We start from the raw sequence: 57,671 nt of genomic DNA on the forward strand, positions 1-57,671 counted from the left end.
CAGCGTTATTCACATCATAACCCACAAAAATAAAAAACCCCGGCACAACTAATTCTCTTTTTTCGTTAGTGGCTGTGTTTTTAATGCTTAAAGAAGACACGCCAGAAGCATCGCCCTTGATTTCTTCCACCACATAAGGGGTTAAAAACTCAATCTTATCATTGTTTTTGGCATGTTCTAAAGTGATAGGCGCACACCTAAAACCATCTCTTCTGTGGATGAGATAGACTTTTTTGCAGATGTTGGCCAGATAAATCGCCTCTTCTACGGCGGTATCGCCCCCACCAAGCACCGCTACTTCTTTATTTTTGTAAAAGAAGCCATCGCATGTCGCACAAGTGCTAACGCCTTTACCCCAATATTCTGACTCGCCTTTGATGCCTGTGTGTTTAGGGCTACCACCGGTAGCGATAATCACGCTTTTAGCTTCAAAAGTCTTGCCATCTTCTGCCAAAATAACAAAATGAGAGTCTTTTTTAGAAACTCTTTGAACAGCGGTCATCTCATGCTTTAAGCCAAAGCGGAAACACTGCTCCTGCCATGGTTGCATGAAATCCAACCCGCTCACCACTTCCTTAACGCCCGGATAGTTTTCAATCTCACTACTGCCAGTGATTTGCCCCCCAGGCATTCCTTTTTCAAATAAAACGGCGTTTTTAACACCGCCTCTAGTGGCATAAAGCCCCGCACTCAAACCTGCAGGACCACCTCCAATAATCGCACAATCTATCATGACTACTAGCCTAGAAGTTTGTTCAATTGCTCTTTTAAAGCAACTTTAGTTTGCACGCCCACCAACTGATGGACGACTTCGCCATCTTTTGTGAATAAAAGCGTAGGAATGCTTCTAATCCCAAATTTCGCGCTCAATTCTTCTTGCTCATCGGTATTGACTTTACAAATCTTAGCCTTACCTTCATATTCGCTAGCTAATTCATCAATCACAGGGGATAGCATCTTACAAGGCCCACACCATGGTGCCCAAAAATCCACTAACGCAACCCCTTTTTTAATGGTGCTTTCAAAATTTTCTTCAGTTAATTCAATATAGTGACTCATTGGTTACTCCTAAATATATGATTTTGATTAACGAGAATTATATTAGCTTAAGAATGTTAATGAAATCGCATTTACTTTCTGTAAAAATCTAAAAAGTGATATTTTCTAAAAGCTCAAATTTACCATTTTTCACAATGAGAGCGTCAATGCAAAAATCGCTGTTAGGATCTTTTTGAGACAAATAACAGCGGATCGTTTTAATCATCTTTCTTAATTTACTCGGCGTGATCGCATAAATGGGATCAAAATTTTCCCCGCTTTTGACTTCAATGAAATGCAAAACCCCTTTTTTCAAAGCGATAATATCAATTTCGCCAAATTGTGAAAAAAAGTTCCTCTCCACCATTTCAAAACCCAGCGTTTTTAAAAATCCGCAAGCTTCTTCTTCAGCCTTTAAGCCCTTTTCTCTATGTTTGTTGTTCAAAAATCGCATTCAATTTTCCAAACGGATCATTTTAGGGGTATCCAACACGCTTTGTAAATTTTCAAGCTCTTTAAGAGCGTTCAGCATAGATTTTTCGTTGGTGGTGTGCGTGGAAAATAAGATTTTAGCCTTGTTGGAATGCGGGATTTCTTTTTGCAAAACATTGTTGAGTGAAATATCATTTTGAGCTAAAATCGCGCTGATTTGAGAAAAAACCCCTTTTTCATCGCTCACTAACAAGCGCGTATAATAAGCGCATTGGATTTCTTCTTTAGGTTTTAGGGGGAGTTTTTGAGGGGTTTCAAAGCCTAGCATTAGAGAGCTTTTTTTCCTTGCGATTTCTATAATATCGCTAATGACCGCGCTTGCGGTAGGCTCTCCCCCAGCCCCAGCCCCATAATACAAAGTCTCGCCCACCTTATCCCCTATGACGCTGATAGCGTTCATCACCCCATCCACTTTAGAGAGCATGCATTCGTTTTTAATCATGCTTGGATGCACTCTTAATTCAATGCAATCTGGGTGTTTTTTAGCGATGCCTAAAAGTTTGATGCTATAACCAAACTCTTTTGCAAATTCCATGTCGTCTGGCTCTATTTTTTCAATGCCTTCAATTAAGATTTCTTCTAATTTCGCATCAATGCCATACGCTAAAGACGCTAAAATCAATAATTTGTGCGCCGCATCAATGCCTTTAATGTCAAATTCAGGGTTCAATTCCGCATAGCCTAAACGTTGCGCGTCTTTCAAAGCGTCCTTAAAGCTCGCTTGATTTTTAAACATCTGGCTTAAAATGTAATTGCTGGTGCCGTTTAAAATCCCTTTAAAAGAAAGGATATGATTAGCGCTCAAGCCGTCTTTTAAAGCCTTGATAATGGGGATACCCCCACACACGCTCGCTTCAAAGCCTATGGGGGTGTTTTTAGCGGTTTGTTCTAATTCATAGCGGTGATACGCTAACATGGCTTTATTGGCTGTAACGAAGGCTTTTTGTTTGGCTAAAGTTTTTTTAGCTAAAAGATAAGGCGCTTCCACCCCACCCATAAGCTCCACGATAATATCAATTTCTTTATCTTCTATCAAGCTTTCTAAATCATCACTGATTTCAAAAGCATAGCCCTTGTGCTTTTTCACGTCTCGCACCACCGCTTTTTTAATTTTAATTTCCACGCCGGCTCTGTCTTTGATGATTTCTTGATTTTCTTGTAAGATTTTAGCGACCGCACTCCCCACACACCCTAAACCCACAAGCCCTACATTCAATCTTTTTTTCATGCCTTTTCCTTTAGATTCGTTTTTTCAAAACGGCGTTTTTTTCCTGCTCGCTCGCTTTTTCTATCGCTTCAAAACTCCCAAAATAATCCAATAATTTTTTCACGCTGGCTTCTCCTATGCCCTTTTCTTTTAAAAGAGCGATTTGTTTCATGTTTTTAAGTTTAGTGGATCTGTGGAAGTTTATCGCATACCGGTGGCTTTCATCGCGCAATTTTTGCACCCATTGCAAGCGTTTGTCGCTAGGGAGCAATTTAAAAGTATTGCTAGGCGTATGGATAATGTCTTTAGCGCCCCCTTTAGAACGATAAGCTTTAGAATCCCTTTTTTCTTTAGAAATAGCGATCACTTCTACAAAACTCCCGCTGCTTTTTAAAATTTCTAAAGCGATGTTTAATTGCGCCCTCCCTCCATCAATCACCCACAAATTAGGCGGTGGCTCTTTAGCAAAATCTAAAGCCCTTCTGGTGAGCAATTCGCTCATTTGAGCGTATTCGTTAGAGCCTTTTAGATGGTAGCGCCGGTAAGAGTTTTTTTGGAAGGCGTTATTTTCATACACGACCATTCCCCCCACGCATTGGCTGTTTGAATGGTGGCTTGTGTCAAAAATTTCCACCCTATAAGGCACGCACTCTAAATTGAAAAGCGATCGCACTTCTTCTAAAATCCAATCTTCATTAGAGGTTTTTTCTTGGCTAAAAATCTCTTGAGCGTTTTTCATAGCGATTTCTATTAAAGCGAGCTTATCGCCTTTTTTAGGAATGCTAAGAGCGATTTTTTTAGAGTATTGGTGAGAGATAAACTCTTGCAATTCTTTAAGCACCTCATTAGAGCAAGCGCTCAATAAGATCTGTTCAGGCATCAAAGGCAAATGCAATTGGTAATGGTTGATAATGGCTTGTTTCATCGCTTCATCGGTGTCAAACCCATTGAGGGAGTGGATTTTTTCAAACGCTGAAGAAATGATTTTACCCCCACGCATAAACATTTTCACTAACACCGCCTTATTGTTCCTACCATAAAAAGCAAAAATATCCAAATCGTAGAGTTTGGCCAAATCCATGCAAGTGAAAGGGGCGATTTTTTGGATTTTTGCAATCCTATCCCTGTAAATTAGGGCTTCTTCAAAACGCAAATTGCTAGAAAGGCGCTCCATTTTCAATTCAAGCTCTTTGATGAGTCTGTCTTTATTTTCAATCATTTCTAAACATTCTTTAGCGATTTTTAAATACTCTTCTTTAGTGATTTTATCCTCGCATGGGGCTTTACAACGCTCTATTTGATAAAACATGCATGCCTTTTTATCCTTGATGCAATTTTTCTTTTGAACCAACGGGAGCAACTCATACAAGCTGTCCAAAATATCCTTAGCCCCGCTCGTAAAAGGGCCAAAATATTTAACGCCAGGCTGTTTTAAAATTTTTCGTGTGATTAAAGGGATAGGGAAATCAGTGGAAAAATCCATGTAAATATAAGGGTAAGTTTTATCGTCTCTTAAAAGAATGTTGTATTTGGGCTTGAGCTGCTTGATTAAAGAATTTTCTAAAATCAAAGCGTCTTGCTCGTTTTCCACTAAAATGGTTTCTAAAAAAGCGATTTGTTTGACCATCATTTGGATGCGTAAGCTTGCGCGATGATTGGGCGTGATTTCATTATTATGGATAGAAAAATAGCTTTTGATGCGCTTTTTTAAGTTTTTTGCTTTACCGATATAGAGTAATTGGCGGTTTTTATCAAAATATTGATACACGCCACTGCTATTAGAAAGGTTTTTCAAACTGGACAATAAATCAGCCATTCATTCCTCAAAAAAACTGCGTTGGTAGTGGATCAAAGCGCGCGCTTTTTCAAAACATTCATGCAAACGAGCGTCTTTAATGGGGTTATGGAACAACCCTAAAGCGCTAGGGCGAAAAAAACGGGCTTGTTTTTTAATGGGGGCATAAAAATTGGCTTTTTCTAAGGAATCTTTAGGCACATAACCTAAAATTTCTAACCCATTCAACCCGTCAAACCCATAAGCATGCCCTTGCGTGTTTAAAAAATGGCTGATTTCTTTAGCGAATCGTTGGTTAAATTCCTTAGAAGCCCAAAGATCTTTAAACGCAAAAAGCAATTTCGAGTCTTTTATGAAGATAAAAAGCAAATTTTCTTGTAAACTTAAGGGCATAAAAACCTTAAGCTTTTTGAGTTTCAAAAGAGTTTCAAGCTTTTTATAAGACTTTTTTTGAATGAGTAAGGAGAAAATATTTTGTTCCATAAACTGATCTTAACATGCTTTTTAACGCTTGTGGCGCTAACGATTCAAGCTTGTGGCTATAAAGCCCCCCCATTCAATGAAAAACCTGCTAAAAAAACTTCAAACAGCTCTAATTCTTCTATGCAAACGCCCACCAATAACACAACGCCAGAATTTTTAAACGAGCCTTAAAATCATTGCTCTTGTTTAAGGGCTTTGATTTCTAGGGTTTTTGTGGCTAACTTTTGCGCCTCTTCATCATCATGCGTTACCATAATGAAAGTAGCGCAAGAATTTTGGTGTATCTCTTTGATGAGATCCTGCAAATTCTTACGATTAAAACTATCTAAAGCGCTAAAAGGCTCATCTAATAAAATGAGTTCTGGCTTGTGGATAATCCCCCTAATAATGCCCACTCTTTGGGCTTGCCCCCCGCTCAATTCATTAGGGAATTTATCCATAAGGCTCTCATCTAACCCCATTTTTAACGCTAAGGCTTTGGCTTCTTTTTGAGCGGCTTGTTTGTTTATTCCTTGTAAATTAAGGCAAAAGGTCATGTTTTGCATGGCGTTTAAATGAGAAAATAAGGAATTGCCTTGAGCGATATAGCCTATTTTTTGGCGTAAAAAAGCGTTGTTTGAAAGGGTCTCATTAAAGATTTTAACGCTCCCAAGATTAGGTTTTAAAAGCCCTAAAATCAAGCCTAAAAGCGTGCTTTTACCGCTCCCGCTCTCCCCTAAAACGCATAAAAAATCCCCTTTTTCAATGCTTAAATTAAAATCCTTAAAAACAGCGCGATTGTGGTAGTTAAAAGACACATTCTCTATCGTAACGATTTCTTTCATGCTATAACCCTAAGCTTTCTAAAAAATCTTTAGCCACTATTTGGGGGCTTTTTTTCAACGCTTCCACCTGATAGTTTAAATCCTGCATTTTCTCATCGCTAATTTTTGCATTCAATTTTTCTAAGATTTCTAAGGCTTTAGGATACTTTTTGATAATTTCTTTTCTCATAACAATACCGGCCTGATAATTGGGGAAAAACCCTTTATCGTCCTTAAGCACCTTTAAATCCAGCTCTTTGATTTGAGCGTCTGTAGTGAAGACATCTAAAGCGTTGATCTTATGGGATTCAAAACTCTTATAACGTAAATTAATATCCATTTCATGCAAACTTCTAAAATGAAAGCGATAAGCTTTCACTAAGCCCTTAAAAGCGTCCTCTCTTTCAAAAAAGTCAAACTCCGCTCCAAAATCAAAATTTGGGCTATGAAGGGCTAAATCGCTGAAAGTTTCAATCGCGTATTTTTGAGCGTCTTCTTTAGAAATCGCTAAGGAATAGGTGTTGTTAAAGCCCAAAAGTCCCACCCATAAAAGATTAAATTCCTTCTCATAACGCTTTTTAATCGTTTCAAAATCCACTTTTTGCGTCAAAGGGTTTTTGAGCGTATTCACCCAAGCGGTGCCGGTATATTCCACATACAAATCAAAATCGCCCCTAATTAATGCCGGATGGATATTCATCGTCCCCCCACCAATGCCAAACGCCCGCTTGATAGGGATATGGTGTTTTTCTAACAAAAGGCTTAAAATCTCGCCCAAAATATACTGCTCACTGCTAGGTTTTGTCGCTACGACTAAGGGTTTTTCTTCTATGGCGTTTCTAGGAATGAGCCATAAAGCGCTCGCTAGCAATAAAAAAAGAAACACCGCTAAATTAAGATAAACTCTTCTTTTTTGTTTTTGGGTGGCGTTTTGAGAAAATAGGCGTTGCAAAGCGTTTTCATGCTGAAAGACGCTCACAAATTTATCCGCTAAAACACTAAAAAGAGCTATGATCAAACTGCCAGCCACTAAAAGCGTGGTGTTTTGCGTGTTTAGCCCTCTAAAAATCGCCTGCCCTAAGCCTCCAGCCCCAATGAGCGCCCCGATCCCAGCCATCGCCACTAACATCACCACTGCAATCCTTAAGCCCACTAAAATTTGGGGGACAGCGAGCAAGAAGTACACCCTAAAAAACAACTCTTTGGGGTTACACCCTAGCCCAATAGCAGCCTTAATCACCTCTTCTCTCACCTCTTTTAAAGCGTTATAAGTACTATGGACAATGGGTAACAAGCCGTATAAGACCAACACTAAAAGCGCGTTTTTTAACCCCACCCCAATCACAGGAATGAATAACGCGAATAACGCCAGCGATGGGATGGTGTAGAGGAAATTCACCACAGGGAGCAAAAACGCCCTGGCCTTTGAGTTATAAAACACAAAAACCCCAATCAAAACCCCAAACACCAGAACGAGAAGACTAGAAAGCGCAACGATGATAAAATGCTGCGCGAGCAAGTCTATAAAGTAAATGAAGCGATCATGAAATTCTTTTATCAAATATTTTACCACGCTTATTTTTAATACTATGGCAACTAAATGCTGCGTAGCCACATCTACAAAATGGAGCAACCATTCATACAATTCTTTGATCAATTGTTTAAAAACGCCCATGTTTGGCAATTATAACCAAACTTATTTGAATAAAGGGGTTTTAAAACGCTAAAGGCATTTTTTAATATTGGTTGTAGGTTAAAACTGAAAGGTGCGTTTGCCTAAATTGGTGCTCACTTCTATCCATAGGGGCTGGTTTTCGCATAAAATTTCATAGGCTACGCTTTGATTCCTCACTAAAGAAACGCTTTTAGGCGTGGGGTAGAGCGAGCAAGAACGCCCTTGATTGATGTCAATTTTTAAGATAACCACGCTCTCCACCACAGCGCTCACCTTTAAATAATACGACTCCCTAGCCCCTTGCCATTCTAAATAGGGCGTTTCTTGGGGGACAATCTCTAACGCCACCAAAGGGCTTTGAGCCAGTTTCAAGCGCGTTTTTTGCTCCTGCTCTTTTAATTCTTGTTCTCTGTTGATCCCTTTATCAATCAAATCAAAAAGGTTTGAAGAAGCGTCCTTTTCTCTAGCAACAAGGCTCGCTAACAACAAAAAGATTGACAAAAAAATTCGTTTCATGCGATTCATTCTTGCTGTTTGTGGGGATTGAATTCTTCATCTAAAATAGAATGGATCTTGCTCAAATCGTTCGCATCGGTTGAAAAAAAGATTTCCACGCGATTGTTTTTCATTCTGTTTTCTAGGGAATCATTAGGCGCGATAGGGTTGGTAGAGCCGTAAGAAGAAAAAGACAATTGGTTAGGATCCACGCCGTATTGCATAAGGACTTTCATCACCCTATAAGCGCGATTGGCGGCTAATTCATAGTGGCTTTTAAAACGGGTTTTAGTTAAAGGCGTATTATCTGTAAAACCTCTCACATTAATATGCACCCTTTTAGGGAGTTTTTGAATGATTTTAGCGATCCGTTCAAGATAAAGCATCATGTCTTGATTGATGGCGTCTGATGTGGCGTTTTCAAACAGCAAACTAGAGGGGAGCTTTAAGATAGAGCCTTGATCAATTTGCTCTAAAACACTGCCTTCGCCTTTGCGAGCGATAGTGGCTTTTGTTTCGGTATTTTGCGAAGCCGGTTTGGAGCTTTCGCTTGCCATTTGCTCTTCTTCTTTCCCTGAATCAGGGGGGATCACTACAACCGGCTGCATCGCCTCTGGCTTAGGGGCGTAATTAAAAATCTTAATAAATTCGGTTTTTAAGGCTTCCACTTTGGATTTATTGACCGCTGAAATGGCATAAAGAGCGATAAAAAGCGCGAGCAACAACGACAAAAAGTCCGCATAAGGAACCGCCCATTTTTCGCCGGCGGGGCATTCGGTGGGTTTGTTTTTCTTAGCCATCTTTAGCCCTCAAATTGAGATTTTTTAGGCTCACCGGGAGCGATGTAGTTTAAGAGTTTGTTTTCTAAATCCCTTGGATTTTCCCCATTAGCGATGCCTAAAATCCCCTCTAAAAGAACGGTTTTTTCTTTGATAATGTCTTTAGATTTAGCTTTGAGCTTATGCCCAAAAGGGCCAAAAATCGCATAAGCACACATAATCCCTGTAACAGTAGCCGTAAAAGCCCCAGCGATCCCTGCTGCCATTTCAGCCGGGTTGTCTAGTTTTTGCAAGGCTAGCATAAGCCCCATAACCGCCCCCACTAACCCCATAGTAGGAGCGGTCTCACCGGCCGTCTCCCAATAATGAGCGGCGCCGTGGTAATACTCTTCCATTTCTTCAATGCTGATTTCTAAGCTTTCCTTAACGGATTTCAAATCCTTGCCATCTATGATCATAGACAAGCCGTTACGGGTGAAATCGTCTTCAATTTGCGCCACTCGCCCCTCTAAACTCAACACCCCATCTTTTCTAGCCAGAGTGGCTAATTCCACTAAATTTTTAATGGTTTCGTTCAAATTGATTTTAGGGTTTAAAAAAACAATTTTTATCTCTTTGTAAGCGGCTTTCACGTAACGAGCATGCGTGCCTGTCATGGCGGCAAAAAGCGAAGTAGGCACAATGATAATGACTGAACTCAAATGGATAATGTGTAACGGGTTGCCATCTTCTAAAATATCGCCTAACGAAATAGAAGCGACCGCCAATACCAAGCCTAGTATGGTTGATAAATCCAAAACTTACCCCTTAATCTAAATTTCATAATCTTGTAAATGCGTGATTTTATGCGTGCCACAAACCCTACAATCAGGGTTTTTGGGTGCTTGAATTTTTTTAAAATCCATCGTTTTAATATCGGCTATAAGTAAAGTATTTATAAGTAAAGTTTCAAACCCTAAAAAATATTTAAGGCATTCGCTCGCTTGGATACACCCTAAAACTCCAGGCAAAACCCCAAAAAGCCCTGAAGTAGGATTTAATCCCTTTTTAGGGGGCTTATCAAAAACACACGCTAAGCATGCACTATGGGGTAAAACGCTCATGCTTTGCCCCCTGTATTTTAAAACCCCGGCATGCGAATAGGGTTTTTGGGCTAACACGCAAGCGTCATTGATCAAAAATTTAGCGTTGAAATTGTCTGTAGCGTCTATGATAAAATCGTAAGGTTCTATGAGAGAAAGAGCGTTATGAGCCTTAAAGCGTTCTTCAAAAGCCTCTATTTCAATGCTAGCATTGAGTTGTTTTAAGCGCGCTTTCGCGCTAGAGGCTTTAGGTTGGTTTAAAAAATCCTGTGAATGGATGATTTGGCGTTGCAAATTACTCATATCCACCACATCAAAATCTACAATACCTATTTTTCCTATCCCAGCAGCACACAGATACATCAAAACCGCTGATCCAAGCCCCCCAGCTCCAATGACTAAAACGCTAGATTGTAAAAGCTTCAATTGGCCTTCTTCGCCCACATCTTCTAGCATGATATGGCGCAAATAACGCTCTTTGTCTAGCCGGCTTAACAATTAAGCCATCCTTGAAACCCAAATTTTAGAATGCTCTCTTTCGGCAAAAAAACTCGTCTTATCCCCATGCCCTGGATAAATCTCTATGTCTTTAGGGAAATCTAAATTTTGAAACCTTAACAGGGACTCTTTCATGTCTTTTTCATTAGAATAAGGGAAATCATAGCGGCCAATACTGCGATAAAAAATAAAATCCCCACTAAAAATCACCCCTTCTATTTCTATGATAGAACAACCGGGCGTGTGTCCGGGAAAATGCCAGTATTTAATGGCAGTGTTTTCTATCTCTAAAGTGGTGCAACCCTTATTGCAAGGCACGCTAAAATTGGGGCTAAAAACCGGCATGCCTAAATGGAAAATATCATTTTCTAGCATGAACACATCATCTTTGGGGGCGTAAATGGGGGTGTTTTTAAGGAGTTTTGACAATTGAGCGCTATCCCACACATGATCATAATGCCCATGCGTGATTAAAATCGCCTTAGGGTTTTTGGCGTTTTCTAACACCCATTCGCTGCTAGAAAATCCGGGATCGATAATAAAATCTATCCCACTAGAAAGCTTCACAATATAAGCGTTTTCTTCCACCGCCCCGCATTCTCGCCTTAAAATTTCCAAACTCTAAACTCCCTTCAAACTAGTTTTAAAAAGTCATTATGATTGAATATCATAGCGCAAAAATAAGGCGATTTTGACTAGAATAGCACTCTATATATTGTTGGTTGAGATGAGTTTGAATAAAAGGAAAATCGTGCGATCGTTTGGGAATTACATGCAAGAATGGCTTTATGGAGAAAAAGGGTATTACAGAAAGGTGCTAATCGGTCAAAAAGGGGATTTTTACACTTCGGTGTCTTTGAGCAAGTTTTTTGGGGGCGCTGTTGCGTTTTATATCATCAAGCTTTTAGAAGAAGAAAAATTATTTTTGCCTTTAAAAATTGTAGAAATTGGCTCTCATCATGGGCATTTTTTGAGCGATATAGCCAGTTTTTTAAACGCTTTGAGCGTGGGCGTAATGGAAAAATGCGCGTTTATCAGCTGCGAGCCTTTAAAGGAATTGCAAAAACTCCAACGAACTATTTTCAAGCAAGCCACGCAATTGGATTTGATGATCTGCGATCTGAAAGATCTAGATTTCAAGGGACATGAAAGTGCGTTTGTTGTCTCTAATGAATTGTTTGACGCGTTCGCTTGCGAGATCATTAAAGATAACAAAATGCTTTTTATTACCCATGATCATCAGGGCGTTTGGGGCAATATTGATGAACCCACTAAAGAACTTCTTAAAAATTTGGATTTAAAACAAGGGTGCGCGCCGTTATTTTTAGAGGCTTTTATTAAGGATTTGTTAGCAAAATTGAATGAGGCTTCTTCTTGGGTGTTTTTGAGCTTTGATTATGGCGATGAAACAGAGAGAAAAGACATGCATTTAAGGGCTTTTAAAAACCACCAAGTATTAGATTTTAAGGATATTTTAAACAATCTGGCTTCTTTGTATCAGCAAAGCGATTTGACCTATGATGTCAATTTTTCTCTGGTGCGCTTTTTGTTTGAAAAACACCACGCGCAATTTTCATTCTTTAAATCGCAGGCTAACGCTTTATTGGATATGGGGCTTATGGGATTGTTAGAAACATTTTCAAAGAGCGTGGGTTATGAAAGGTATTTAAAAGAAGCGGCTAAAATCAAGCCCCTAATTAGCCCTGGGGGTTTAGGGGAGCGTTTCAAAGCGTTAGAGTTCGTGAAAAAAAAATAAAATGTAAATTAAAAGCGTTTTTACAATCTAATAATAATTAATAATAATAATAAAGAGCTTGCGTATTTTTAAAGGGGGAAAGGTAAGAGCGTCAGGACATTTTAATGAAAAAGTTGATTAAAATGCTAAGTTATAGTAAAGAAGGAAGGAATATAATACGCCTTTCGCTCTTACCTTAAGCGGCATTATACCAAAAAAAAAAAAAAAAAAGATGTTATTTGAGCTTTATTTTTAACATTCTGTTTTTCTTTTTTATAAAATGAAACACTTTTTGAGTTTATTTATTTATTTAATATTGGTGTTTAAAAGAAAGAATTGCTATAATTTGAAATAATTTAAGCCTATTGATGGGATAAAGGGGGTTTTTTGAAAATTTTTCTTTCTTGCAAGTCTTTGTTGATTCAAAGGAGTTTGGAATTTTATTTGAGCGATTGCCTCTCTCCTATGGGAGTTTGCGACTTTGTTTTAAGCGATGATGAAACGCTAGAAACCGATAAGCCCCTATGCTTTATAGAAGATCGTTTAAGAAAGCCTTTCACCAAACAAAGCGTGAAAGAAGATATCAAAAATTATTACCACGCTTTAAAAGAGAGCGAAAAACCTTGCGAAGAAATCAAAATTTCTAAAGAGCAAAAGATCCAGCAATTGCTAGAAGAATACACCCAAAAACTATGCCAGATCATCAGCCAGTAAAAAAATTTAAGATTATTGGGGGGACTTGTAAGGGATTAGGCTTGAATTTGCCTAACGTTTCTAGCACGCGCCCCACGAAAGCGATCGTAAGAGAGTCGTTTTTTAACACCTTGCAAGCAGAAATTAGGGGGGCGCATTTTATAGAAGTGTTTTCAGGTAGCGCTTCTATGGGTTTAGAGGCTTTGAGTAGGGGGGCTAAAAGCGCGGTGTTTTTTGAGCAAAATAAAAGCGCTTATAAGACGCTCTTAGAAAATATTTCCCTCTTTAAAAACCGCTTGAAAAAGGAAATTGAAATCCAAACCTTTTTAGATGACGCTTTCAAGCTTTTGCCCACGCTGTGTTTAAAAAATGGCGTTTTGAATATTCTTTATTTAGATCCTCCTTTTGAAACAAGCGGGTTTTTAGGGATTTATGAAAAATGTTTTCAAGCTTTAGAAAGGTTATTGAAACGCTTTGATCCAGAAAATCTTTTAGTGGCTTTTGAGCATGAAAACACGCATGAAATGCCTAAAAGTCTCGCAACTTTAGCTATAATCAAACAGAAAAAATTTGGGAAAACCACTTTAACTTATTTTCAATAGGAATAGGCATGGCAGAAGAACAAGAAAATACCGCGCAACAACCCCAAAAAAAAAGCAAAGCCCTTTTATTTGTCATCATTGGAAGCGTGCTAGTGATGCTTTTATTGGTAGGGGTGATTATCATGCTGCTTATGGGGAATAAGGAAGAATCTAAAGAAAACGCTTCTAAAAACACCCAAGAAGTTCAAGCCAATCCTATGGCGAACAAGAATCAAGAGGCTAAAGAAGGCTCTAATATCCAGCAATATTTGGTGCTTGGGCCTTTGTATGCGATTGATGCGCCTTTTGCGGTGAATCTGGTCTCTCAAAATGGCAGACGCTACCTTAAGGCTTCTATTTCGTTAGAATTGAGTAATGAAAAGCTTTTGAATGAAGTCAAGGTTAAAGACACGGCGATTAAAGACACGATTATAGAAATTCTATCGTCTAAAAGCGTGGAAGAAGTGGTTACCAATAAGGGTAAAAACAAGCTTAAAGACGAAATTAAGAGCCATTTGAATTCGTTTTTGATTGATGGCTTTATTAAAAATGTCTTTTTCACTGATTTTATCATCCAATAATTTTAAATGATTGGCATAGATATTGTCTCTATTGCTAGGGTAGAAAAGTGCGTGAAACGCTTTAAAATGAGGTTTTTAGAGCGTTTTTTATCCCCAAGTGAGATTGTTTTATGTAAGGATAAATTTAGCAGTATCGCCGGGTTTTTCGCGCTTAAAGAGGCTTGCTCTAAAGCCCTTCAAGTGGGTATTGGTAAGGAATTGAGTTTTTTAGATATACGAATCTCTAAAAGCCCTAAAAACGCCCCCTTAATCACCCTTTCTAAAGAAAAAATGGATTATTTTAACATCCAAAGCTTGAGCGCGAGCATCAGCCATGACGCTGGTTTTGCGATAGCGGTTGTGATGGTTTCTTCGTTCAATTGATAAATAACGCATTCTAAAACCCCATAACATTCTGTTTTAAAAAACGCTTAGTGGCTGTTTGCAAAAAAAATAAAAAACGCAAAAAACCTTTTTCAAATCGTTTTGATAACAAATTCTAAATAAATAAAATCAAACTTCAAAATTTAAGCTAATTATTAAGAATTATTTTTATAATATGCATCGGTTTGAATTAAATAAGAAAGGTTATCATAATGAATGGTTATTTGAGGGTAAAAACCCCGTATTTTTTAGCGTTGGGTGCTTTGACTTTTTGGACTTTTAATTCTTTTATGAGCGCGAAAGATAAGCACCATTTTTTAAAAAAAGTTACAACCACCGAGCAAAAATTCAGTTCTAGCGCGCCGCTTTCATGGCAAAGCGAAGAGGTGCGCAATTCCACAAGCTCTCGCACGGTGATTTCCAACAAGGAACTCAAAAAAACGGGGAATTTGAATATTGAAAACGCCTTGCAAAACGTGCCTGGGATTCAAATCAGAGACGCTACAGGCACAGGCGTGCTGCCTAAAATTTCGGTGCGCGGTTTTGGTGGGGGCGGTAACGGGCATAGCAATACGGGCATGATTTTAGTCAATGGTATCCCCATTTATGGCGCGCCGTATTCCAATATTGAACTGGCGATTTTCCCTGTAACTTTCCAGTCAGTGGATAGGATTGATGTGATTAAGGGGGGAACGAGCGTTCAATACGGCCCTAACACTTTTGGAGGCGTGGTGAATGTCATCACTAAAGAAATCCCTAAAGAGTGGGAAAATCAAGCGGCTGAAAGGATCACTTTTTGGGGGCGATCCTCTAATGGGAATTTTGTCGATCCCGAGGAAAAAGGCAAGCCTTTAGCCCAAACTTTAGGAAACCAAATGCTGTTTAACACTTATGGGCGAACGGCTGGGATGCTAGGCAAACATATAGGCATTAGCGCTCAAGGCAATTGGATTAATGGGCAAGGTTTTAGGCAAAACAGCCCTACAAAGGTGCAAAACTACTTGTTGGATGCGGTTTATAAGATTAATGCGACCAATACTTTTAAAGCTTATTACCAGTATTATCAATACAATTCTTACCATCCAGGCACTTTGAGCGCGCAAGATTACGCCTATAACCGCTTCATCAACGAACGCCCTGACAATCAAGATGGAGGGCGAGCCAAGCGCTTTGGGATTGTGTATCAAAATTATTTTGGCGACCCGGATAGGAAAGTGGGGGGCGATTTTAAATTCACTTATTTCACGCATGACATGAGTAGGGATTTTGGGTTTTCTAACCAATACCAAAGCGTGTATATGAGCAGTCAAAACAAGATCTTACCCTTTAAAGGAAAGGGAGAAATTAGCGCGAAAAACCCTAATTGCGGTTTGTATTCTTATAGCGACACGAACAGCCCTTGTTGGCAATTTTTTGACAATATCCGCCGCTTCGTGGTGAATGCCTTTGAGCCAAAACTCAATCTTATAATCAATACCGGTAAAGTCAAACAAACTTTTAATATGGGAATGCGCTTTTTAACTGAAGATTTATACCGCCGATCCACCACCAGGAAAAACCCTAGCGTGCCTAATAATGGGAGTGGTTTTGATGCAGGAACTTCACTCAATAATTTCAACAATTATACCGCTGTGTATGTCAGCGATGAAATCAATTTCAATGACGGCATGCTAACGATCACGCCGGGCTTGAGATACACTTTTTTAAATTATGAAAAAAAAGACGCTCCCCCTTTTAAAGAAGGTCAAACAGGAAAAACCATTAAAGATCGTTATAACCAATGGAATCCAGCGCTGAATGTCGGCTATAAACCCATTAGGGATTGGTTGTTTTATTTCAATTACCAAAGAAGCTACATCCCGCCCCAATTCAGCAATATCGGTAATTTTGTAGGCACAAGCACGGATTATTTTCAAATCTTTAATGTCATGGAAGGCGGCTCAAGATATTATTTCAACAATCAAGTGAGTTTTAACGCGAATTATTTTGTGATTTTTGCGAATAACTATTTTACTGGGCGCTATGGGGATAATAAAGAGCCGGTCAATGCGAGATCGCAAGGAGTGGAGCTAGAACTCTACTACACGCCTATTAGAGGGCTTAATTTCCATGCGGCTTACACTTTCATAGACGCTAATATCACCAGCCACACAATGGTTACTAACCCTGCTAATCCTAAAGGGCCTAAAAAAGATATTTTTGGCAAAAAACTCCCTTTTGTCAGCCCACACCAATTCATTTTAGACGCGAGTTACACTTACGCCAAAACTACGATTGGGTTGAGCTCTTTCTTTTATAGCCGCGCTTATACAGATGTGTTAAACACCGTGCCTTTCATTCAATACGCGCCCACGATTAAAAATGGGGCTATCACTACCAAAACAGCGGGCATGACACCGTGGTATTGGGTGTGGAATTTGCAAATTTCTACCACTTTGTGGGAACGCAAAAATCAAAGCGTTAGTGCGAGCTTGCAAATCAATAACATTTTTAACATGAAATATTGGTTTAGCGGGATAGGTACTAGCCCTAATGGGAAAGAAGCCGCGCCTCCCAGAAGCATAACAGCGTATGTGAGCTATAATTTTTAAGGTTTGATCTTTAGGGCTGTAGTTGCTTAAGCAGTTGGGTATAAAAAACAACCCTTTGTTTTAAATGATCTCTTAGAGTGCGGTAATTAGGGCAAAAGGTTTTTACGCAACGCCAGAAATTTTTGGAATGGTTTTTGTGGATCGTGTGGGCGAGCTCATGGATGATGACATAATCAATCGCTTCTTTTTGGGCGCAAACCAATAAAAGGGCGAAACTCAAGCGGTTATGATAAGAGCAGCTCCCTAAAACTTTAGCGTTATTTCTAATGCTGAAATGGGTGTATGAAGTTTGCATTTTTTGAGCGATTAAGGGGAGTTTTCGCTCCAAATAAGTTTTTAAGATTTTTTTAAGCTCTGTTAGGGTGTAATCGTTGGCGTTTTTAACCTCATCAAAGATGAGGATTTTGTTTTTATATTTTTCTAGGTTAGTGTGCAAGAGCGAGTGTTTTTCTTGCATGCTTAAAAAGGTTTTTTTTAGCCAAGATTCTTGTTCTTTTAAAAAAGCACTCGCCCTAGCTTGAGGGCAAGAATCAGGCATTTTTAGAATCACTTCTAAAGAAGGCGTGATATTCAAGCTCAGGGTTTTGATTTTTTTACTTTTTTGAATGGTAATAGGAATATCATCTAACATGATGCGTATTTTACTAAAATTTGCGCTAGAATGTAAGTCTGTTTAATATTGATTTTATTTGTATTAAGAATTAAGGCTAACATGCGTGTTTTTATTATTCATTTAAGCCCCAAAACCTGTCAAAATTTTTCTTTAAAAGAAACTCATATAACCCCCCTTTTAGAGAGCCTTAAACTTCAAGGGATCTCTTATGAAATCTTTGATGCGATCTATTCTAAAATCTCTCCCACTCAATTACACCCCTTGATTTTAGAGCATTTGCACCCTTCTTTTATAATTGAAGATTTATTGGCTTTTTGTAAAGATAAAAAACACCCCCCTTGCACGTTCAAAAATTTCTTTTACGCGCTCAAGCATTGCGGGAAGAGGATGGGGTTTGGGGAGCTTGGGTGCTATGCGAGCCATTATTCATTGTGGCAAAAATGCATAGAACTCAATGAAGCGATCTGTATTTTAGAAGATGATATTGTTTTAAAAGAGCGTTTTAAAGAGAGCCTAGAGTTTTGTGATAAACACATCAACGAATTAGGCTATATCCGTTTGATGCATTTAGAAGAAAATGTGGCTAAACAAAAAACTCCCGTTAAAGGGGTTTCTCAAATCTTAAATTTTAAAGATGGCATTGGCACTCAAGGGTATGTTTTAGCCCCCAAAGCCGCGCAAAAATTATTGAAATACAGCGCGAAAGAATGGGTGATGCCCATAGATTGCGTGATGGATAGGCATTATTGGCATGGGGTCAAAAACTATGTGTTAGAAGAATTTGCGATTGCTTGCGATGAGATGAACGCTCAAAACTCCAACACAGAAAAACAAAGGCCTAAAAAATTACCTTTAAGCATTAGGATTGGCCGTTTTTTGCATAAAAGTGCGGTTAAAATCTTGGATAAAGTTTTTAGGTATAGCCCAAAATTAATCATTAGAAAAAACTAATCATTAGGCTTTGCAAACATTAGAATAAGTCTTTGAGCATTTCTTGCATGATAGGGGAAGTTTCATTCAATTGATTTAAAGATTTTAGCGATTTGTATCTAAATAAAACAATAAAGTAATAATCGTTATTAAACATGCTATATTTCTTTTTTCTATAAAACTAAATATTATTGAATAAAACTAGGGAGTTAGAATGATCTTAAAACGAGTTACTGAAGCTTTAGAAGCGTATAAAAATGGTGAAATGCTCATTGTCATGGACGATGAAGACAGAGAAAATGAGGGGGATTTGGTTTTAGCTGGGATTTTTTCCACCCCTGAGAAAATCAATTTCATGGCCACGCATGCTAGGGGGTTGATTTGCGTGTCTTTAACCAAAGATTTAGCGAAAAAATTTGAATTACCCCCTATGGTTAGCGTGAATGATTCTAACCATGAGACCGCTTTCACGGTTTCCATTGACGCTAAAGAAGCCAAAACCGGGATTTCTGCTTTTGAAAGGCATTTAACGATTGAATTATTGTGTAAAGACACCACCAAACCGAGCGATTTTGTGCGCCCAGGGCATATTTTCCCTTTGATTGCAAAAGATGGAGGCGTGTTAGCGCGCACGGGCCATACGGAAGCGAGCGTGGATTTGTGCAAATTAGCTGGATTAAAGCCCGTGAGCGTGATTTGTGAAATCATGAAAGAAGACGGCTCTATGGCGAGGAGAGGGGATAAATTTTTGAGCGATTTCGCTCTCAAACATAACCTTAAAACCCTCTATGTCTCTGATTTGATTAGCTATCGTTTGGAAAATGAAAGTTTGCTGAAAATGTTTTGCCAAGAAGAAAGGGAATTTTTAAAACACCAAACGCAATGCTACACTTTTTTAGACCACCAGCAAAAAAACCATTACGCTTTTAAGTTTAAGGGAGCAAAAACCAACTATTTAGCCCCTTTAGTGCGTTTCCACCCTATCAAAGAGGATTTTGATTTTTTAACGACTGATGCGTTTGAAGTGTTTTTTAAAGCGTTAGAATATTTAAAGCGCGAAGGGGGTTATTTGATCTTTATGAACACGCATTCTAAAGAAAACAATATCGTTAAAGATTTTGGGATCGGGGCGTTGGTGTTAAAAAATTTAGGGATAAAGGATTTCAGGCTGTTAAGCTCTTGTGAAGACAGGCAGTATAAGGCTTTGAGCGGGTTTGGGCTTAAGCTTGTAGAAACGATTAGCCTTTAAGGCTTGTTAAGCTTCGTTGAATGTGTTGTAATGTTTTTAAGGTATAATAAACTCTTTTTAAGTCAAGCAATAAAGTTTGCAACCTGATGAGAGTAATAATAAAGTTTATGCTGATTTCATTAAAAACATTCCTAAAAATATTATTGAAAATATTCCTAAAAACCTTCCAAAAGATTTGGATAGTTTGCGTTATTATTTGGGGGTTAGGCTGTAGTTTTTTAAACGCTAATAGCGTTCAATTAGAAGAAACGCTGAGACGAAATCCTAAAAATCTTATTTGGCAACACTTTAAAAAGAAGTTTAAAAAGAGCAACACGATCCCTTATGCCCCTAATAGCCGTTGGAAATATTTAGGCGCAAGTATAGGGATTTTGGGCGTGTCTTTGGTGATAGGGATTGTGGGGTTGTATCTCATGCCAGAGAGCGTAACGAATTGGGATAAAGAAAAGTTTGGCGTCAAAAGCTGGTTTGAAAATGTCCGCATGGGGCCAAAACTAGACAATGATAGTTTTATTTTTAATGAAATCTTGCACCCTTATTTTGGGGCTATGTATTACATGCAACCGCGCATGGCTGGGTTTAGCTGGATGGCCTCAGCGTTTTTTTCTTTTATCACTTCTACGCTTTTTTGGGAATATGGCTTGGAAGCGTTTGTGGAAGTGCCTAGCTGGCAGGATTTAGTGATCACCCCTTTATTAGGCTCCATTTTAGGGGAAGGGTTTTACCAGCTCACGCGCTATATCCAACGCAACGAAGGCAAGCTTTTTGGCTCTTTATTTTTAGGGCGTTTGGTTATCGCTCTTATGGATCCTATAGGCTTTATCATTAGGGATTTAGGGCTTGGGGAAGCTTTAGGGATTTATAATAAACATGAAATCCGTTCCAGCTTAAGCCCCAATGGTTTGAATTTAACCTACAAATTTTAAAAAGGAGACCCTATGTCAAGCGATTTCAAAAACATTTTCACCGGTGCGGTTTTTAAAAGATAGGGTTATTCGCTTAGTAACTTTTTAAGAAAATTATAAAGAGTTTTGATAGAATACCTTTTTTTAAAAGACGCGTTTTAAAACTAATTTTAGGAGTATCCTTGAAACGATTAGAAGTTTCTAACCAAGCCAAATTACCCACTCAATTTGGGGAGTTTTGTATCCAGTGTTTTAGAGAAAAGGGTTCTAATGGCTCTAAAGATCATTTAGTGATCTTCACCCCTAATTTTCCTCAAAACCCCTTAGTGCGTTTGCATTCAGAATGTTTAACCGGTGATGCTCTAGGCTCTCAAAAATGCGATTGCGGAGGGGCGTTGCAAATGGCGTTAGAAAGGATTTCTAAAGAAGGGGGGCTAGTGATTTATTTGCGCCAAGAAGGGCGTGGGATAGGGCTATTTAACAAAGTCAATGCCTACGCTTTGCAAGATAAGGGCTATGATACCATTCAAGCCAATGAAATGATAGGGTTTAAAGATGATGAAAGGGATTATAGTGTTGCGGGTGAGATTTTAGAATATTACCGCATTAAAAAAATGCGCTTGCTCACGAATAACCCTAAAAAAATCGCCGCTTTAGAAAAATACGCTGAGGTAACAAGAGAGAGCTTGATCGTGTGCGCTAATGAGCATAATCAAGGGTATTTGGAAGTCAAAAAGCTCAAAATGGGGCATTTATTGTGAAAACTCTTTTAAAATAAGCTTTAAAAACCTTTTAAAATCATGCTTTAAAAGGCGCAATATAGGGGTAAGATAATGATAGAAGTGCGATTCTTTGGACCCATAAAAGAAGAAAATTTTTTCATCAAAGCGAATGATTTGAAAGAATTAAGAGCGATTTTACAAGAAAAAGAGGGCTTAAAAGAGTGGTTGGGCGTTTGCGCGATAGCCCTTAATGATCATTTGATAGACAATTTAGATGCGCCTTTAAAAGATGGCGATGTGATCAGTTTGTTGCCACCGGTTTGTGGGGGCTAGGTGTTAAAAATCATTCAAGGGGCATTAGATACGGAGAAGCTTTTGAAAGCCTATCAAGAGGAAGCTTGCGCGAAAAACTTTGGAGCGTTTTGTGTGTTTGTTGGGATTGTGAGAGGAGAGGATAACATTCAAGGCTTGAGTTTTGATATTTATGAAGCGCTATTAAAGACTTGGTTTGAAAAATGGCGCCATAAAGCCAAAGATTTGGGTGTGGTGCTAAAAATGGCGCACAGCTTGGGCGATGTTTTGATAGGACAAAGCTCATTTTTATGCGTTTTAATGGGAAAGAATAGAAAAAATGCCTTAGAACTATACGAAGATTTTATTGAAGATTTTAAGCGTAACGCTCCTATTTGGAAATACGATTTGATTGATAATAAACGCATTTACGCTAAAGAAAGAAGCCACCCTTTAAAAGGGAGTGGGCTTTTAGCTTAAAAAGGAGTTCAAATGCAAACGATTCATATAGGCGTTTTGAGCGCGAGCGATAGAGCGTCAAAAGGGATTTATGAAGATTTAAGCGGGAAAGCGATACAAGAAGTGATGAGCGAATATCTGCTCAATCCTTTAGAATTTCATTATGAAATTGTCGCTGATGAAAGGGATTTGATTGAAAAATTGCTGATTAAAATGTGCGATGAATACCAATGCGATCTAGTCGTTACTACAGGAGGCACAGGCCCTGCTTTAAGAGACATAACCCCAGAAGCCACAGAAAAAGTGTGCCAAAAAATGCTTCCTGGTTTTGGAGAGCTTATGCGAATGACTAGTTTAAAATACGTGCCTACAGCGATTCTGTCGCGCCAGAGCGCTGGCATCAGGAATAAGAGTTTGATCATCAATCTTCCTGGTAAGCCAAAAAGTATTAGAGAGTGTTTAGAAGCGGTTTTTCCAGCGATTCCTTATTGCGTGGATTTGATTTTAGGGAATTATATGCAAGTGAATGAAAAAAACATTCAAGCGTTTCGTCCCAAACAATAAGGTAAAAAATGCCGCTCACTCATTTGAATGAAGAAAATCAGCCTAAAATGGTGGATATAGGGGATAAGGAAACCACTGAAAGAATCGCTCTAGCAAGCGGTCGTATCAGCATGAATAAAGAGGCTTATGACGCTATTATCAATCATGGCGTTAAAAAGGGTCCGGTGTTACAGACTGCTATTATTGCTGGGATTATGGGGGCTAAAAAGACAAGCGATCTCATTCCCATGTGCCATCCAATCATGCTCAATGGGGTGGATATTGATATTTTAGAAGAAAAAGAGACTTGCAGTTTTAAACTCTATGCGAGAGTCAAAACTCAAGCTAAAACGGGCGTAGAAATGGAAGCGCTAATGAGTGTGAGCATAGGGCTTTTAACCATTTATGACATGGTGAAAGCCATTGATAAGAGCATGACAATTAGCGGTGTGATGTTGGAGCATAAAAGTGGAGGTAAAAGTGGGGATTATAACGCTAAAAAATAGAAAAAGACTGATAATCTAAAGATGTTAGGGTAAAATAACATTTTGACAACAAAAGCGTGTTGGTTGCTTCGGGTTTGTTGTTATAGAAGTCTAAAATATTACAATCAAGGATAGAACGATGAAAGCAAATAATCATTTTAAAGATTTTGCATGGAAAAAATGCCTTTTAGGCGCGAGCGTGGTGGCTTTATTAGTGGGGTGTAGCCCGCATATTATTGAAACCAATGAAGTCGCTTTGAAATTGAATTACCATCCAGCTAGCGAGAAAGTTCAAGCGTTAGATGAAAAGATTTTACTTTTAAAGCCAGCTTTCCAATACAGCGATAATATCGCTAAAGAGTATGAAAACAAATTCAAGAATCAAACCACGATCAAGGTTGAAGAGATCTTGCAAAATCAGGGCTACAAGGTTATCAATGTGGATAGCAGCGATAAAGACGATCTTTCTTTTTCACAAAAAAAAGAAGGGTATTTGGCCGTCGCTATGAATGGCGAAATTGTTTTACGCCCCGATCCTAAAAGAACCATACAGAAAAAATCAGAACCCGGGTTGTTATTCTCCACTGGTTTGGACAAAATGGAAGGGGTTTTAATCCCGGCTGGGTTTGTCAAGGTTACCATACTAGAGCCTATGAGTGGGGAATCTTTAGATTCCTTTACGATGGATTTGAGCGAGTTGGACATTCAAGAAAAATTCTTAAAAACCACCCATTCAAGCCATAGCGGAGGGTTAGTTAGCACTATGGTTAAGGGAACGGATAATTCTAATGACGCGATCAAGAGCGCTTTGAACAAGATTTTTGCAAGTATCATGCAAGAAATAGACAAAAAACTCACTCAAAAGAATTTAGAATCTTATCAAAAAGACGCAAAGGAATTAAAAGGCAAAAGAAACCGATAAAAAACCGATCAAAAAAGTAAGTCAAAGAGCGCTTGGATAGATTGCTTAAAAAGGGGTTTTTAGCGTTCTTTTTGAGCGTGTATTTAAGGGCTGATGATTTGGTTACTTACACCATCATCAAAAAAGAAGATCTAGGATACCAGCGGTTTTTAGCCAAGAAGTGTTTAAGGGGCAAGGCCCACCCTCCGTGTTTTGCTGAGCCTAAAAAACCCAAAAAAAAACTTTTTAACATAGACAAAAGCTCCCATTATTATGGCACAAGCGTGGTGCAAATGTCATGGCTACAGAGCAGGGAAAAATTTGAAAACCATTCAAAATACCGAGACATTCCTTTTGCTGAAGTCAGTTTGATTTATGGCTATAAACAATTTTTTCCTAAAAAAGAGCGCTATGGTTTCCGTTTTTATATTTCTTTGGATTATGCTTATGGCTTTTTTCTTAAAAATAAAGGCGCATTAGGCGATAGTTTGAGGGCGAGTTCGCAGATCCCTAAAAGCTATAGAGAAAAATTACAAAGAAAAGAGACTTTTATTAACGCTATTTTTTATGGCGTGGGGGCTGACTTTTTATACAAACGCGCTTTTGGGACGCTGATTTTAGGGATGAATTTCGTGGGCGAAACCTGGTTTTATGAAACAAAGATTTTTAAAAAGTGGGCCAAAGATCCTTCAAGCGTTTATCACCCTTACATGTTTCAAGTGATGTTGAATGTGGGGTATCGTTACCGCTTTTCAAGGTATAAGAATTGGGCGATAGAATTTGGTGCGCGCATCCCTTTTTTAACCAATGATTATTTTAAAACCCCTTTATACACCCTTCATTTCAAGCGCAATATTTCTGTCTATCTCACTTCAACTTATGACTTTTAGTTTTTTAAATTTTTGAAAACCAGAATTAACCGCTTTTTATCAACCGGAATTAAAACAAATTAAGCTATAATGATACAAAAATTTAATTTTTTAGCCATTAAGGAAAAATAATGAATCTTGAAGTGAAAAAGATTGACACCGCTAACGCCCGTTTGAGCGCTAAACCTTCCATTGAGAATTTAGAAAAGCGTTATGATAAAATCGCTCAAAAAATCGCCCAAAAAGTTAAAATTGATGGCTTTAGAAGAGGTAAAGTCCCCCTTAGTTTAGTGAAAACCCGTTATCAAGCCCAAATTGAACAAGACGCTCAAGAAGAGATGATTCAAGAGATTTTGAAAAACGCTTTTAAGGAATTGGGGATTGAAAATAAGGATTTAATCGGCAGCCCCAATCTCACTAAATTTGAAAAAAAAGACACGCATTTTGAAATAGAAGCGGACATCGGCTTAAAACCCACGATTGTTTTAGACAAGATCAAAGAGTGTGTGCCTGGTGTGGGAGTGGAAATCCCCAATGAGGAAAAAATTAATGAGCGTTTGAAACAGCTCGCTAAAGATTACGCGAAATTTGTGGATACTGACGCTCAAAGAAAGGCTCAAAACGACGATAAATTGATAATTGATTTTGAAGGTTTTATAGATAATGCGCCTTTTGAAGGGGGTAAGGCTGAGAATTTCACTTTGATTTTAGGCAATAAACAAATGCTAGAAGATTTTGAAAAGGCTCTTTTAGGCATGCAAGCTAGCGAGGAAAAAGAATTCCCTTTGACTTTCCCTAGCAAATACCACACAGAGCATTTAGCCGGCAAAGAAGCCCTTTTTAAAGTGAAATTGCACCAGATTCAAGCGCGTGAAGCGTTAGAAATCAATGACGAACTCGCTAAAATCGTCTTAGCCAATGAAGAGAATGCGACTTTAGAGCTTTTAAAAGAAAGGGTTGAGGGGCAGTTGTTTTTAGAAAATAAGGCCAGGCTCTATAATGAAGAGTTGAAAGAAAAATTGATTGAAAATTTAGATGAAAAGATTGTTTTTGATTTGCCTAAAACGATCATAGAGCAAGAAATGGATTTGTTGTTCAGGAACACTCTTTATTCCATGCAAGCTGAGGAAGTCAAATCCTTACAAGAAAGTCAAGAAAAAGCCAAAGAAAAGCGTGAGAGCTTTAGGAACGATGCGACAAAAAGCGTGAAAATCACTTTTATCATTGACGCTTTAGCGAAGGAAGAAAAAATTGGCGTGCATGACAATGAAGTCTTTCAAACTCTGTATTATGAAGCGATGATGACAGGGCAAAACCCAGAAAGCCTCATTGAACAATACCGCAAAAATAACATGTTAGCGGCGGTGAAAATGGCGATGATTGAAGATAGGGTGTTAGCTTATTTGTTGGATAAAAACCTGCCTAAAGAACAACAAGAAATTTTGGAAAAAATGAGACCCAACGCTCAAAAAACTCAAGCGGGTTGAACGGCTAAAAAGGAGAGATGATGGGATACATTCCTTATGTAATAGAAAATACAGAGCGTGGCGAACGCAGTTATGATATTTACTCGCGCCTTTTAAAGGATCGCATCGTTTTATTGAGCGGTGAAATTAATGACAGCGTGGCGTCTTCTATCGTGGCCCAACTCTTGTTTTTGGAAGCCGAAGACCCTGAAAAAGACATTGGCTTGTATATCAATTCTCCCGGTGGGGTGATAACAAGCGGTCTTAGCATTTATGATACGATGAATTTTATCCGCCCTGATGTTTCCACGATTTGCATCGGTCAAGCGGCTTCTATGGGGGCGTTTTTATTAAGCTGTGGGGCTAAGGGCAAGCGTTTTTCATTGCCTCATTCAAGGATTATGATCCACCAGCCTTTAGGGGGGGCTCAAGGGCAAGCGAGCGATATTGAAATCATTTCTAACGAGATCCTTAGGCTTAAGGGTTTGATGAATTCTATTTTGGCTCAAAACTCAGGGCAGAGTTTGGAGCAAATCGCTAAAGACACGGACAGGGATTTTTATATGAGCGCTAAAGAAGCTAAAGAGTATGGCTTGATTGATAAAGTGTTACAGAAAAATGTGAAGTGATTGCATGGCGTTATTAGAGATTATCCATTACCCTTCTAAAATTTTAAGAACGATTTCTAAAGAGGTCGTCTCTTTTGATGCGAAACTCCACCAACAGCTAGATGACATGCATGAAACCATGATCGCTAGTGAGGGGATAGGGTTAGCCGCTATTCAAGTGGGCTTGCCTTTAAGAATGCTCATTATCAATCTCCCGAAAGAAGACGGCGTGCAACACAAAGAAGACTGCTTGGAAATCATTAACCCTAAGTTTATAGAAACTGGGGGATCAATGATGTATAGAGAAGGGTGCTTGTCTGTGCCGGGATTTTATGAGGAGGTGGAGCGTTTTGAAAAGGTTAAGATAGAGTATCAAAACCGCTTCGCTGAAGTGAAAGTTTTAGAAGCGAGCGAGCTTTTAGCCGTAGCCATTCAGCATGAGATCGATCACCTCAATGGCGTGTTATTCGTGGATAAATTATCCATTTTGAAGCGTAAGAAATTTGAAAAAGAACTCAAAGAGCTGCAAAAAAAACAAAAACACAAGTAACCACCATGATTAACACGATATTTTGCGCGACCATGCAAAGGGGGGTGGCAGAAATCGTAGCTGTGGAAGCGACTTTCACAAGGGCTTTGCCGGCGTTTGTGATTTCAGGATTGGCTAATAATTCTATCCAAGAAGCCAAGCAACGGGTCCAATCGGCTTTACAAAATAACGATTTCACTTTCCCGCCTTTAAAAATCACCATCAACCTTTCCCCCTCAGATTTGCCTAAATCCGGGAGTCATTTTGATTTGCCTATCGCTCTTTTAATCGCTTTGCAAAAACAAGAGTTGGCTTTTAAAGAGTGGTTTGCTTTTGGGGAGTTAGGGCTTGATGGCAAGATCAAACCCAATTCTAACATTTTCCCCATGCTTTTAGACATTGCCATTAAGCGCCCCCATGCTAAAGTCATTGTGCCTAAGGCGAATGAAGAGCTTTTTTCGCTTATCCCTAATTTGCAATGCTTTTTTGTGGGGCATTTTAAAGAAGCGTTAGAAATCTTGCAAAACCCTGAAATCAAAGCAGACACCCACACGAAAAAACTACCCTTTAAAACGATAGAATTGAACGATAAAGAGTATTATTTTTCAGACGCCTATGCCTTAGATTTCAAAGAAGTTAAGGGGCAAGCTGTCGCTAAAGAAGCCGCTTTGATCGCTAGCGCTGGGTTTCATAATTTGATTTTAGAGGGAAGCCCAGGGTGTGGGAAAAGCATGATCATTAATCGCATGCGTTATATCTTGCCTCCATTAAGCCTGAATGAAATCTTAGAAGCGACAAAATTACGCATTTTAAGCGAGCAAGACAGCGCCTATTACCCCTTAAGGAGTTTTAGAAACCCTCACCAAAGCGCTTCAAAATCCAGCATTTTAGGCTCAAGCTCTCTAAGAGAGCCAAAACCTGGCGAAATCGCGCTAGCGCATAACGGCATGCTTTTTTTTGATGAATTGCCTCATTTTAAAAAGGATATTTTGGAAGCTTTGAGAGAGCCTTTAGAAAACAATAAATTAGTGATCTCACGAGTGCATAGCAAAATTGAATACGAAACCTCTTTTTTATTCGTGGGGGCTCAAAACCCTTGCTTGTGCGGGAATTTACTCAGCGCTACCAAAGCATGCCGTTGCCAAGATAGAGAAATTGTGCAGTATAAAAACCGCTTGAGCGAGCCTTTTTTAGACAGGATTGATTTGTTCGTGCAAATGGAAGAGGGGAATTATAAAGACACGCCGTCGCATTCTTGGACTTCAAAAGAGATGCATGAATTGGTGTTATTAGCTTTCAAACAGCAAAAGTTAAGGAAACAGAGCTCTTTTAATGGTAAGCTTAATGAAGAGCAGATCGAACGATTTTGCCCTTTAAACGCTGAAGCAAAAAAGTTGTTAGAGCAGGCGGTTGAAAGGTTTAATCTGTCCATGCGCTCTGTGAATAAGGTCAAAAAAGTCGCTAGGACGATTGCGGATTTAAACGCTTGCGAGAATATAGAAAGATCTCACATGCTTAAAGCGCTGAGTTTTAGAAAGATTTCTTAAAAGGATTTTTATAAGGGAGAGAAAATGCAAGAATACCACATTCACAATTTGGATTGCCCTGATTGCGCGGCTAAATTAGAAAGGGATTTAAACAAACTAGACTATGTGAAAAAGGCTCAAATCAATTTCAGCACCAGTAAGCTGTTTTTGGATACGAGCGATTTTGAAAAAGTTAAGGCTTTCATCAAGCAAAACGAACCGCATTTGAGCCTGTCTTTTAAAGAGGCCGCAGAAAAGCCCTTGAGTTTTACCCCACTCATCATTACGATCGCTGTCTTTTTAGGCGCGATTTTAATCTTACACCTAAACCCTAGCCCTTTCATTGAAAAAGCGGTGTTCGTGGTATTAGCCTTAGTGTATCTAGTGAGCGGTAAAGATGTGATTTTGGGGGCGTTTCGTGGGCTTAAAAAGGGGCAATTTTTTGATGAAAACGCTTTGATGTTCATTGCGACTATTGCGGCTTTTTGCGTGGGGGCTTATGAAGAGAGCGTCTCTATCATGGTGTTTTATTCAGCGGGCGAATTTTTGCAAAAACTCGCTATCGCTCGCTCTAAAAAATCCCTTAAGGCTTTGGTGGATGTCGCTCCTAATCTGGCTTATTTGAAAAAGGGCGATGCATTAGTGAGTGTCGCACCTGAAGATTTAAGAGTTAATGACATTGTGGTGGTGAAAGTCGGCGAAAAAGTGCCTGTGGATGGCGTGGTAGTTAAGGGCGAAAGTTTTCTAGATGAAAGGGCGTTGAGTGGGGAGTCTATGCCTGTTAATGTCAGCGAAAATTCTAAAGTTTTAGGGGGGAGCTTGAATTTAAAAGCGGTCCTTGAAATTAAAGTAGAAAAACTTTATAAAGATTCTTCTATCGCTAAAGTGGTGGATTTGGTCCAACAAGCCACGAATGAAAAGAGCGAAACCGAGAAATTTATCACTAAATTTTCACGCTACTACACCCCAAGCGTTTTATTCATCGCCTTAATGATCGCCATATTACCGCCCTTGTTTTCTATGGGGAGCTTTGATGAGTGGATTTATAGGGGGCTTGTGGCTTTAATGGTGAGCTGCCCTTGCGCGTTAGTGATTTCTGTGCCTTTAGGGTATTTTGGGGGCGTGGGAGCGGCGAGCCGAAAGGGCATTTTAATGAAAGGCGTGCATGTTTTAGAGGTGCTTACTCAAGCTAAAAGCATCGCCTTTGATAAAACCGGCACTTTGACCAAAGGCGTTTTTAAAGTAACGGATATTGTGCCACAAAACGGGCATTCTAAAGAAGAAGTTTTGTATTACGCTTCTTGTTCGCAGCTTTTATCCACGCACCCTATCGCCTTATCCATTCAAAAAGCATGCGAAGAAATGTTAAAAGACGATAAGCACCAGCATGACATTAAAAATTACGAAGAATTGAGCGGAATGGGGGTTAAAGCGCAATGCCATACGGATCTAATCATCGCAGGGAATGAAAAAATGCTCGATCAATTCCATATCGCGCACAGCCCTTCAAAAGAAAACGGCACGATCGTGCATGTGGCTTTTAACCAAACTTATGTGGGCTATATCGTCATTAGCGATGAGATTAAAGATGACGCCATAGAGTGTTTAAGGGATTTAAAAGCGCAAGGGATAGAAAATTTTTGCATTTTGAGTGGGGACAGGAAAAGCGCGACTGAAAGCATCGCTCAAACTCTAGGCTGTGAATATCATGCGAGTTTGTTGCCTGAAGAAAAAACGAGCGTGTTTAAAACTTTTAAAGAACGCTATAAAGCCTCGGCGATTTTTGTAGGCGATGGCATCAATGACGCTCCAACTCTAGCGAGCGCTGATGTGGGGATTGGCATGGGGAAAGGCTCAGAATTGAGCAAGCAAAGCGCGGACATTGTGATCACTAATGACTCCTTAAGCTCTTTGGTGAAAGTTTTAGCGATCGCTAAAAAAACTAAAAGCATTATTTGGCAAAATATCTTGTTCGCTTTGGGGATTAAGGCGGTTTTTATCGTGCTAGGGCTTATGGGGGTAGCCAGCTTGTGGGAGGCGGTCTTTGGCGATGTGGGGGTTACGCTTTTAGCCTTAGCCAATTCCATGCGCGCGATGAGGGCTTAAGCTATCTTGACCCTGTATAAAATTGGAATTTATTTTGAAAAGTAATCAATACAAGATTATCAGTTTATTTTCTGGGTGTGGTGGGCTAGATTTAGGCTTTATTAAAGAGGGCTTTGAAGTTATTTGGGCCAATGATTTTTTTAAAGAAGCTGTAGAAACTTATCAAAAAAATATTGGCTCTCATATTATTTATGGTGATATAACAAAAATTCCTAGTGGTGATATTCCAAACGAATGCGATGTTTTACTTGGAGGTTTTCCTTGTCAGGGTTTTTCAGTAGCTAACACCAAACGATCTATGGAAGATGAAAGAAATTTTTTATACAAAGAATTATTGCGACTTTTAAAAGACAAACAACCTAAATTTTTTGTGGCTGAAAATGTTAAGGGATTGTTGTCTATCCAAAAAGGGCAAGTGATTGAAATGATCGTGCAAGATTTTAAATCGCTTGGTTATTGTGTGGATTATAAGCTATTAAAAGCTTCTGATTATGGCGTGCCTCAACACAGAGAAAGAGTTATTATTATTGGCAATAGGTTGGGGCTTAAAAATCCTTTTCCTAAAAAAACTCATGGGTTATGCAATGACTTATTTAATGAAAAATTAAAACCTTATGTGTGCGTTAAAGATGTAGTGGGGCATTTAGCTAATGTAAGAACAAGAGACGCTAGTTTTATGCTAGATGGTGTGATGATACATAATCATGTAGCGCGCACTAATGTTTATGATACATTTTGGGGGAGAAAGTATCCTATTAATCAGCATGAAATTTGTGATTATTTGAAGTTTTGGCGTTCTTGTAGTTCTTATAGCACCAAACAAATTGATGAATATTTTGGATATGCTCATACTGCTGGACATTGGTTTAGAAAGGATAACAATTCAGGGAGTATCCCAAAAGCACAAGATTGGTGGGAGTTAAAAAAACTTTTAAAATTTGATGATACCTATGACAAGGCGGTTACAGAATTTGAACTAAAAGAAATCAAATTTGAGCAATCTTTAAGAATCAATAATTGGGAGTTGCCAAGCGATACTATTACTGCAACGGGTCCTGAGATTCACCCTAATAGACAAAGGCGTATGTCAGTAAGAGAATGCGCCATTATTCAAACCTTTCCTAACGATTTTATTTTTTATGGAAGTTTAGGGAATATGTATAAGCAAATTGGCAATGCTGTGCCAGTATTATTGGCTCAAAAGATTGCAAAAGAGATTTTTAAGGAGTTAAAAAAATATGATAAATCTTAGAGAAATTGAAGAAATGGAAAATAAATATCTGGAGAAATTTTATCATTTTCTTAAGTATTGTGAAGATGAAATGATGCAAGGATTTTTAACTAAAGAAAAAATTAAAGACGATTGGATAGGCAAATACGATTCTAAAATCTCTGATTTTGCTGTAGGGGCTGAACGCATTATTTATGCACTCTTTAATGGTAAGGGAGTGGGGCAACCCAATTCTTGTCCTGTGGGAGCTGATATGTTTTTTGAGGTAGAAGATGCTTTTATCCATATTGATTTAAAAACGGTTCAAACTAGAAATATAGGAGATTTTTGTGAGAGCATTTTTGTAGGCACTAACCAAAATAGTTATCAATCTGAAATTATTAAAACCAATGGAGAATCTTTTGAAGAACCCAGAATGTATAAGCCTGCTTTACCTTATTTTTATAATCAAGGTAAGGTTAATGAAAAAATATGTTTGACTTATTTTATTACTATTTTATATGAAGATGAGAATTTAAATATTTTAAATATCAATTTAATGTGCATGCCAAATGGATTATTGGCTAAACACTATGGCACAAGGGTGTTAAAAGCGGGCAAGAATTTAGATAAAGCTAGATTTCATTTTGTTAAATGTGCTGATTTTGAGTGTTTAGAAGAAAAGAAATCACGCATTAAAGTTATTTATTTTGATAATAATATGAAACAGGAATATAAAAATAGGTTGAAATTTATTGAAAGTTTGGTTGGTAAGAATTAAAATATTGATTTTTAAATAACTAATTTTTATGGAATTAAATCCTAACTTAATGGAATTAGAAACTAAAGAAAATTTTTACGATAAATAAAAAATCCTATTTTTAAAAATAAAAGTTTTAGTATCACAGAGCCAAAAATACCCATAGCACAATGAAATAAAAAAGTTTAAAATCCTAACGCTTTTTAAAAACAAGCCCTAAAATAGGCGATAAAGCGTTTTTTAATGGCTGTTTTATGGCTAGGCGTTTTAACAACCCCTTTAAATAAGGGTTGTTATTTTAAAAGGGGTTTAAAGCTTCCACACGATCTCGGTAAAAATGTGGCTCCTGTCTTGATCGGTGGCGGGTTGGCTGTCTAATTTTGGCCCGTTCCACCCCATTTTATAGCCTTGATGCATCAACACATTATAATATTCAAATTTAATGTCGGCTGAGAAATTTTTAGTGAATTTATAGCCCAAGTTGAGCGATAGGACTTGTTCGTTCGCCCTAGGCCCATAAGTCAAACGCCCTAATAAACCCCAAAGGAATTTCCTATGCACCCCACCGCCAAAGGCAAACACAGTAAAAGCGTTCGCGTCCATCATGTAAGACAAAGAGTTAAGGGTGTTTGCATAAACGGTGTTCGTCCAAAAGTCAAAGCCCAAGCGGTTACCATGGTAGCCTATCATCCAGTTAGCGTTCCCAAAGGATTTATAAATCCCAAAACCAAAATTGTATTCATTCCATTCAAACTTTTGTTTGATCATCAAGCTGTGTGCGTTCTTACCGGCTGGCATGCCAAATTGATAGGTGTCCCAAAATCTTTTAGCGTAAAAAGGATTAAGCACGGTAACATCGGTTTGAGAGCGAAACCCTAATCCGGTAAAAGTGGGGTTGCTATCATAAGTGATCGTAAAGTTGGGGTCGTATTCGTTAAAGGGTGAAAAATAGACAAAAGGCTGAATGCTAAAACCCTTGTAATTCCAAATGATATAAAAGGCATGCACCCCAGGGTTTATGGTTTGCCCGTTTTTAAGAGTGTAGGTTTTAGGCGAATAGAAATTATAAAGCCACTCGTTATAGGCAAAGCCACGACCAAAAGAGCTAAACCACCAGAATTTGAAATTCCCTAAATTTAAGGTCATGTCCAAGCCTTGGTTGTAACCACTCATATAATCCGCCGGGGATTCGTATCTCCCACCCCTAATTTCAAAAATGTCCTTGTAGTTGTAGCGCAAGTAAGCGTTATAAATCACATAGTTTCTGGTGTGATCGGCATAAGTTTTTGCGCAAGTGGAAGCCTCTAAAGCTTCTTGATTAGACAACTGCGTCATTTCAGCTTGAGTCATCTTATCGTATTGGCCTTGAGTCAAATTCCCTGTGGCTAACCCGCAACTAGCCCATGGTTTTTGCCCCACAAGACCGCCCCAATAGCCCACATAGTTCCAAGTCATAGCCCCATAGGTTTTCCCTGTAACTTCGTTAATAAAATCCTTAGTGGTATCATAAATTACAGCACCCCCCCAACCCCCAAGACTCCCGTCTAAATGATGCCCATTAGCCGTAGCGCTTTTGGGCAAAAGCTCCGTAAAATCCACTTGCATGTAAGCCATGATCGTCATAAAGGTTTCGGTAGGGTAAAGCCCTTTATTAGTGTTGATAGGTTTGTTATTGAAACCGACTTTAGAGAAACTTTCAGCACCCGCTTTAATTTTAGCGATTTTACCCAAATCAAGAGCTTCACTTTGAGAAGAGAATAAGAAAAGAAGCGTTGCGATATTTTTAGCAGATGCAACTTTGTAGTTCATGTTTAACCTTTAGTATAAACCAAAAATTCTAAATAGAGTAAGCCAACACCATTCAAAGAAAATTTTTTCTTACAGATCTTAAACATCTAATCAGTCTGTTCATCTTCCGTCCTTTTTTCTACGAAGTCCGACTTGCAAAGTTAATTCTTAACTAAGTCGTGCGTTAATACTAGCATAATATTATGGTTTTTTTTAATTTTGAGAATAAAATTTTTCTTTGTTAGTCAAATACAGACACTCAAAGTCTTATTTCATCTCAATATTATTTATTTTTTTAATTTATTCATTCCTTAACACGCTTAAAGCGTCAATAGTAGAAGCTTTTTTAGACGGGTAATAAGAAGAAAGCCCTACGATAATCACAGAGCCTATGAGAGTGAGCGTAAAATCCATTAAAGACAAATCTAAAGGTAAGGTGTTGATGCCATAGACATCTGCCGGGAGCGAGATGATAGGGAACACGCTTAAAAGATACATGCTTATAAACGCTAAAACCACCCCAAGAATCACACCGCCTAAACCAATGATATTACCCAAATAAAAAAAGGTTTTTTGGATTTCTTTTTGACTGCTCCCCATGCTAAAGAGTAGGGCGATTTCTTTACGCCTGTTCATCACCACCATTAAAAGCGAACTGATGATATTCAAAGACGCCATTAAAATAATGAGCATGAGCACAATGAATAACGCTCTTTTTTCTAATTCCATAGCCGAGAAAAAATTCCCGTTTTGCTGCCACCACCCTTCAATGCCTATGCCATGGTGGTTGATCGTTTTTAAAGCGTTGCGTAAATTTTCAATATCCTTCATGGGCGTTTTAGAATAGACATGCACCCCATCATAAAGCCCTAAAGGTAACCTCCTGATCGCGCTTATAGCTTGAAGGCTCGCATACATGTAACTCATGTCATAAGATTTTAGCCCTGAATCAAAATCGCCTTTGATAGTAAAACGCTTCATGATAGGGGAGAGGGTTAGGCCTGTTGGCTCTAATTCGGTGAAAAACAAATCGGCTTTTTGATTGAGATCCAAATTCAAGCTGTATCTCAAGCTTTTCCCCACGATCAAATTAAAAGGGTTTTTGAAGAGATCGTTTTCATTAATGTTTTTTAAGGCGTCGTTTAAAACCTCATTGATGCGTTTTTCTTTAGAAAAATCAACCCCAAACACCACGCCGCCATTCATGGAATGCGCACTTTTAATCAGGCTTTGGGTTTGCAAATAGGGGCTAAAAAGCAAATTAGGGAACTTTTTTTCTAAAGCTTGAACCACTTCTTCGCTGATCCCATAAGGGCTTGTGGTATAGAGCGTTAAGGGGTAGTTCATCACAAAAAGCTTTTTTTCAAATTCCTTACTCATGCCGTTCATGATCGCCATAGCCACAATCAAAACCATCACGCCAACCGCCACGCCAAAAAAGGCTAACAAAGCGGTGATGCTAATAAATGGCTGGCTTTTATCAAAACGCAAATAACGCTTGATAAGGAAAAAGATTAAGGATCTATTTGGCAAATAAGCCCTTTTTAGGCCCGCTTTTAGCGCAACAATCTTTGTATTTTTTGCCGCTCCCGCAAGGGCAAGGCTCGTTTCTTTTAGGGGTTTTAGAAAAAGCTTTCATGGCCACATTCAAATCTTCATCTAAAGCTTCTTCATGGCGGTAAGTTACGCTCTCATGCTCTCTTTCTTCGCTAAAATTATCCAAATAATGCTCGGCATCGCTAGAATCCTGCTCATTTTCAAATTGGATCTTAGAAAAGGTTTTGATCGCTTCTATTTTAATGTCTTCAATGAGTTCTAAGAAAAGGTTGTAACTCTCTTTTTTATATTCTACAAGGGGGTCTTTTTGGTTATAGCCTCTCAAATTAATACCGGTTTTGAGATTATCCATGGTGTAAAGATGCTCTCGCCATGCGTTGTCTAAAATCTGCAAATACACGATGCGTTCGATCCGGCTTCTTTGTTCGCTATCCAAAACTTTCATTTTGTTTTCATAATCGCTTTTTAGTTTTTCAGCTACAAATTTTTCAATAGGGGAGGCTTTTTTTAAATCTTCTAATGCAACATGAGCGTTAAAATCTTCTTTTAAGATGTTTTTAAGCCCTAAAAGTTCCTCTTCAGACAGGTTTTGATGGTCAAAGGCTTTGAGTTTAGAAAAGATTTGATTGAGCGCGTATTCTCTGTTTTCAGCGATTTTAGCGCCAATATCGTAATTGGCATCTAATAATTCATCTCTAAATTTATACACGCTTTTTCGTTGCTCATTAGCCACATCATCGTATTCTAACAAATGCTTACGGCTTTCAAAATGCAAGTTTTCCACTTTTTTTTGTGCGTTTTCCACCGCTCTTGTAACAAGCTTGGATTCAATGTGTTCGCCGTCTTTAAGCCCTAATTTTTCCATCACCCCCTTAATCCTATCGCTCCCAAAAATGCGTAACAGATTGTCTTCTAAACTCAAATAAAATTGGCTTGTTCCCGGATCGCCTTGGCGCCCGCTTCGCCCCCTTAATTGGTTGTCAATCCTGCGGCTCTCATGCCTTTCAGTGCCAATGATATACAACCCCCCAAGCTCTTTAATTTCATCAGTGAGTTTAATATCAACGCCCCTGCCTGCCATGTTAGTCGCAATCGTAACCGCCCCTTTAAGCCCGGCGTCTTTGATGATTTCAGCTTCTTTGGTGTGCTGCTTGGCGTTTAAAACGGTGTGAGGGATGCGTTCTTTTTTGAGTAAAGCGTGCAAGGTTTCACTCTTTTCAATGCTAGCCGTGCCAACTAGAACGGGCTGACCCTTATCGTGCAATTCTTTAATTTTAAGGATCACAGCGTCAAATTTTTCTTTTTCACTCTTATAGATGAGATCGTTCAAATCTTTTCGCTTGATCGCTAGATTAGTAGGGATAGACACCACTTCTAAATTGTAGATTTCTAAAAATTCTGTGGCTTCGGTTTGAGCCGTGCCTGTCATGCCTGAAAGTTTAGAAAACATCCTGAAATAATTTTGGAAGGTAATATCGGCTAAGGTTTGGCTCTCTTCTTTAATGCTCACGCCCTCTTTGGCCTCTAAAGCCTGGTGTAAGCCCTCACTAAAGCGCCTCCCCTCAGACAAGCGGCCGGTAAATTCATCTACAATCACCACTTCATTATTGGCTACAATATAATCTTTATCAATAAAAAAGAGGTAATTCGCTTTCAAAGCCTGGTCTAAATGGTGCGATAAGGCGGCGTTTTCAATCTTGTATAAATTATCCACGCCAAAGAGGTTTTCAGCTTTTTTAATCCCCTCTTCAGTGATTAAAATCGCGCGGTTTTTTTCATCTATGGTGAAATCCACTTCCACCTGCATGCTTTTAGCGACTTCATCAGCCTTGTTGTAATTTTCCATGCGCCTATCCACAGGCCCTGAAATGATTAAAGGGGTTCTCGCTTCATCAATTAAAATGGAATCCACCTCATCAACAATGGCGAACGCATGCGATTTTTGCACTTTATGCTCTAAAGAATATTTCATGTTATCCCTTAGATAATCAAAGCCAAATTCATTATTAGTGCCATAAACAATGTCTTTAGAATAAATTTCTAAGCGCTCATCATCGTCTCGCACGCTTGCAGTGATCGTGCCTACGCTATAACCTAAAAAATGATACAACGGCTCCATTTCTTTAGAATCCCTATGGGCTAGGTAATCATTAACGGTTACCACATACACGCTCTCGCCCTTTAAAGCGTTCAAAGCCACCGCTAAAGTAGCGACTAAAGTTTTACCCTCTCCGGTTTTCATTTCAGCGATTTTGCCATCGTTTAAGACCATGCCCCCAATGAGTTGCACGTCAAAATGGCGCATCTTTAAGATCCTTTTGCTCGCTTCTCTGGTGATAGCAAAACTTTCAGGTAGGACTTCTAAAAGGGTTTTTTCTTGCAAATCTTTTTCTGTGGATCGCACACGATTTTTTAACTCTTCAAAAGCGTTTTGTAATTCAACATCGCTCATTTTTTCATAAGTAGGCTCTAAGGCGTTGATGGCTAGGACTTTTTTTTTGTATTGTTTGATCCAGCGATCGTTTCTGGTGCCAATGATTTTTCCAATGATTGCTTTTATCATGGTAGTAGTAACCTTTTAAGAGTGCTTCAATCCTATTTATTTGATTAAAGCGTCAGTTTTTAATCCCATTTTAGCATGGATAAAATAAAAGTCTTGTAAAATAAAGGGTTTTATTAAAGATGAGAGATTGTTTTAAGGTTTGAATAATGAAAGCTTTTTTAAAGATTTTAATGGTTTTGATTTTTATGAGCGTTGCTTATGCTAAAAGTCCTCCAACCCTTTCTAAAGAAGAAGAGGTTTTGCAGCATTTGCAAAGTTTTAGCGCGCATTTCAAGCAAGTGTTAAAAAACGAAAAGCCCTTAGTTTATTATGGGGTTTTAAAGGCTAAAGCCCCTAATTGGGCTTTATGGGTTTATGAAAAGCCTTTAAAAAAAGAAATTTACATGAACGATAAAGAAGTGGTGGTTTATGAGCCTAATTTGTTTCAAGCGACCATCACGCCCTTAAAAGACAAGACGGATTTTTTCACCATTCTCAAGCAATTAAAAAAGCAAACTGACGGATCGTTTCAAACGACTATCAACAAAACCACTTATCGTTTGGTTTTTAAAGACGGCAAGCCTTTTTCACTGGAATTTAAAGATGAAATGAATAATCTTGTTACGATCACTTTTTCTCAAGCAGAAATTAACCCCACCATTGCTGATGAAATCTTTGTTTTTAAGCCTAAAGATGAAAATATTGATATTGTGCGTCAGTGATTTTTGATGATTCATTGCATTTTGTTAGCAAAAGTTAGCTAAAATAGACAAGCTTTTAGAAATCATGGGGCTGACTTGGATTTCGACAGATTTCTTGTCGCACAGATAGCATGCCAAGTGCTGCTTGTAAAACAGCAACAAAAATAACTGTAAACAACGCAGATTACGCTCCAGCTTACGCTAAAGCTGCGTGAGTTAATCTCCTTTTGGAGCTGGACTGATTAGAATTTCTAGCGTTTTAATCACTCCATAACCTTAAGCTAGACGCTTTTAAAAGGTGGTTCGCCTTTTAAACTAAGAAACAAGAACTCTTGAAACTATCTCAAGGTTTTAGAAAGTTGGACCAGAGCTAGTTTTAAGGCTAAAAACTAACCAATTTTCTAAGCATTGTAGAAGTTTGTGTTTAGGGCAAGATTTTTGGACTGGGGTTCGATTCCCCACAGCTCCACCATATTAAAAAGTATCATTTTTATAGCGTATTTAAGGAAGGTAAATGCAGAAGTTTTTCTCTCGTTTTAGAAGGTGGGCGTTGCCCTTTTATTTTGTGAGCGCTTTAGCAGCGATTGATATTGATGAAGTAACAGAAGCTCAAGCTAACAGCGTGAAATTAAGCGATCAGCTAGTGAGCCTGAGCGATAAGCTTTTAGAAAAAGCGGTGGATAGGGGGCGAAACACCGATCACTTAAAAGATCTTAACGATTTGCATGAAAAAATCAAACATTTGCGCTTGATTTTAGAGCCTAAGCCTAAGGACAAAGAAAATAATCCTAACTTAAAAGATCATCAAGGCTCTGAAACGATTGAAATCGGTGAAACGATTAAAAAGGCTTTAGGCGAGCCGGTATTCCCCCAAGACGCGCTAGACGCCGCTTTGCAAATTGACAAACAGCTAGATTCTTTCAAGCAAGACAATTTGATTGATGTTAAGCCCTTAAAAGATGCTTTAGCCCAACTAGAAGCCGAATTGAGAAAAGCCGTTAATTTCCAAAAACAATGGCTCAATTCTACCAAGCCTAATTGATAGGGTTTAAAAAAAGAATTTCAAACTCACCAAGAGATTGCTTCTGTCTTGTGTGTTCGCCTTAAAGGCTTTATCAAAAGGGCTAGTGAGATCATTAACCTTATAGCCGTTGTGCATGCTCACCGCATAGTATTGTAAATTCACATCAACGCTAGCAAAAGAACCCCATTTATAGCCCAAGTGCAAGTTAATGGATCTTTCGCTCGCCCTGGTGGCGTAAGTGTATCTGCCTAAAATCCCCCATAAAAACCCTCTATACACCCCCCCACCAAAGACATATCCGCTAACAGAGTCTGCGGTAACAGCGTTACTAAAAACCAAACCATAAATGCTGTTGCTTCTTATGTCAAAAGGGATCGGGTTACCATACCAGCCAATCCTTGCGTTAGCGTTGCCAAAATTTTGGTAATAACCAAAGCCAAAGTTAAATTCGTTGTAGTCAAAGCGTTGGTGGATCAAAAGCGATGCACCCCATTCGCCAATCTTAGAGTTACGCCAATACACATCGTATAAATCTTTAGCATAAACAGGGAAAATCACATTGATAAGGGTTTGAGATCGTAACCCTACACCTATAAATTTCGGGTTGCTATCAATATGGATTTTAATCCCGGGCGCTTCGTAAGTTTTAGGTGAAAAATAAAAAAAGGGCGTGGCTTGAACATGTTTGCTAGAAAAATAGAGTTGTGCGGCATGGATGCCATCATCAACTTTTTTTCTGCCATCTTCAGTTACAATAGGGGCATACCAATCTCGTATCCATTGCCCCGCAGCTAAAGCCCTCCCAAAAGAGCTGAACCATTTTAACGCTATTTTAGAGTTGATTTTATAATCCAGTTCAAAACCCTGTGTATAACCGCTCATAAAATCCATGTTAGAAAGGTAACGCCCTAATTTGATGTGGAATTTATCGCCGTAAGAATAAAACAAATAGGAATTATACAGCACATAATTACGAGTGTGAGCGTCAGATTCTATGCGGGAGTCTTTCCAAGGAGCGTCGCCTAAATACCCCCACCAACGCCCTATGAAGTAAAAAAGTTCTGAGCCATAGACTTGGTGCGTAGCTTGGTCTATGAGCGTTTTGGTAGAATCGTAAGCGAGCACTCCTAAAATCCCGCCAACGCCTATTTTTAAGCTGTGTTTTTCTATGTTTTTAGGGAGCAGATTGGAATCCACTTGAAGCTTGATCGTGGCGGTTACAAAAGTGGCTGTAGGGAAAATGCCTTCTTTGGAATTGAGTTTGGAATGGTTAAACCCCACTTTAGAAAAAGATTCCGCTACCCCACTAAATTTATAATCAAAAGCCAACAAAGGGCTTTGATTGTAAAGAATGGAAACAAACAATAAGGGTAATTTTTGAAATTTTAACACAGAATAACCTTTGTTTAATTTTCGCTCGTATCATATTCCAATTTTATTAAAAACCTATTAAAAATGAGAGTATTCAAATAATTATCTAAATATTATTCTTTTTTTGTTTCGCTTCCATTTTTTATCGGCTCAAAAGAATACCCTAAAGCCTGATAAATTTGATTGTGGTAACGGACTTGATTGTCTTCTAAACTCTCTTGAAAAGACTTTTTAAAATGCGGATCTAGCGTGTTTAAAAACACCTCTAGCCCTATCGCGCTGGAATAATTCACCCAATCATGCCTTAAATCGCTTTCCAATAAGGAGGCGTATTCTATTAGCGTTTCATCGCTGTTTTGTAAGGCATTGACAATGAATAAATTCTTTCTGTCTTTAGGCTGGGTGAGTAAGAGTAGAGAGGGGTTGAAATTGATTTGTGTGGAAAGGATTTTAAGGGGCTTATACTCTAAAAGCCCTATTTGAGAAAGGATCAGGCCGCTTTTAGTGGTAGGGGTGTTTAAAATCAAAGTAGAATTTTTAAAAAACGCATCATGTTTTCTAAAATTTTTTGAAAAACTCGTGGCTTGCTTGTAAGAAATATTTTCTTGGTGTTTGACTTCAATGTTTAAAGACTCCGTGATTTGCCTCAAGCGTTCGCCTATTAAGCCATCATCATCGTATTCAATCACGGGTGAATTAGGGTTAATGAAAGCCGTGAGCATGCCTAATTGCTCTTTATAATCAATCCCCCCAAAATACAAGCGCTCGCTTAAAGAAAGCTCGGTATGATTTGCTAATTGTGCTTTATTCACCGTAGGCACATAAGTAGGGGTGCTAATGGTGGTGTTTTGGAGCAAATTTTCCACGCCCTCTTTAGTCAATAAGGCTATCACAAAAGGGAATTTTTCTTTTTCAATTTCTTTATAGGTTTGCTCTAATTTTTCAGGGCTTTCTTCATCGCTGTCAAAGACTTGGATATTGAAATCGTTGTTTCTGGTGTTCAAATACGCTAAAAGGGTGTTCATCACTGAAATCGCGTAACGGCCCACCACCTTTTTAGGCAGTAAAACCGCTAATTCAATCTTAGGCTCATAGCTTTCTTTAGCTGGAGTTTGAGAAGCGATGAATGCAGGGTTGAGTTTGTTTAAGATGTCTTTGTAATAAGTTTTAAGGCTCTCATCTTGGTTGTTGTTATCGTATTGAGAAACAAAAGAAAAGATTTGATTTTGCAGCATCAAGTCTTTCAAGCATTCCAAAGAGCAAGGTTCTGTCTTAATGATTTGCTGGTGCGCTGGGAGCAAGGGGGAAAACAGATAGCTTTTAGCGTTCAAGCTTATCGCGCAAAAAGTGGAAATAATCAGCGCAAAGCGTTTGAAAAATCTTTTTTTTAAGGCGTATGGCATTTTTTAATATCTTTTAAACTGAATTTCCTAAAACCTTATTATAGGACATTTAGCCCTAACAAGGGGATTAATTTTACCCCTATAATCCAATTAAAGAGGATTTTTCTAAGGCGTGTTGGGATCGAACGCATTGGACACTCAAACCCTATAAAATCCCTATCATAGGGATACAGAGCGAGAACCAAATCCCACCAACTTTAATTTTTTCAATCATTAAAGGATTGCATCATTGAATGGCGCATGCTTTCATGTTTTTGATTATCCCCTAGCGCCAATTATAAATATAAGGCCTTAAGCTAATGCAATAATCTCTAGTGCTTAATATATCCTTACGCATGTCCACTAATTGCCCAGATAAGACTTCTTGCACTTTTCTTAAATTGTTGATCTCAGTGTTTTGCGCGCTGATGATTTTTTTCAAGTCCCTTATCTCTTTAATCAAATCCGCATTACTGATCGCTTTATTGGCTTGCACTGGATCCGCGCTTAAAAAACCTAACGCCACGCATAAACTCACAACGACTTTTTTCATCACCGCTCTCCTCTTTTATCCTCTACTCAGCCATAGCCAAATAAAAGGGATCATTCCCTTTTAATGAAAACAAAACTAGAGCCTGAAATTCTCCATTAAGTTAAAGTTCATGTAGCGATAGATCTTGTCTTTTTGGCTCTCTAGCTTTTCGCTCACTAAATTCATGTATTCCTCTTTAGTGGGGATTCTCCCTAGTAAAGCGCACGCCGCCCCAAGCTCCGCGCTGCCTAAATACACTTTAGCCCCTCTACCCATACGATTATCAAAATTGCGCGTGGAAGTGGAAAAGACGACCGCATTATCCCTAACCCTCGCTTGATTGCCCATGCACAAGCTACAGCCTGGGACTTCAGTCCTTGCCCCGGCAGCCCCAAAAATCGCATAATAGCCCTCATTAATAAGCTCTTGCTCATCCATTTTACTGGGTGGCACTACCCAAAGACGCGCTTGACTGGGAGGAGCGTTTTTAACGATTTCGCCAAAGGCTCTAAAATGCCCAATATTCGTCATGCAAGATCCAATAAACACTTCATCAATAGCGTGCGGTCTTTTGCCGGTCGTATCCGCTAAAACTTCGCTCAAAGTAGCGACATCATCAGGGTCATTAGGGCATGCCAAAATAGGCTCAGTGATTTCTGCCACATCAATTTCAATGACAGCGGCGTATTGGGCGTTACTATCTGGCTCTAACAATACCGGATTATCCACCCAAGCTTGCATCGCATCTCTGCGTTTTTTCAAAGTCTCTTTATCTTCATAACCGCTTGCAATCATTTCATTAATCAGCTTGATATTGGATTTCAAGTATTCAATCATCGGCTCTTTATTCAAATGCACCACGCAAGCCGCCGCACTCCTTTCTGCACTCGCATCGCTTAGTTCAAAAGCCTGCTCCATTTTAATATCAGGCAAGCCTTCAATCTCTAAAATACGCCCGTTAAAGACATTGATTTTACCCTTTTTCTCCACCGTGAGTAACCCTTTTTTAATGGCATAATAAGGGATCGCATTCACTAAATCCCTTAAGGTGATCCCAGGATTCATTTCCCCTTTAAAACGCACTAATACGGATTCTGGCATGTTCAAGGGCATCGTGCCTGTAACCGCTGCAAAAGCGACTAACCCACTTCCTGCCGGGAAACTAATGCCTAAAGGGAAACGAGTGTGGCTATCCCCCCCTGTGCCTAAAGTGTCAGGCAATCCCATGCGGTTCAGCCATGTATGGATCACGCCATCGCCCGGATGCAACGCCACACCGCCTCTTTGAGTGATAAAGCCAGGCAAGGTTGCATGCAAACTCACATCGCTAGGCTTTGGGTAAGCGGCGGTATGACAAAAACTTTGCAACACAAAAGGCGCATCAAACTTCAAACTCGCTAATTCTTTAACTTCATCTCTGGTCATCGCCCCTGTGGTGTCTTGACTGCCTACGGTGGTAACCTTTGGCTCACAATAAGTCCCAGGCAAGATCCCTTTCACCCCACAAGCATGCCCTACAATTTTTTGGGCTAAAGTGTAGCCTTTAGCGTCGCTTTTAGGAGCGGATGGTTTTTTAAACGCTTCCGATTCGCCTAGCCCTAAAAATTTACGCGCTTTATTCGTCAAACCCCTGCCAATGATTAAAGGGATACGCCCAGAAGCCCTAACTTCATCTAACAAAGTTTCAGGCTCTAGTTTAAAAGTGCTAACCACTTTATCGTTCAGCGTGATTTCGCCTTTATAAGGATAGATTTTAATCAAATCGCCCTCTTTTAAATCCTTAACATCAGCCACAATGGGTAATGCCCCGCTATCTTCACAAGTCGCAAAGAAAATCGGAGCGATCACCCCCCCAATCACAATGCCCCCACTCCTTTTATTAGGCACAAAAGGAATGTCCTTACCAAAATGCCACATGATAGAGTTTGTCGCGCTTTTTCTGGAGCTTCCTGTACCAACCACATCGCCCACATACGCTACAGGAACGCCTTTAGTTTTAATGGCTTTTATGCGTTGTTCGTAATTTTCAATCCGGTTTTTTAGCATGGCTTTGGCGTGTAAAGGAATATCGCTTCGTGTGAAAGCGTCGCTCGCTGGGCTTAAATCATCGGTATTGGTTTCGCCATCAATCTTAAACACGCATGCTTCAATGCATTCATTCAAAGGCTCTTTATTTAAAAACCATTCGGCATTCGCCCAAGACTCTAGCACTTCTTTAGCCAGAGCGTTAGTTTTGCTCATTGCCGCAATTTTATCAAACGATCCATAGACTAAAAGAGTGGTTTTTAACGCTTTCGCGCTCTCTTTAGCGATGTTTTTGTCTTGACTTTCTAAGCCCACAATCAAAGGCTCTACATTATACCCCCCAAGCATCGTGCCTAAAAGAGTGGTCGCTTCTAAAGCGCTAATGTGCACGCATTCCAGTTTTTTTTGAGACAATTGGGCTAAAAATTCCGCTTTGACTTTCGCCCCCTCATCAACCCCAGGGCTTACTCTATGAATGAGTAATTCTTTAGTAAAAGCGGCGTTTGTGGGATCTTTCATCAAAATCTCAACAACCGCTTCCACTTGTTTAGCGCTTAAGGGGAGTGGCGGAATACCCTCACTTTCTCTTTCTGAAACGCTTTTTTTATAATCTTCTAAAAAATCTTTCATCATTTCTCCTTTTTAAATAGTATTACTCACTAATGCATTGCAAACTACTCCATGATAACAAAACTCTTTTTACTTTTAGTTAAGTTGTAAGAAACTTTAGCTACCATGCGATACAAAAAAGGATTTTAAGTGCGTTTTGGTAAAATTGATTATTTGAACATGCTCCCTTTTGATGTGTTTATCAAATCCTACCCCACCCCTTGTTATTTCAAACAATTCTTGCGGCTTAAAAAAACCTACCCCTCCAAACTCAATGAGAGTTTTTTATTCAGGCGCATTGATGCGGGGTTTATTTCTTCTATCGCTGGCTATCAATTCGCTCTCCATTCTTATTCTTTAGGCATTGTCGCTTATAAGGAAGTTTTAAGCGTGTTGGTTGTAAATACAAAAAACGCTTTTGACAAAGAAAGCGCTTCTTCAAACGCCCTCTCTCAAGCGCTAGGGTTAAAGGGCGAAGTTTTAATCGGCAATAAAGCGTTGCAATTTTATTATTCCAACCCCAAAAAAGATTTTATAGATTTAGCCGCTCTGTGGTATGAAAAAAAACGCTTGCCGTTTGTTTTTGGGCGTTTGTGTTACTATAAAAACAAGGATTTTTACAAACGCCTGTCTTTAGCCTTCAAACATCAAAAAACAAAAATCCCTTACTACATCCTTAAAGAAGCCGCTTTAAAAACCAACCTAAAACGCCAAGACATTCTAAATTACTTGCAAAAAATTTACTACACTTTAGGCAAAAAGGAACAATCAGGCCTTAAAGCGTTCTATCGTGAATTGTTGTTCAAACGCATCCAAAAACCCAAGCGTTTTTAGTGATTCGCTGAGAATGTAGGCTTAAAATTCAGAAAGGGTGTTTTTAAGCAAGATTAGGTTACAATCACAAGTCTTATTAAAATTTTATTAATTAATTAAGAAGGGATCATGCAAGCAAAAATAAAAAACAAGCGGGTTTTGGTGAAATTTTCTGGGGAAGCGTTAGCTGGGGACAACCAGTTTGGGATTGACATTCATGTGTTAGATCACATCGCTAAAGAGATCAGAAGCTTAGTGGAAAACGATATTGAAGTGGGTATTGTGATTGGTGGAGGCAATATCATTAGGGGGGTTAGCGCGGCTCAAGGAGGGATTATTAGGCGCACCAGTGGGGATTATATGGGCATGTTAGCCACCGTGATTAATGCGGTAGCGATGCAAGAAGCTTTAGAGCATATCGGCTTAGACACAAGAGTGCAGAGCGCGATTGAAATCAAAGAGATTTGTGAAAGTTATATTTATAGGAAAGCGATCAGGCATTTAGAAAAGGGTAGGGTGGTGATTTTTGGCGCTGGCACGGGAAACCCGTTTTTCACTACGGATACAGCGGCCACTTTAAGAGCGATTGAAATTGGATCGGATTTAATCATTAAAGCGACTAAAGTGGATGGCATTTACGATAAAGACCCTAACAAATTCAAAGACGCTAAAAAATTAGACACTTTAAGTTATAACGATGCCTTGATAGGGGATATTGAAGTGATGGATGATACCGCTATTTCTTTAGCTAAAGACAATAAGCTCCCCATTGTGGTGTGTAACATGTTCAAAAAAGGGAATTTGTTGCAAGTGATTAAGCACCAACAAGGCGTGTTTTCTATGGTAAAATAAGCCCTTTAACATTGGATAGAACTCAAAATAAAAGGATCATTTTGAAAAAAGAGAGAACAGAGAGTTTAGTCGCTCAAGCTTTAAAAAATATTGGGAACGATCGCTACATGCTAGATAATTTAGTTTTCGCTCGGGTGAAACAATTAAACGCCGGAGCCAAAACTTTAGTGAATATGGACCCTAAGCGTCATAAATTAGTGGATATTGCCATTAGAGAAATCGCTGAAGGGAAAATTGATATAGACAGGATAGATGAACGAAATTGACAAATCCGTTGATATCGGATTCTTACGGATTTTGGATGTTATTAAAAAAGTTACGACCCCAAAGGGTGGCATTGAAATCTTAAGGACTTTAATTGATTCCACGCCCAAAATTGAAAACGCCCTAAATTTAGCGACCAAAAGCCATAAGGGGCAATACAGAAAGAGCGGCGAGCCTTATATCGTCCATCCTATTTGTGTGGCAAGCTTGGTAGCGTTTTGTGGGGGCGATGAGGCGATGGTGTGCGCTGCGCTTTTGCATGATGTGGTAGAAGACACGCCTTGTAAGATTGAAACGATTGAGCAAGAATTTGGGCAAGATGTGGCTAATTTAGTGGATGCGCTCACTAAAATCACTGAAATCAGGAAAGAAGAATTAGGCGTGAGCTCTCAAGATCCCAGAATGGTGGTTTCAGCGCTCACTTTTAGAAAGATTCTCATTAGTGCGATACAAGATCCAAGAGCCTTAGTGGTAAAGATTAGCGACAGGTTGCACAACATGCTCACCTTAGACGCTTTGCCTCATGACAAGCAAGTGCGTATTTCTAAAGAAACTCTAGCGGTGTATGCTCCCATAGCGAGCCGATTGGGCATGTCTTCAATCAAAAATGAATTAGAAGACAAGAGCTTTTATTATATTTATCCAGAAGAGTATAAAAATATCAAGGAGTATTTGCACAAAAACAAGCAGTCTTTACTCTTAAAACTCAACGCTTTTGCGAGCAAGTTAGAAAAAAAACTTTTTGACAGCGGGTTTAGCCATTCGGATTTTAAACTCGTTACAAGGGTGAAACGCCCCTATTCTATCTATCTTAAGATGCAACGAAAGGGCGCGGTTAATATTGATGAAATTTTGGACTTGTTAGCCATTAGAATTTTATTGAAAAACCCGATTGATTGCTATAAAGTTTTAGGGATTATCCATTTGAATTTCAAACCCATTGTCTCTCGTTTTAAAGATTACATCGCTTTACCGAAAGAAAATGGCTATAAGACGATACACACGACCATTTTTGATGAATCTTCTGTTTATGAAGTGCAGATTCGCACCTTTGATATGCATATGGGGGCGGAGTATGGTAATTCAGCCCACTGGAAGTATAAAGCTGGGGGCGTGGATAATGAAGATCATCATGAGGGCATGAGATGGTTGCAAAATTTTAAATACCATGACAGCGATCTAAAAAACGACCCTAAGGAATTTTACGAACTCGCTAAGAACGATTTGTATCGTGAAGATATTGTCGTTTTTTCGCCTCATGGGGACACTTACACCTTACCGGTAGGAGCGATTGCGTTAGATTTTGCTTACATGGTGCATAGCGATTTGGGCGATAAAGCCACGGACGCTTATATCAATAGTAAAAAAGCCTTACTCAATCAGGAATTAAGAAGCGGGGATGTGGTTAAAATTATTAAAGGCGATAAAATAATACCTCGTTTCATTTGGATGGATCAGCTTAAAACTTCTAAGGCTAAAAACCATTTGCGCATCCAAAGAAGAAACCGCTTGAAAGAAATTGACACTAAAAGCATGATTAATATTTTAGCGACTTTTTTTGGGCGTTCTGTTTTTGAAGATGTGGATTTAAAAGATTATAAAAACTTTGAAGAAAAATTAACAGATTGCGGGGTGGAGACCACTTTAACAGAAGCGATGAAAAGCTTTGAGAATTTAGCCAAACTCACTGAAGAAATTGAAAATAAGGTGTTTTCTTTAAAAGAAGATGCGATTTTAGAATACCAAGAGATGAGTTTATGGACTCGAGGTTTAAGGTATTTGGGTTTTAAAACCAATGTCTTGAATTTTTTAACCCCCAACCGGCAATGGCAGTGTAAGGAATTGGAGCATTTTAGCGTTTGTTCAAGTAACGCTTTAGAAATCAAACAGGTGTTATTGAATGATTGTTGTTACCCTAAATACGGCGATGAAATCATTGCGATTGTAACGGATTTAAAAGATCCAAAGGCGATTGCGCACCATAAATTTTGCAAAAAAGCGATAGCGGAAGTGGACGCTAAAGCGCCTATGGTTTATATAGAATGGCACAAGCGCGATCGAACGATTTATAAAATGATGTTTTATTTAGGCGAAAAAAAGTCGGTTTTAGCGGGTTTATTAACTTTTTTAAACAGGAATGAATGCAATATTGTGGGCGTGTCTTACTTAGGCTATAAAGACAAATATTCTAGCCATTGTGAAGTGAGTTTTGAAATAGCCACGGATAAGGCGGATTGGATCAGAGCCTTAATCAATCGCAAATATCAGGATAGGATTGTAGAGTTATCCAGTCTGGATGACGCTTATGAGCTACAATAAGCCTAATTAAGGAATGAACATGGAACAAAAAATCAGTACCGCCTTAAAAGAGATCAAAAGAGGCGCTAATGAAATCATTGGATTAGAATACATTGAAAAGCTGGTGAGGAAATATTATGAAACCAATGAACGCTTTATCGTTAAGGCCGGTTTTGATCCTACCGCTCCCGATTTGCATTTAGGGCATACGGTATTGATCCAAAAACTGGCTTTATTGCAGCGATATGGGGCTAGGGTTAAGTTTTTGATTGGGGATTTTACCGCTATGATAGGCGATCCTACAGGTAAAAATGAAACCAGAAAGCCCTTAAACCGGGAGCAAGTCTTAGAAAACGCTAAAACTTATGAAGAGCAGATCTATAAAATTTTAGATCAACAACACACCGAAGTGTGCTTTAATTCCACTTGGTTGGATGCTTTAGGCGCAAAGGGCATGATAGAATTGTGTGCAAAGTTTTCAGTCGCTAGAATGCTAGAAAGAGATGATTTTACCAAACGTTATAAAGAAAACCGCCCCATTAGCATCGTGGAATTTTTATACCCTTTATTGCAAGGCTATGATTCAGTGGCGATGGATGCGGATATTGAGCTTGGGGGCAATGATCAAAAGTTTAATTTGCTGGTAGGGCGCTTTTTGCAACGGGCTTATGGCTTGAATAAAGAGCAGTCTATCATTACCATGCCTTTATTAGAGGGGCTTGATGGGGTGCAAAAAATGAGTAAAAGCTTGGGGAATTATGTGGGGATCACTGAAGAGCCTAATGCGATGTTTGGGAAGATCATGAGCGTGAGCGATGATCTCATGTGGCGCTACTACACCCTTTTGAGCGCTAAGACTTTAGAAGAAATTGAAGACTTAAAACATGGTATTTTAAACCAAACCCTGCACCCTAAAGCCGTTAAAGAAGAACTCGCTGGTGAAATCGTGGCTCGTTATTATGATAATGAACAAGCTATCAAGGCTAAAGAGCAATTTTCTAAAGTGTTTAGCGCAAACCTTTTGCCCGAAATTTTATCAGAGAGCGATTTTGATGAGGGGGTGGGGATTTTAGATGTTTTAAAACAGATTGGCTTTTGCCCATCCACTTCACAAGCCAGGCGCGATATTCAAGGAGGAGGGGTAAAGATTAATCAAGAAGTGGTAAAAGATGAGAGTTATCGTTTTGTTAAAGGAAATTATGTTATACAGCTTGGTAAGAAAAGATTTATGAAATTAAATATTAACTAATATTAAGGAAAGAGCTATGGTATCAACACTCAAACCGCTAAAAATCGGTAAGCACACCATAAAATTCCCTATCTTTCAAGGGGGCATGGGTGTGGGGATTAGCTGGGATGAACTAGCTGGAAATGTTGCCAAAGAAGGGGCTTTAGGAGTGATTTCAGCCGTAGGGACTGGTTATTATAAAAACATGCACTTTGTAGAAAGGATTGTGGCTAAAAAACCCTTTGAAGCCTTGAATTTTTACTCCAAAAAAGCGTTGAATGAGATTTTTGCAAACGCTAGGAAGATTTGCGGGAACAACCCTTTAGGGGCTAATATTTTATACGCTATCAATGACTATGGCCGTGTTTTAAGGGACTCTTGTGAAGCGGGAGCGAATATCATTATTACAGGGGCTGGTTTGCCCACTAACATGCCTGAATTCGCTAAGGATTTTAGCGATGTGGCGCTCATCCCTATTATTTCTTCAGCGAAGGCTTTAAAAATCCTTTGTAAAAGATGGAGCGATCGCTATAAAAGAATCCCGGACGCGTTCATTGTGGAAGGGCCTTTGAGTGGGGGGCATCAGGGCTTTAAATACGAAGATTGTTTCAAAGAAGAATTCCGATTAGAAAACTTAGTGCCTAAAGTCGTGGAAGCTTCTAAGGAATGGGGGAATATCCCTATCATCGCTGCGGGGGGGATTTGGGACAGGAAAGATATAGACACCATGTTGAGTCTTGGAGCGAGTGGGGTGCAGATGGCGACTCGTTTTTTAGGCACGAAAGAATGCGACGCTAAAGCGTATGCCGATCTTTTGCCCACGCTCAAAAAAGAAGATATTTTACTCATTAAATCGCCTGTAGGTTATCCGGCTAGAGCTATTAATACGGGGGTGATCAAACGCATTGAAGAGGGTAACGCACCCAAAATCGCATGCGTGAGCAATTGTGTAACGCCTTGTAACAGGGGTGAAGAGGCTAAAAAGGTGGGCTATTGTATCGCTGATGGCTTGGGGCGCAGTTATTTAGGAAACAGAGAAGAGGGGCTTTATTTTACCGGGGCTAATGGCTATAGAGTGGATAAGATTATCAGCGTGCATGAATTGATTAAAGAGCTTACAGAGGGTTAATTTGTAGTGCTTGTGAGGTTAGGGGTTGTTGCATGTCTTTTTTGGTTGCATTTTGCTTATGCTACAACCCTTAAAATTACCAACATTGTGCCTTTTGGCTCTAGTAGCGTTAAAATTCTGTTCAATCAAAAAATTAAGAAATTCAAAGAAGTTCCGCTTAAAAATTTCAAGAGTTATTTGGAATTAGAAGCCGTTTTAACCATTCCTAAAAAGCATTACCAATTTTCCAAGCAATCTTTCATCACGATTGCGCAATTCAGCCCTAAATTAGCACGAGTGGTTATCGGCTATGCTCCTAAGATGACTTATGAGATTAAAATCCTTAAAGACAAGCTCTATGTTTCTATCGTGGAGAAAAAGCCCTTAATTAGGCATCAAATGGCGTTAAAACCACCCAAACACCATGCACTCAAACACCAAGTGCCAAAACCCACCCCTAAGCCCATTAAAAAAGAGGCTAAAAAGTCTAAAGAGAAAACGCCAACTAAGCATGTGCATTCAAAACATGTGCATCCTCCATTGAACGAAAGGAGCGCTAAAAAAGAAATTCCTAAAAAAGAATTAGAAAATGAGAGTAAGAACCAAGTTTTTATAACAGAAAAAAATGACGCTTTCATCAAAACCAAGCGCAAAAAACACAAAAAGATCGTTTTAGACGCTGGGCATGGGGGGAAAGATTGCGGGGCGATGAGCGCGAATTTGGTGTGTGAAAAAGACATTGTTTTAGAAGTGGTGAAGTTTTTACATAAAGAGCTTAAAAAGAGAGGCTATAGCGTTTTATTGACAAGGGATAAGGATATTTATATTGATTTAGTGGCTCGCACGGAATTAGCCAATAAAAAAAGCGCGGATTTATTCATCTCAGTGCATGCCAATTCCATCCCTAAACACTCCACCTCTAACGCTCATGGCATAGAGACTTATTTTTTATCCACCGCAAGGAGTGAAAGGGCTAGGAAAGTGGCTGAGCAAGAAAATAAAGACGATGTGAATTTAATGGATCATTTTTCTAAAAGTTTGCTTTTAAATTCATTGAACACGCAACGATTGATTGTTTCTAACAAACTGGCGATTGATGTGCAATACGGCATGCTCCAAAGTGTCCGCAAAAATTACCCTGATGTGGTGGATGGGGGCGTGAGAGAGGGGCCTTTTTGGGTGTTGGCCGGGGCTTTAATGCCTTCAATTTTAATAGAAATTGGTTATAATTCCCATGCGATAGAATCTAAACGCATCCAAAGCAAACCGTATCAAAAAATCTTGGCTAAGGGCATTGCTGATGGCATTGATAGTTTCTTCAGCAAGAATGATTAGGCAATGATTAGGCTATAGATGAATTTTTATCAAAAGATATACACGCATAAAGTCGTTTTTTCTTCATTGTTTTTTTTGTTGTTTTTGTTCAATGTGGAAACTTTGTTGTTTTCGCATTTCAGCGATGATTTTTCGCAATTGTTTTTTTTGTTTGAAAACCATGTTTATGATTTCATTGTCAAATTAGATTACTTGGGGCTAATAAGCGTTTCTTTGATTTATCTGCTTGTGCTTATTCTAAAGCCTTTCACTCTCACGCGCCAAAAATGCGCTTGCGTAGGGATATTATGCCTTTCTTTCTACGCTTGGAATTTTCCTATTAAACATTCTTTAATCGTGCTTTATCTTTTCTACTTTGCGCTGTTAGCGACTTTATTGTGGCGTTTTTTAGGGGCTAGCATGAAGCAATCTTTCTTGCCCTCTATGAATATTTGCATCGTGTGGGTTTTTGCTTCTTCTTTACAGAGTTTTAGGTTTTTAAGTGTGTCTGATTGCGTGGATTTTTCCCTTTTTATACTCGCTCTTATTTTATTGATACTGGTTTTAATCTATTGCAAACGCCTTTTTGGGTTGTATGAATACGCTAACACGCTTATTTTGATCGTGGGGCTTAGCGTGGTGGTGCTATGCTCTAGCATGTTCATTCAAACTAAAGAATATTATGGCATGCGATTGGGTTTTTATTTTTTAGGCTTGTTAGGGTGGCTTTTAGAATATGTGCATAACACTTTAAGGCGCTTGGAACATCAAATTTAAAGCTCAAGTAGGGATAACTTAAAGCCTTTTGATTGGGTGTCCTTGATTGAGTGTCTTTTTGGGGCTTAAAAGCGGTTTTACAAAAATCTTAAAGAGGTTTGATGATCTTTTGTTTTTGGCGTTCTTGCTCTAATTTAGCTACTTGAGCAAAGACTATCGCCACGGCTTCAAACAATTCTTCTGGTATGGTAGCGTTTAATTTCACATCCCTATAAAGCTCTCTAGCGAGCGTTTTATTTTCTATAATTTCTATGTCATGCTCTCTGGCGATTCCCTTAATCCTAATGGCTAAATAATCCGTGCCTTTAGCCACTACCACAGGCACAGGGTGTTCTTCATCAAATTTGAGAGCGACAGCGTAATGGGTAGGGTTAGTAACCACGACATTGGCTTTAGGGATTTCTTGCATCATTTTATTCGTGGCGTTTTTTACCATCATTTGGCGGATTTTGGCTTTGATTTCTGGGTTCCCTTCTTGCTGTTTGTATTCGTCCTTAACTTCTTGTTTAGTCATTTTTAAAGAGTTGGTGTATTGGCGGCGTTTGATTATTAAATCTATAAAAGCCAAAACAAAAAATAAAAATAAAAGCGAAGAAATGAGCGCTAACGCCTTGCTTTTAAACCACAATAACTGGCCTTGCAAATTCAAAAGAGCCGCATGGTTTAATTCCCCTAAAAATAAGGAAAAGATGAAAAACCCCAGAAAAAAAGCTAAAAAAACTTTCAAAGTGATCAAACTCCCATCAAGGAGCTTTTTTAAAGAAAAAAGGTTTTTGACGCCATTGATAGGGTTGATTTTAGAAAATTTAGGCTCAATGACTTTAGGGGCAAAGAGCCAGCCAAATTGCAAGACATTGGATAAAAACGCCACCACCATTAAAATGATTAAAACAGGCAAAAGCAATAAAAAAGTGTCTTTAGCCAGCTGGTTAAACAGCTCTTGAACGCTTTCTTTGCTAAAATCTAGGGAAAAATCTTTCAACACATGGCGATACATTTCGCTAAAGCCATCCACCCACCATATAAAAAAAACAAAAATACTCATTAGCCCGGCCAATAACCCTAAAACCCCCACCACTTCCATGCTCTTAGGCACATTGCCTTCTTCTCTGGCTTTTTGGATTTTTTTCGCACTAGGGAGTTCGGTTTTTTTCTTCTTCAGCCATTTGATCCCTCTTTTAAAATTTGAACGGCTAATTCATAGTCTTTTAGGGTGTTGAGGTTTAAAAATTCTTCTTCTTGATTAAAATTGATAGCGACAGAAAGGGTATTTTTCACAAGATCGCTAAGGCGATAATTTTGTGTTTTAAGAGCGTAACTAAGGGCGTTAAGGATACTTTGATGCCAAAAAGAAATCAAATAATGTTCTTTTGTGGGGCTTTTAGCATAGACTACGCTAAAATTTTTAACCCCACAAAGAGCCTTGATGCTCTCAAAGGACACTAAAGGCGTATCTATAGGGATAAAAAAAATATAAGGGGTTTGCAACGTTAAAAAAGCGTTATGAATGCCAAAAAGGGGTGAAAAAAGACCGCTTTCTCTTTCTAAAAGATAGGGAGCGTTTAATTCATACGATTTCTTAGCACTGATAATGACTTGTTTGAAAAGTTTTAAAAGGCGCGAGTATTGGTATTCTAAAAGGCTAGAATACGATTTTAAAGGCATGAGAGCCTTATTGATTTGAATGTTATTGATGGTAAAACGAGAGCTTTTGCCCCCAGCTAATAAAACGCAAGGAATGTTATCAATGATAGGGTTTTTCAAAAGATCTATCCATGTTTAGTATTGTTAAGTCATTGTTTATTATGTTACACTAAAAGCTTAAATAAAGGGCATAAGGGAAAAGGGAGTGTTAGTAGATAGTTTTAATAGGGTTATTGACTATATTAGGGTTTCTGTAACCAAGCAATGTAATTTCAGGTGTCAGTATTGCATGCCTGCTACGCCATTAAATTTTTTTGATGATGAAGAATTATTGCCTTTGGATAATGTTTTAGAATTTCTTAAAATCGCCATTGATGAAGGCGTTAAAAAAATTAGAATCACGGGTGGGGAGCCGCTATTACGCAAGGGTTTAGACGAGTTTATCGCTAAATTGCACGCTTACAATAAAGAAGTGGCGTTAGTTTTAAGCACTAATGGTTTTTTACTCAAAAAAATGGCTAAGGATTTAAAAAATGCCGGGTTATCGCGAGTGAATGTTTCATTGGATTCTTTAAAAAGCGATAGGGTTTTAAAAATCTCTCAAAAAGACGCTCTTAAAAACACGCTAGAAGGGATTGAAGAGTCCTTAAAAGCGGGTTTAAAACTCAAATTAAACACGGTTGTGATGAAAGGCGTTAATGATGATGAAATCTTAGAGCTTTTAGAATACGCGAAAAACAGGCATATACAAATCCGCTACATTGAATTTATGGAAAATA

58 protein-coding genes and 1 other RNA gene (2 of these 59 cut by a window edge) are annotated in these 57,671 nt (G+C 38.8%); 36 read left to right on the plus strand and 23 right to left on the minus strand.

Annotated features, from left to right (window positions below):
• From trxB to HPB14_RS02575, 6 genes are all read right to left on the minus strand, one after another.
• Positions 1-733: the 5' portion of a thioredoxin-disulfide reductase gene (gene trxB, locus HPB14_RS02550; protein ID WP_000564408.1), read on the minus strand. The gene continues 203 nt to the left of window position 1, outside the view; only the first 733 of its 936 coding nucleotides appear in the window; the start codon lies at positions 731-733; the stop codon falls past the left edge of the window.
• 5 nt (positions 734-738) lie between these two features.
• On the minus strand, positions 739-1,059 hold the full coding sequence (gene trxA / locus HPB14_RS02555) for a thioredoxin (protein WP_000020199.1): 321 nt from the start codon (positions 1,057-1,059) through the stop codon (positions 739-741).
• A gap of 88 nt (positions 1,060-1,147) precedes the next feature.
• Positions 1,148-1,492, minus strand: coding sequence for a YraN family protein (locus tag HPB14_RS02560; protein WP_001211720.1), 345 nt, complete (start codon positions 1,490-1,492; stop codon positions 1,148-1,150).
• The gene (locus HPB14_RS02565) at positions 1,493-2,758 is read right to left on the minus strand and encodes a homoserine dehydrogenase (protein WP_000746840.1); all 1,266 of its coding nucleotides are present in this window, start codon (positions 2,756-2,758) and stop codon (positions 1,493-1,495) included.
• Positions 2,759-2,768: 10 nt separating this feature from the next.
• Positions 2,769-4,553 (minus strand): excinuclease ABC subunit UvrC, encoded by a 1,785-nt coding sequence (gene uvrC / locus HPB14_RS02570; protein WP_000774373.1) that lies wholly within the window; start codon positions 4,551-4,553, stop codon positions 2,769-2,771.
• Positions 4,554-5,015 carry a hypothetical protein gene (locus tag HPB14_RS02575; RefSeq protein WP_000437184.1) on the minus strand — a complete coding sequence of 154 codons (462 nt, stop codon included), beginning with the start codon at positions 5,013-5,015 and terminating at the stop codon, positions 4,554-4,556.
• Between HPB14_RS02575 and HPB14_RS02580 the strand changes: the two genes are divergently transcribed.
• Entirely contained in the window at positions 5,007-5,186 is a 180-nt protein-coding gene (locus tag HPB14_RS02580; protein ID WP_000468797.1) for a hypothetical protein, read from the plus strand. The two genes, HPB14_RS02575 and HPB14_RS02580, sit on opposite strands and share 9 nt — an antisense overlap.
• A gap of 2 nt (positions 5,187-5,188) precedes the next feature.
• Here HPB14_RS02580 and egtV read toward each other — a convergent pair whose 3' ends face one another.
• The 7 genes from egtV to HPB14_RS02615 all read right to left on the minus strand — a co-directional run bounded on the left by egtV (position 5,189) and on the right by HPB14_RS02615 (position 10,965).
• Positions 5,189-5,839 carry an ergothioneine transport ATP-binding protein EgtV gene (gene egtV / locus HPB14_RS02585; protein ID WP_000659424.1) on the minus strand — a complete coding sequence of 217 codons (651 nt, stop codon included), beginning with the start codon at positions 5,837-5,839 and terminating at the stop codon, positions 5,189-5,191.
• Between the two features lies 1 nt (position 5,840).
• Positions 5,841-7,502 carry an ergothioneine transport permease/ergothioneine binding protein EgtU gene (egtU, locus tag HPB14_RS02590; RefSeq protein ID WP_001133294.1) on the minus strand — a complete coding sequence of 554 codons (1,662 nt, stop codon included), beginning with the start codon at positions 7,500-7,502 and terminating at the stop codon, positions 5,841-5,843.
• Between the two features lie 69 nt (positions 7,503-7,571).
• The gene (locus HPB14_RS02595) at positions 7,572-8,009 is read right to left on the minus strand and encodes a hypothetical protein (protein WP_001879940.1); all 438 of its coding nucleotides are present in this window, start codon (positions 8,007-8,009) and stop codon (positions 7,572-7,574) included.
• 5 nt (positions 8,010-8,014) lie between these two features.
• On the minus strand, positions 8,015-8,788 hold the full coding sequence (gene motB / locus HPB14_RS02600; protein WP_001085335.1) for a flagellar motor protein MotB: 774 nt from the start codon (positions 8,786-8,788) through the stop codon (positions 8,015-8,017).
• A 2-nt stretch (positions 8,789-8,790) separates the two neighbouring features.
• A complete protein-coding gene (motA, locus tag HPB14_RS02605; RefSeq protein WP_000366184.1) occupies positions 8,791-9,564 on the minus strand; it encodes a flagellar motor stator protein MotA in 774 nt (257 codons plus the stop codon).
• Between the two features lie 15 nt (positions 9,565-9,579).
• Entirely contained in the window at positions 9,580-10,347 is a 768-nt protein-coding gene (locus HPB14_RS02610; RefSeq protein WP_000952576.1) for a HesA/MoeB/ThiF family protein, read from the minus strand.
• Complete coding sequence (locus HPB14_RS02615) at positions 10,348-10,965, minus strand: MBL fold metallo-hydrolase (RefSeq protein WP_000404702.1); 618 nt, start codon at positions 10,963-10,965, stop codon at positions 10,348-10,350. It abuts the gene before it with no gap.
• Between the two features lie 133 nt (positions 10,966-11,098).
• Here HPB14_RS02615 and HPB14_RS02620 point away from each other — a divergent pair, with 133 nt between their 5' ends.
• From HPB14_RS02620 to HPB14_RS02645, 6 genes are all read left to right on the plus strand, one after another.
• The gene (locus tag HPB14_RS02620; RefSeq protein WP_014658442.1) at positions 11,099-12,103 is read left to right on the plus strand and encodes a class I SAM-dependent methyltransferase; all 1,005 of its coding nucleotides are present in this window, start codon (positions 11,099-11,101) and stop codon (positions 12,101-12,103) included.
• 366 nt (positions 12,104-12,469) lie between these two features.
• A complete protein-coding gene (locus tag HPB14_RS02625) occupies positions 12,470-12,796 on the plus strand; it encodes a hypothetical protein (protein ID WP_000688965.1) in 327 nt (108 codons plus the stop codon).
• A complete protein-coding gene (rsmD, locus tag HPB14_RS02630) occupies positions 12,775-13,377 on the plus strand; it encodes a 16S rRNA (guanine(966)-N(2))-methyltransferase RsmD (protein WP_001112811.1) in 603 nt (200 codons plus the stop codon). Before HPB14_RS02625 ends, rsmD begins: the two co-directional genes overlap by 22 nt.
• 8 nt (positions 13,378-13,385) lie before the next feature.
• Complete coding sequence (gene fliL, locus HPB14_RS02635) at positions 13,386-13,937, plus strand: flagellar basal body-associated protein FliL (RefSeq protein ID WP_000797032.1); 552 nt, start codon at positions 13,386-13,388, stop codon at positions 13,935-13,937.
• A gap of 6 nt (positions 13,938-13,943) precedes the next feature.
• Complete coding sequence (gene acpS, locus HPB14_RS02640; protein WP_000579210.1) at positions 13,944-14,300, plus strand: holo-ACP synthase; 357 nt, start codon at positions 13,944-13,946, stop codon at positions 14,298-14,300.
• A gap of 212 nt (positions 14,301-14,512) precedes the next feature.
• Positions 14,513-16,891 carry a TonB-dependent receptor family protein gene (locus tag HPB14_RS02645; protein ID WP_001014835.1) on the plus strand — a complete coding sequence of 793 codons (2,379 nt, stop codon included), beginning with the start codon at positions 14,513-14,515 and terminating at the stop codon, positions 16,889-16,891.
• A 10-nt stretch (positions 16,892-16,901) separates the two neighbouring features.
• On the opposite strand, the gene HPB14_RS02650 is transcribed toward HPB14_RS02645, so the two are convergent.
• The gene (locus tag HPB14_RS02650) at positions 16,902-17,522 is read right to left on the minus strand and encodes a M48 family metallopeptidase (protein ID WP_000883257.1); all 621 of its coding nucleotides are present in this window, start codon (positions 17,520-17,522) and stop codon (positions 16,902-16,904) included.
• Between the two features lie 81 nt (positions 17,523-17,603).
• On the opposite strand from HPB14_RS02650, the gene HPB14_RS02655 reads away from it, so the two are divergent.
• The 17 genes from HPB14_RS02655 (at position 17,604) to HPB14_RS02735 (ending at position 33,084) form a co-directional block, all read left to right on the plus strand.
• The gene (locus tag HPB14_RS02655) at positions 17,604-18,455 is read left to right on the plus strand and encodes a glycosyltransferase family 25 protein (protein WP_001263276.1); all 852 of its coding nucleotides are present in this window, start codon (positions 17,604-17,606) and stop codon (positions 18,453-18,455) included.
• Positions 18,456-18,648: 193 nt separating this feature from the next.
• Complete coding sequence (locus HPB14_RS02660; RefSeq protein ID WP_000601449.1) at positions 18,649-19,683, plus strand: bifunctional 3,4-dihydroxy-2-butanone 4-phosphate synthase/GTP cyclohydrolase II; 1,035 nt, start codon at positions 18,649-18,651, stop codon at positions 19,681-19,683.
• A gap of 179 nt (positions 19,684-19,862) precedes the next feature.
• Positions 19,863-20,609 (plus strand): DUF3943 domain-containing protein, encoded by a 747-nt coding sequence (locus HPB14_RS02665; protein ID WP_229018050.1) that lies wholly within the window; start codon positions 19,863-19,865, stop codon positions 20,607-20,609.
• Positions 20,610-20,770: 161 nt separating this feature from the next.
• Positions 20,771-21,349, plus strand: coding sequence for a GTP cyclohydrolase II (ribA, locus tag HPB14_RS02670; RefSeq protein ID WP_000825020.1), 579 nt, complete (start codon positions 20,771-20,773; stop codon positions 21,347-21,349).
• 72 nt (positions 21,350-21,421) lie between these two features.
• The gene (locus HPB14_RS02675; RefSeq protein WP_000573775.1) at positions 21,422-21,643 is read left to right on the plus strand and encodes a MoaD/ThiS family protein; all 222 of its coding nucleotides are present in this window, start codon (positions 21,422-21,424) and stop codon (positions 21,641-21,643) included.
• Positions 21,644-22,081: a molybdopterin synthase catalytic subunit gene (locus HPB14_RS02680; protein ID WP_000912663.1), complete on the plus strand. Its 438-nt coding sequence runs from the start codon at positions 21,644-21,646 to the stop codon at positions 22,079-22,081.
• A 12-nt stretch (positions 22,082-22,093) separates the two neighbouring features.
• Entirely contained in the window at positions 22,094-22,624 is a 531-nt protein-coding gene (gene mog / locus HPB14_RS02685) for a molybdopterin adenylyltransferase (protein WP_001193330.1), read from the plus strand.
• An 8-nt stretch (positions 22,625-22,632) separates the two neighbouring features.
• A complete protein-coding gene (gene moaC / locus HPB14_RS02690; RefSeq protein WP_001131531.1) occupies positions 22,633-23,109 on the plus strand; it encodes a cyclic pyranopterin monophosphate synthase MoaC in 477 nt (158 codons plus the stop codon).
• A 118-nt stretch (positions 23,110-23,227) separates the two neighbouring features.
• Positions 23,228-24,010 (plus strand): flagellar sheath lipoprotein HpaA, encoded by a 783-nt coding sequence (gene hpaA / locus HPB14_RS02695; RefSeq protein ID WP_000646657.1) that lies wholly within the window; start codon positions 23,228-23,230, stop codon positions 24,008-24,010.
• Positions 24,011-24,042: 32 nt separating this feature from the next.
• Positions 24,043-24,879: an outer membrane protein gene (locus tag HPB14_RS02700; RefSeq protein WP_000375480.1), complete on the plus strand. Its 837-nt coding sequence runs from the start codon at positions 24,043-24,045 to the stop codon at positions 24,877-24,879.
• Between the two features lie 110 nt (positions 24,880-24,989).
• Positions 24,990-26,345: a trigger factor gene (gene tig / locus HPB14_RS02705; RefSeq protein ID WP_001047766.1), complete on the plus strand. Its 1,356-nt coding sequence runs from the start codon at positions 24,990-24,992 to the stop codon at positions 26,343-26,345.
• A 20-nt stretch (positions 26,346-26,365) separates the two neighbouring features.
• Positions 26,366-26,953: an ATP-dependent Clp endopeptidase proteolytic subunit ClpP gene (clpP, locus tag HPB14_RS02710; RefSeq protein WP_000540576.1), complete on the plus strand. Its 588-nt coding sequence runs from the start codon at positions 26,366-26,368 to the stop codon at positions 26,951-26,953.
• 4 nt (positions 26,954-26,957) lie between these two features.
• Positions 26,958-27,482 carry a peptide deformylase gene (def, locus tag HPB14_RS02715; RefSeq protein ID WP_001185803.1) on the plus strand — a complete coding sequence of 175 codons (525 nt, stop codon included), beginning with the start codon at positions 26,958-26,960 and terminating at the stop codon, positions 27,480-27,482.
• 5 nt (positions 27,483-27,487) lie between these two features.
• On the plus strand, positions 27,488-29,008 hold the full coding sequence (locus HPB14_RS02720; protein ID WP_000611057.1) for a YifB family Mg chelatase-like AAA ATPase: 1,521 nt from the start codon (positions 27,488-27,490) through the stop codon (positions 29,006-29,008).
• Between the two features lie 24 nt (positions 29,009-29,032).
• The gene (locus HPB14_RS02725; protein ID WP_001158776.1) at positions 29,033-31,093 is read left to right on the plus strand and encodes a heavy metal translocating P-type ATPase; all 2,061 of its coding nucleotides are present in this window, start codon (positions 29,033-29,035) and stop codon (positions 31,091-31,093) included.
• Positions 31,094-31,115: 22 nt separating this feature from the next.
• The gene (locus HPB14_RS02730; protein ID WP_000394388.1) at positions 31,116-32,345 is read left to right on the plus strand and encodes a DNA cytosine methyltransferase; all 1,230 of its coding nucleotides are present in this window, start codon (positions 31,116-31,118) and stop codon (positions 32,343-32,345) included.
• Positions 32,332-33,084 (plus strand): PDDEXK family nuclease, encoded by a 753-nt coding sequence (locus HPB14_RS02735; protein ID WP_000609185.1) that lies wholly within the window; start codon positions 32,332-32,334, stop codon positions 33,082-33,084. The genes HPB14_RS02730 and HPB14_RS02735 overlap by 14 nt, the downstream gene beginning before the upstream one ends.
• A gap of 288 nt (positions 33,085-33,372) precedes the next feature.
• On the opposite strand, the gene hofF is transcribed toward HPB14_RS02735, so the two are convergent.
• The 3 genes from hofF to secA all read right to left on the minus strand — a co-directional run bounded on the left by hofF (position 33,373) and on the right by secA (position 38,971).
• Positions 33,373-34,872: an outer membrane beta-barrel protein HofF gene (gene hofF / locus HPB14_RS02740; RefSeq protein WP_001108215.1), complete on the minus strand. Its 1,500-nt coding sequence runs from the start codon at positions 34,870-34,872 to the stop codon at positions 33,373-33,375.
• Between the two features lie 279 nt (positions 34,873-35,151).
• On the minus strand, positions 35,152-36,384 hold the full coding sequence (locus tag HPB14_RS02745) for an ABC transporter permease (RefSeq protein ID WP_001133692.1): 1,233 nt from the start codon (positions 36,382-36,384) through the stop codon (positions 35,152-35,154).
• Positions 36,374-38,971, minus strand: coding sequence for a preprotein translocase subunit SecA (gene secA / locus HPB14_RS02750; protein WP_000588108.1), 2,598 nt, complete (start codon positions 38,969-38,971; stop codon positions 36,374-36,376). Before secA ends, HPB14_RS02745 begins: the two co-directional genes overlap by 11 nt.
• Before the next feature lie 146 nt (positions 38,972-39,117).
• Here secA and lolA point away from each other — a divergent pair, with 146 nt between their 5' ends.
• From lolA to HPB14_RS02765, 3 genes are all read left to right on the plus strand, one after another.
• Entirely contained in the window at positions 39,118-39,672 is a 555-nt protein-coding gene (gene lolA / locus HPB14_RS02755) for a LolA-like outer membrane lipoprotein chaperone (RefSeq protein ID WP_000643091.1), read from the plus strand.
• Between the two features lie 66 nt (positions 39,673-39,738).
• Positions 39,739-40,123: a transfer-messenger RNA gene (ssrA, locus tag HPB14_RS07890) on the plus strand.
• Between the two features lie 42 nt (positions 40,124-40,165).
• Positions 40,166-40,693 carry a hypothetical protein gene (locus HPB14_RS02765; protein ID WP_001168769.1) on the plus strand — a complete coding sequence of 176 codons (528 nt, stop codon included), beginning with the start codon at positions 40,166-40,168 and terminating at the stop codon, positions 40,691-40,693.
• Between the two features lie 6 nt (positions 40,694-40,699).
• Here HPB14_RS02765 and hofE read toward each other — a convergent pair whose 3' ends face one another.
• From hofE to acnB, 4 genes are all read right to left on the minus strand, one after another.
• Positions 40,700-42,067, minus strand: coding sequence for an outer membrane beta-barrel protein HofE (hofE, locus tag HPB14_RS02770; RefSeq protein WP_000911502.1), 1,368 nt, complete (start codon positions 42,065-42,067; stop codon positions 40,700-40,702).
• Between the two features lie 92 nt (positions 42,068-42,159).
• Entirely contained in the window at positions 42,160-43,449 is a 1,290-nt protein-coding gene (locus HPB14_RS02775) for a DDE transposase (protein ID WP_001145979.1), read from the minus strand.
• A 265-nt stretch (positions 43,450-43,714) separates the two neighbouring features.
• Entirely contained in the window at positions 43,715-43,981 is a 267-nt protein-coding gene (locus HPB14_RS02780) for a hypothetical protein (protein WP_000758357.1), read from the minus strand.
• A gap of 75 nt (positions 43,982-44,056) precedes the next feature.
• Positions 44,057-46,615 (minus strand): bifunctional aconitate hydratase 2/2-methylisocitrate dehydratase, encoded by a 2,559-nt coding sequence (gene acnB / locus HPB14_RS02785; protein ID WP_014658445.1) that lies wholly within the window; start codon positions 46,613-46,615, stop codon positions 44,057-44,059.
• 129 nt (positions 46,616-46,744) lie between these two features.
• On the opposite strand from acnB, the gene HPB14_RS02790 reads away from it, so the two are divergent.
• From HPB14_RS02790 to HPB14_RS02825, 8 genes are all read left to right on the plus strand, one after another.
• Complete coding sequence (locus HPB14_RS02790) at positions 46,745-47,428, plus strand: MqnA/MqnD/SBP family protein (protein ID WP_001210721.1); 684 nt, start codon at positions 46,745-46,747, stop codon at positions 47,426-47,428.
• A gap of 108 nt (positions 47,429-47,536) precedes the next feature.
• Complete coding sequence (gene pyrH, locus HPB14_RS02795; protein WP_001148063.1) at positions 47,537-48,259, plus strand: UMP kinase; 723 nt, start codon at positions 47,537-47,539, stop codon at positions 48,257-48,259.
• Between the two features lie 41 nt (positions 48,260-48,300).
• Positions 48,301-48,525, plus strand: a complete 225-nt coding sequence (locus tag HPB14_RS02800; protein WP_000712202.1) for a DNA-directed RNA polymerase subunit omega — start codon at positions 48,301-48,303, stop codon at positions 48,523-48,525.
• Positions 48,512-50,842 carry a RelA/SpoT family protein gene (locus HPB14_RS02805; RefSeq protein WP_001002280.1) on the plus strand — a complete coding sequence of 777 codons (2,331 nt, stop codon included), beginning with the start codon at positions 48,512-48,514 and terminating at the stop codon, positions 50,840-50,842. The genes HPB14_RS02800 and HPB14_RS02805 overlap by 14 nt, the downstream gene beginning before the upstream one ends.
• A 19-nt stretch (positions 50,843-50,861) precedes the next feature.
• Positions 50,862-52,070, plus strand: a complete 1,209-nt coding sequence (tyrS, locus tag HPB14_RS02810; RefSeq protein ID WP_000435709.1) for a tyrosine--tRNA ligase — start codon at positions 50,862-50,864, stop codon at positions 52,068-52,070.
• Between the two features lie 16 nt (positions 52,071-52,086).
• Positions 52,087-53,178 carry a decanoate oxidase/trans-2-decenoyl-[acyl-carrier protein] isomerase FabX gene (fabX, locus tag HPB14_RS02815; protein ID WP_000255205.1) on the plus strand — a complete coding sequence of 364 codons (1,092 nt, stop codon included), beginning with the start codon at positions 52,087-52,089 and terminating at the stop codon, positions 53,176-53,178.
• 6 nt (positions 53,179-53,184) lie between these two features.
• On the plus strand, positions 53,185-54,492 hold the full coding sequence (locus HPB14_RS02820; RefSeq protein WP_014658446.1) for an N-acetylmuramoyl-L-alanine amidase family protein: 1,308 nt from the start codon (positions 53,185-53,187) through the stop codon (positions 54,490-54,492).
• Between the two features lie 18 nt (positions 54,493-54,510).
• A complete protein-coding gene (locus HPB14_RS02825; protein WP_001012458.1) occupies positions 54,511-55,248 on the plus strand; it encodes a hypothetical protein in 738 nt (245 codons plus the stop codon).
• A gap of 88 nt (positions 55,249-55,336) precedes the next feature.
• Here the strand turns inward: HPB14_RS02825 and flhB are convergent, their stop codons facing one another.
• Both flhB and mobA read right to left on the minus strand, forming a co-directional pair.
• Positions 55,337-56,410, minus strand: a complete 1,074-nt coding sequence (flhB, locus tag HPB14_RS02830; RefSeq protein WP_041199429.1) for a flagellar biosynthesis protein FlhB — start codon at positions 56,408-56,410, stop codon at positions 55,337-55,339.
• Positions 56,407-57,012 (minus strand): molybdenum cofactor guanylyltransferase MobA, encoded by a 606-nt coding sequence (gene mobA / locus HPB14_RS02835; RefSeq protein WP_000795313.1) that lies wholly within the window; start codon positions 57,010-57,012, stop codon positions 56,407-56,409. The genes flhB and mobA overlap by 4 nt, the downstream gene beginning before the upstream one ends.
• 85 nt (positions 57,013-57,097) lie before the next feature.
• On the opposite strand from mobA, the gene moaA reads away from it, so the two are divergent.
• A protein-coding gene (gene moaA / locus HPB14_RS02840) for a GTP 3',8-cyclase MoaA (protein ID WP_014658447.1) crosses the window boundary here: on the plus strand, positions 57,098-57,671 show its 5' portion. 392 nt of this gene lie beyond the right edge of the window; the window shows 574 of its 966 coding nt (coding positions 1-574); the start codon lies at positions 57,098-57,100; its stop codon lies beyond the right edge, outside the window.

This window comes from Helicobacter pylori HUP-B14, from assembly GCF_000259235.1.
Classification (GTDB): domain Bacteria; phylum Campylobacterota; class Campylobacteria; order Campylobacterales; family Helicobacteraceae; genus Helicobacter; species Helicobacter pylori_CU.

Bases quoted from the DNA above. Each gene is read 5' to 3' on its own strand.
- trxA (WP_000020199.1), bottom strand. From the start codon at position 1,059: ATGAGTCACTATATTGAATTAACTGAAGAAAATTTTGAAAGCACCATT.
- HPB14_RS02560 (WP_001211720.1), bottom strand. From the start codon at position 1,492: ATGCGATTTTTGAACAACAAACATAGAGAAAAGGGCTTAAAGGCTGAA.
- HPB14_RS02565 (WP_000746840.1), bottom strand. From the start codon at position 2,758: ATGAAAAAAAGATTGAATGTAGGGCTTGTGGGTTTAGGGTGTGTGGGG.
- uvrC (WP_000774373.1), bottom strand. From the start codon at position 4,553: ATGGCTGATTTATTGTCCAGTTTGAAAAACCTTTCTAATAGCAGTGGC.
- HPB14_RS02575 (WP_000437184.1), bottom strand. From the start codon at position 5,015: ATGGAACAAAATATTTTCTCCTTACTCATTCAAAAAAAGTCTTATAAA.
- egtV (WP_000659424.1), bottom strand. From the start codon at position 5,839: ATGAAAGAAATCGTTACGATAGAGAATGTGTCTTTTAACTACCACAAT.
- HPB14_RS02595 (WP_001879940.1), bottom strand. From the start codon at position 8,009: ATGAAACGAATTTTTTTGTCAATCTTTTTGTTGTTAGCGAGCCTTGTT.
- motB (WP_001085335.1), bottom strand. From the start codon at position 8,788: ATGGCTAAGAAAAACAAACCCACCGAATGCCCCGCCGGCGAAAAATGG.
- rsmD (WP_001112811.1), top strand. From the start codon at position 12,775: ATGCCAGATCATCAGCCAGTAAAAAAATTTAAGATTATTGGGGGGACT.
- fliL (WP_000797032.1), top strand. From the start codon at position 13,386: ATGGCAGAAGAACAAGAAAATACCGCGCAACAACCCCAAAAAAAAAGC.
- acpS (WP_000579210.1), top strand. From the start codon at position 13,944: ATGATTGGCATAGATATTGTCTCTATTGCTAGGGTAGAAAAGTGCGTG.
- HPB14_RS02645 (WP_001014835.1), top strand. From the start codon at position 14,513: ATGAATGGTTATTTGAGGGTAAAAACCCCGTATTTTTTAGCGTTGGGT.
- HPB14_RS02650 (WP_000883257.1), bottom strand. From the start codon at position 17,522: ATGTTAGATGATATTCCTATTACCATTCAAAAAAGTAAAAAAATCAAA.
- HPB14_RS02655 (WP_001263276.1), top strand. From the start codon at position 17,604: ATGCGTGTTTTTATTATTCATTTAAGCCCCAAAACCTGTCAAAATTTT.
- HPB14_RS02660 (WP_000601449.1), top strand. From the start codon at position 18,649: ATGATCTTAAAACGAGTTACTGAAGCTTTAGAAGCGTATAAAAATGGT.
- HPB14_RS02675 (WP_000573775.1), top strand. From the start codon at position 21,422: ATGATAGAAGTGCGATTCTTTGGACCCATAAAAGAAGAAAATTTTTTC.
- mog (WP_001193330.1), top strand. From the start codon at position 22,094: ATGCAAACGATTCATATAGGCGTTTTGAGCGCGAGCGATAGAGCGTCA.
- moaC (WP_001131531.1), top strand. From the start codon at position 22,633: ATGCCGCTCACTCATTTGAATGAAGAAAATCAGCCTAAAATGGTGGAT.
- hpaA (WP_000646657.1), top strand. From the start codon at position 23,228: ATGAAAGCAAATAATCATTTTAAAGATTTTGCATGGAAAAAATGCCTT.
- tig (WP_001047766.1), top strand. From the start codon at position 24,990: ATGAATCTTGAAGTGAAAAAGATTGACACCGCTAACGCCCGTTTGAGC.
- clpP (WP_000540576.1), top strand. From the start codon at position 26,366: ATGGGATACATTCCTTATGTAATAGAAAATACAGAGCGTGGCGAACGC.
- def (WP_001185803.1), top strand. From the start codon at position 26,958: ATGGCGTTATTAGAGATTATCCATTACCCTTCTAAAATTTTAAGAACG.
- HPB14_RS02720 (WP_000611057.1), top strand. From the start codon at position 27,488: ATGATTAACACGATATTTTGCGCGACCATGCAAAGGGGGGTGGCAGAA.
- HPB14_RS02725 (WP_001158776.1), top strand. From the start codon at position 29,033: ATGCAAGAATACCACATTCACAATTTGGATTGCCCTGATTGCGCGGCT.
- HPB14_RS02735 (WP_000609185.1), top strand. From the start codon at position 32,332: ATGATAAATCTTAGAGAAATTGAAGAAATGGAAAATAAATATCTGGAG.
- hofF (WP_001108215.1), bottom strand. From the start codon at position 34,872: ATGAACTACAAAGTTGCATCTGCTAAAAATATCGCAACGCTTCTTTTC.
- secA (WP_000588108.1), bottom strand. From the start codon at position 38,971: ATGATAAAAGCAATCATTGGAAAAATCATTGGCACCAGAAACGATCGC.
- lolA (WP_000643091.1), top strand. From the start codon at position 39,118: ATGAAAGCTTTTTTAAAGATTTTAATGGTTTTGATTTTTATGAGCGTT.
- HPB14_RS02765 (WP_001168769.1), top strand. From the start codon at position 40,166: ATGCAGAAGTTTTTCTCTCGTTTTAGAAGGTGGGCGTTGCCCTTTTAT.
- HPB14_RS02775 (WP_001145979.1), bottom strand. From the start codon at position 43,449: ATGCCATACGCCTTAAAAAAAAGATTTTTCAAACGCTTTGCGCTGATT.
- HPB14_RS02780 (WP_000758357.1), bottom strand. From the start codon at position 43,981: ATGAAAAAAGTCGTTGTGAGTTTATGCGTGGCGTTAGGTTTTTTAAGC.
- acnB (WP_014658445.1), bottom strand. From the start codon at position 46,615: ATGAAAGATTTTTTAGAAGATTATAAAAAAAGCGTTTCAGAAAGAGAA.
- pyrH (WP_001148063.1), top strand. From the start codon at position 47,537: ATGCAAGCAAAAATAAAAAACAAGCGGGTTTTGGTGAAATTTTCTGGG.
- HPB14_RS02805 (WP_001002280.1), top strand. From the start codon at position 48,512: ATGAACGAAATTGACAAATCCGTTGATATCGGATTCTTACGGATTTTG.
- tyrS (WP_000435709.1), top strand. From the start codon at position 50,862: ATGGAACAAAAAATCAGTACCGCCTTAAAAGAGATCAAAAGAGGCGCT.
- fabX (WP_000255205.1), top strand. From the start codon at position 52,087: ATGGTATCAACACTCAAACCGCTAAAAATCGGTAAGCACACCATAAAA.
- HPB14_RS02825 (WP_001012458.1), top strand. From the start codon at position 54,511: ATGAATTTTTATCAAAAGATATACACGCATAAAGTCGTTTTTTCTTCA.